The sequence below is a fragment of the Burkholderia sp. D-99 genome, assembly GCF_011605345.1.
Taxonomy (GTDB): Bacteria; Pseudomonadota; Gammaproteobacteria; order Burkholderiales; family Burkholderiaceae; genus Burkholderia.
Genome location: NZ_JAAOXM010000006.1, coordinates 1 through 56,827, shown reverse-complemented (window position 1 = coordinate 56,827; position 56,827 = coordinate 1). Strand labels below are relative to the sequence as shown.

Genomic DNA, 56,827 nt, shown 5'->3' with positions numbered 1-56,827 from the left:
TGTTCGTGTCCGGGCAGGTCGGCAGCCGCGAGGACGGCTCGCCCGAGCCGGAACTGGGCGCGCAGGTCCGCCGCGCGTTCGACAACCTGAATGCGGTGCTGCGCGCGGCCGGCTGCACGTTCGACGACGTCGTCGACGTGACGGTGTTCCTCGTCGATCCCGAAGCGACGTTCGAGCGGATCTGGGAGATCGTCCCTGAATACTGGGGCGACGCACCGCATCCGACGTTGACCGCCGTCGGCGTGACCTGGCTGTACGGCTTCCAGTTCGAGATCAAGGCGATCGCGCGGCTGCCGGAGGCGGTCGACGGGTGAGCCGTGCCCGACACGGGGCCCGCGCGTCACGGCGCGACGGGCACCTCCTGTTCATGCGCGCGATGCAGCAGGGCCACGAATGACGACGAGTCCGGCAGCGAGGCCGTGCCGAACCGGCGCACGGCGATTCCCGGCGTCCACGAATTCATCACGACGGCGCCGGCCATCGACGGCAGGTCGGCCGGCGTCAGTTCGCGATCGTGCTGCGCGACGCCCAGGCGCGCCAGTTGCCGGCGCGCGATGCGCATCGTGACGCCGCCGAGCATGCCCGCCACCGGCCACACGACCGCGTCGCCGATCCAGAACGCCAGATTCCAGATCGAGCCTTCGCTGATGCGCCCGTGGCGATCGACGAATGCCGCATCGTCGAAACCCTGCGCGATCGCGCGGCGCAAGAAGTGCGTCTTTGCGACTTCGCCGACGTGCTTGATGTCGGGCAGCACGCGCTCGTGTTCGAACAGCGCGAGATCGAGCGGGCCGACCGGCCCCGATGACGGCGCCGCGGTGCGGACCAGCACGTCGAGCGCTTCGTCGTCGCGCGGCGCGACGAATTCACCCGTGGTCGCATGCACGGTCGCCGTCAGCGACAGCGCCGACGGCGCGCGATCGAGCGCGGTGCGCAGGAGCGCGCGAATCCGGTCGTCGGGCAGCGCCTGGCCGAACAGCGCGTTCGACGCATCGCGTAGCCGCGTGAGATGCAGGTCGAGGCCGCGCACGCGGCCGTCGCGCACCTGCATCGCGGTGAAATGCGCATGGCCCGCGAACGCGAGCGCGGCGAGTGCGTCCGCGGTGGCGGCTACGCCGTTGAGCTGGACGACGGAAGGGAACGGGGTAACGGTCATCGGCGGATCTCCGGGTTCGGTCGCGAGCGCGGGGCGGCTCGCAGTACCTTCAAGAAAACCTATTGTTTGCGGATTGATGACGTCTTGAAAAACGAGTAGTTTTGGAACGGTCATCAAATCCGGTTTGAAGATCGATGGAACGCATGTGGCCCGGTACGCGCGCGCTGAGGACGTTCGATGCGGCGGCGCGGCACCTGAATTTCTCGCGGGCGGCCGACGAGGTCGGGCTGACGCCGGCGGCCGTCAGTCACCAGATCAAGGAGATCGAGGCGCAACTCGCCATGGACCTGTTCGTGCGCACGAGCCGCAGCATCCGGCTGACGCCGGCCGGTGTCGTGCTGGCTGCCGCGGCCGCCGATGCGCTGGCGGGCCTGCAGCGCGCGACGGCTCGGGCCCGGCGCATCGCGCGGGAGCAGACGGAGTTGCGCGTGTCGCTCGGCGCGCGTTTTGCGACGCACTGGCTGCTGCCGCGCCTGCCGCGTTTCAGGGCCGCGCATCCGGCGTTAGAGCTGACATTCGACATCACCGACCGGTTGCGCGATTTCGACGACGACGACGTCGATGTCGCGATCCGCTTCGGCACCGGGCGCTATCGCGACACGTGCGCTCGGCGCCTGTTCGATACGTCGGTCGTCGCGGTCTGCAGCCCGGCCTTGCTGTCGGCCGGGCCGCCGTTGCGCAAGCCGCGCGATCTGCTGCGCCACACGCTCTGCCACGTTGACTGCGAAGTCGATGGCGTCACGTGGCCGCGGTGGTCGGCGTGGATGACCGCGGCCGGCGTCGACGGTTTCGACGACAGCCGGTGTGTGTCGTTTCCGGATTCGAGCCACGTCGTGCAGGCCGTGACGGACGGCACGGCGGTCGGTCTTGCGGAGCCGCACATGATCGCGCGCGATCTCGCGGAAGGGCGCGTCGTGCAGCTGTTCGACGTGAACGTCGAGGTGGCACCGGGCCTTGCGTATCACGTCGTGTATCCGGAGCGCACGCAGGACGATCCGCGCATCGTCGCATTGCGCGACTGGCTCGCGGACGAAGTCGCGACGATGCGTGCGTAGCGGCGGCGCCGGCGCATGCTATCGTGCCCGCATCTCCACCGCACGATGCCCGGTTCCGGGCGTGTTCTTCCGATGAGCCAACCTGAAAACGACCTCGCGATCCTGCTGAGCACGATGCAGCCCGAACTGCACCCGGGCGCGTTCGCCTTCGTCTCGCTGCCGATCGATGCAGACGTATCGTTATCCGAAGCAATCGCGACGTTCCGCGAAGCGGAGGGATTGACGGTCGTCGTCGACGAGCAGACGGCAGCACGTCGCGGCTGGCCCGTGTTGTTCCGTGCCGCCTGGATCACGCTGACCGTGCATTCCGACCTGGCGGCCGTCGGCCTCACGGCGGCGTTCGCGCGGGCACTCGGCGCGGCCGGCATCAGCTGCAATGTGATGGCGGCCGCGTACCACGATCACATCTTCGTGCCGTTCGACGACGGCCCGCGCGCACTCGATGCGCTCGTCGCGCTCCAGCGCGACGCGATGCGCGGCTGACGCGCGAAGGGCATTCGGGGCACGCAAAAAAAACGGGCCCGTCACCGGGCCCGCGAACGGAGAGGATTGCGCCAGGCATTCGCACCCGGCGCACGGCGGCTTACTTGTTCGCGCCACCCTCGAACCAGGCGGCGAGCTTCATCCGCTCGTCGTCGGTCATGTGCGTGACGTTGCCGATCGGCATCGCCTTCAGGCGCACGGCCTGTTCGTAGATACGCTGCGCGTTCTTCGACACTTCGTCCGGCGTGTCGAACATCACGCCCGCGGGGGCGCTGCCCATCAGCGTCGGCTTCGACGAGTGGCACTCGACGCAGCGTTGCTGCAGGACCGGCATGATGTCGTTGATCACGATCTTCGGTGCGTTGGCCGCTTGCGCTTCCGGCGCGACCGGCTTCGGCATCGTCCACACCAGCGCGCCCGACAGCAGTGCGACGCCACCGATCGGCAGGTACCACAGCTGCTTGCCGCGGTGACGCATCACGAAGAACTGGCGGATCAGCGCGCCGGCCAGCATGATCATCACGAGCACGACCCAGTTGAACTTGTTCGTGTAGGTCATCGCATAGTGGTTCGACAGCATCGCGAACACGACCGGCAGCGTGAAGTACGTGTTGTGCACCGAGCGCTGCTTGCCGCGCTTGCCGTAGATCGGGTTCGGTTCTTCGCCCTTGAGCATCTTGTCGACCATCTTGCGCTGGCCGGGGATGATCACGAAGAACACGTTCGCGGACATGATCGTCGCGAGCATCGCGCCGACGATCAGGTAGGCGGCACGGCCCGAGAAAATATGGCAGGCGAGGTACGCCGCGACGACGACGTAGATGCCGACGCAGATGCCGAGCACGCGATCGTTGGTGCCGAGGACGCGGCACAGCGAGTCGTAGACGATCCAGCCGGCCGCGAGGAAGCCGAGTGCCGAAGCGACGGCGACCACCGGGCCCATGTCGAGCACGCTCTTGTCGATCAGGTAGGTGTTCGGCGCGAGCAGGTAGAGCACGAAGAACAGCGAGAAGCCCGACAGCCAGGTCGTGTACGACGGCCACTTCGACCAGTGCAGGTCATCCGGCATTTCCGGCGGGGCGACCGTGTACTTCTGCATGTTGTAGAAACCGCCGCCGTGGACGTGCCACAGCTCGCCGAACACACCGCGCTTGCGCTGGTTCGGATCGGTCGGCGGTTTCAGGCTGTTGTCGAGCGCGACGAAATAGAACGACTCGCCGATCCACGCAATGGCGACGATGACGTGCAGCCATCGCAGCGCGAGGTTCAGCCAGTCGGTGATGAAGCCTTCCATGAAACTCCTCCAGACTCAAATCGTTTGTTTGATGTGGGCGCTGATTCGAATGTCAGCTGCCGCGATAGGTGCTGTACGACCACGGCGACACCAGCAGCGGCACGTGGTAGTGCGAGGCGGTGTCGGCGATGCCGAAGCGGAGTACGACGCGGTCGACGAAACGGGGTTCGGGCACCTTCACGCCGATCGACGCGAAGTAGTCGCCGGCATGGAACACGAGTTCGTATTCGCCGGCGGCGAGCGCGGCGCCTTCGAGCAGGGGTTCGTCGCAGCGGCCGTCGCTATTGGTCAGCACGGTCTTGATCGCGCGGCGCGATTCGCCGTCCAGCGCGTAGAGGTCGACCTTGATTGCGGCGCCGGGACGACCGTGCGCCGTATCGAGTACGTGGGTAGTGAGCTTTCCCATTCGCAATTGTCCTTGTGTGAATGCGAGGTTCGGCGGCGACTCGATCCATTGACTGTGCGGCGGATCGAGGCTCCACGTCACGTGGCTACATACCCGTCGGCGAGATTGAAGCGAGCGCCGTGCAGGCATTGTAAAAAGGTTCCCCGCGCAAATACGGGCGCGATATCAAAGATAATGCGCCGCGCATGAGCGGCTGTCGACGGCCCGCCGGATACGGCTTTGAGCGTACGTTTCGGGTGCCTCGCGGGCCTGCGCGCGGCGTACCATATCGAAACCGTGAAACGCGGTATTCCGGATCGCGCATTGTGTGCGGCGCGCGCTTGGGCGATCCTCCCGCCGTGCGCGTCGGCCTGTGGCCCGCGCGTACCCCGAAGACGGCGAGCACGCCGGGTAACCGGGCCAGGGCGTTCGAACGGACGCAGGCACCGGAGCGTGCCGCGATTCAGCGTTCGAACGGCTGTGTGACCGCCTCCAGGATTCAGACCCTGGGGGCAGACCGACGCGGAGAACGCATGAACCCCGAGCAGCACGCTGGCGCACGCGCGCCGAACCCTTCCTCATCCCGCCCGAAAACCCTGCTGGTCAAGCACGCCGACGTGCTCGTGACCATGGACGACACGCGCCGCGAATTGCGCGACGCGGGGCTCTACATCGAAGACAACCGGATCGTCGCGGTCGGCCCGACCGCCGAGCTGCCCGACACGGCCGACGAAGTGCTCGACCTGCGCGGCCATCTCGTGATCCCGGGGCTCGTGAACACGCACCATCACATGTACCAGAGCCTCACGCGCGCGGTGCCCGCGGCGCAGAACGCCGAACTGTTCGGCTGGCTCACGAACCTGTACCGGATCTGGGCGCACCTGACGCCCGAGATGATCGAGGTGTCGACGCTCACAGCGATGGCCGAACTGCTGCAGTCGGGCTGCACGACGTCGAGCGACCACCTGTACATCTACCCGAACGGCAGCCGCCTCGACGACAGCATCGGCGCCGCGCAGCGGATCGGCATGCGCTTTCACGCGAGCCGCGGCTCGATGAGCGTCGGCCAGCGCGATGGCGGGCTGCCGCCCGACTCGGTCGTCGAGCGCGAGCCCGAGATCCTGCGCGACACGCAGCGCCTGATCGAGACCTATCACGACGAAGGCCGTTACGCGATGCTGCGCGTGGTCGTCGCGCCATGCTCGCCGTTCTCGGTGAGCCGCGAGCTGATGCGCGACGCGGCCGTGCTCGCGCGCGAATACGGCGTGTCGCTGCACACGCACCTCGCGGAGAACGTCAACGACATCGCGTACAGCCGCGAGAAGTTCGGGATGACGCCCGCCGAATATGCGGAAGATCTCGGCTGGGTCGGCCACGACGTGTGGCATGCGCACTGCGTGCAGCTCGACGATGCGGGCATCGGCCTGTTCGCGCGCACCGGCACGGGCGTTGCGCACTGTCCGTGCTCGAACATGCGGCTCGCGTCGGGCATCGCGCCGGTGAAGAAGATGCGTCTCGCGGGCGTGCCGGTCGGCCTGGGCGTCGACGGCTCGGCATCGAACGACGGCGCGCAGATGGTCGCGGAAGTGCGGCAGGCGCTGCTGCTGCAACGGGTCGGTTTCGGGCCCGATGCGATGACCGCGCGCGAAGCGCTCGAGATCGCGACGCTCGGCGGCGCGAAGGTGCTGAACCGCGACGATATCGGCGCGCTGAAGCCCGGCATGGCCGCCGACTTCGCCGCGTTCGACCTGCGCCAGCCGCTGTTCGCGGGTGCGCTGCACGATCCGGTCGCGGCGCTCGTGTTCTGCGCGCCGTCGCAGACGGCGTACACGGTGGTGAACGGGAAGGTGGTGGTGCGGGAAGGGCGGCTGGCCACGCTCGATCTGCCGCCTGTCATCGCGCGTCATAACGCGCTCGCGCAGTCACTCGTGGAGGCGTCGCGCTGACGCGTCGGGGTGGAGAATGCGCCGCGCGCCGCACCGCGGGTGCGCGGCGGCCGAGGCTGCGGCCGGGATACGTCACACCGGGCCACACGAGGCCACGCCAGCCACCCCGCAACGGCGTGGCCGGCGCGCGCGTCGTGCGCGCTTACGGCTCGATCAGCGTGCGGGTGGCTTCGGCGACGAGGCTGCGCAGCCAGCGCACTTCGTCGGAGTAGTGGCAGCGCTCGTGCCACAGCTGGTAGTACTGCATCGGCGGGAAGTCGAGCGGCGCCGGCACGACCGACAGCGGCAGGAACTTCGCGTAGTGATCGGCGAACAGGCGCGTCGTCGTGAAGATCAGGTCGGACTTCACGAGCACGTACGGCGCAAGGTTGAAATACGGCAGCGTGACGACCACGTGACGCTTGAGCCGTTCGCGCGCGAGATGCACGTCGATCGCGCCGCGCTGGCCGACCGAGTACGGCGTCGGCGCGAGATGCGGCGCGTTCAGGTACTGGTCGAGCGTGAGCCCGCCGCGTTTTGCGAACGGGTGCGTGTTGCTCATCAGGCAGACGATTTCGTCGACGAACAGGTTTGACAGGTGCAGCTGCTCGGGCGGTTCGGGCCAGTTGCCGACGACGATGTCGAGCTTGCCGTCTTCCAGCGCGAGCTCGTAGTCGAACGCGGGGCCGAGCGAATGAAACTCGAGCGTCGCATTCGGCGCGGCCTGGCGGAAGCGCTCGACGACGGTCGGCACGAACAGCACGTTCAGGTAGTCGGGGCAGCCGATCCGGTAGCAGCGGATCGACGTGGCCGGGTCGAAGTTGTGCTGCTGGAACTTGATCCGCTCGATTTCACGCAGTGCGTTCTGCACGGGCTCGAGCAGGCGCAGCCCGTATTCGGTCGGCACCATGCCGGATTTGCCGCGCACCAGCAGCGGATCGCCGGTGATGTCGCGCAGGCGTCGCAGCGCGGCACTGATCGCCGGTTGCGACTGGTTCAGTTTGACGGCCGCGCGCGTGACGCTGCGCTCCATCAACAAGGTGTGCAAGACGCGCAAGAGGTACGTGTCGATCGCCTCGCGTTGCTGACTCATGATATCTCCGGTTTATATGGCTGGGCTGATCGAGGGGTAGGTGGGGTATATCGTTTTTAATATGAAGCGCGGCCAGCGTCAAGAGATGGATACCCGCAGGCGTCCGCCGGCCGGGCCGTGACAAGGGGCTCGAACGGGGGCGATGAGAAGCGCGTGGCGCCGCGCGGACACGCATTGAGCGGATCCGGATCGCGGCGCGGCGTGGGATGCGACGGGCGCGTCAGTCGTCGATGCGCATGCCGACCTTCAGCGTCACCTGCCAGTGAACGACCTGGTCGCCTTCGATGTGGCCGCGCGTTTCGGTCACCTGGAACCAGTGCAGGTTGTGCAGCGTCTTGCCGGCTTTCGAGATCGCGTTGCGGATGGCGTCGTCGCTCGACTGCCGCGACGAACCGGTCAGCTCGATCATCTTGTACACGTGGTCGCTCATGATGCGCTCCCTGGGATATCGGTTTGGATTGCCGGTGCAAGCCGTGGTCCCGAAGCGGCGCCGCGCGTGCCCGGCTTCTTGAGTGATAGGTATGATGGGCGGCAAGTTCAACCCATATCGGAGACGAGGAACATCGTGGAAGTCGGATTTTGCGGACCGGGATTGATGGGCGCGCCGATGATTCGGCATTTGCTGGCGGCCGGGCATCGGGTCAGCGTGTGGAATCGCTCGCGCGACAAGGCCGAGGCGCTCGTGAAGGACGGCGCGCAAGTGGCCGGCACGCCGCGCGAACTGGCGGAGCGCGTCGATACGGTATTCGTGTGCGTGCTCGACGGCCGCGCGGTGGGCGACGTGGTGTTCGGCGAGCACGGGCTGTTGTCCGGCGACGCCGCTGGGCGTCGCCTGCAACGCATCGTCGATCATTCGAGCATCCCGCCTGCCGCGACGCGTGATTACGCGGCGCGCGCGGCCGCACTCGGCGTCGGCTGGATCGATGCGCCGGTATCGGGCGGCGTGCCCGGCGCGCAGGCCGGCACGCTCGCGGTGATGGCCGGCGGCCACGCGGCCGATCTCGACACGGTGCGGCCGCTGATCGACACGTACGCGTCGCGCATCACGCACATGGGCGACGCGGGCGCGGGGCAGACGGCGAAGCTGTGCAACCAGGCGATCGTCACCGCGACGGTGACCGCGATTGCCGAGGCCGTCGGTCTCGCGCAGGCGAGCGGCATCGATGCCGCCCGCCTGGCCGAAGCACTGGCCGGCGGCTGGGCCGATTCGGTGCTGCTGCAGACGTTCGTGCCGCGCATGACGTCGGGTGGTCACGCACCGATCGGTGCGCTCAGCACGTTTCAGAAGGACGTCGATGCGATCGCCGACGCGGCGCGCGACACGGGCGCGGTGATGCCTGTATCGGCTACCGTGCAGCAGGTGCTGCGCTTGGGCGCCGCGCAAGGGCTCGCCGGCGCCGATTTCGCCGCGTTCATCGACATCGTGCGGCCCGGCAACGGGCGTCAGCAGGCGTCGTGACGGGCACGCGGGGCGCGTGAATGGCAGATGGGCCGCCCGGAGGCGGCCCATCGAATGGCAGGCGGATCAGCCGAGAGAGCGGGGTGTCGTGTCGCCGGCGTTCTGGCGGCCGAGCCCGCCGCGCAGGCTCGCTTTCGTGCCTGCACCAAACTCGGGCAGGATGCGCGCACGTGCACGGCTGGCGAACACGAGGAAGCCGAAGCCGTTCGCTTCGTACCAGTACCCGCCGTTCTCGAGGCCATCGAGCGGCTGCTCGAGCGCGTTGGCGATCGATTCGATGCAGCGCTTGCGCAGCTCGGCGATGGCCGGATAGGGCGGCTGGGCGCCGCGCACGCTGCACAGGAGCACGTCGAGACCGGGCAGCACATGCGCGTACAGGACGGGTTCGTCCTGCGCACGGGCGCGGGCAATCTTGGTGTCGAGCTGGGCAAACGGTTTCGAGTGGCGCAATACCGCGAGGAATGACTCCTGGCCATCCTGCTGGGCACGCCGACGTTTTTTCGGGAAGGACATAAACACTCGCCTCAAAAACAATTGCAAGAAATGCGGCACTTTCATGCGACCCACTCCCGGCTATGTACGCCGCATGTCGATCCTTTATAGCACACGAAAATGCTGCCTTCGTGCAGTACGACGATCAATGTCTCCCGTCGACCTGCTCGCCATGATCGACACAGCCAGCGTCTTGGCGCCCGTACTGTCGTTTAGTCTCCATCATAGACCTGCTTTTCCCGCGCGTGCATTCGCCCGTCACAAAAAAGTGAGATGGACCGCATCCGGCGGCGCATCGCGCGCGCAATAAAAAGGCCCGCACGGGGCGGGCCTGGAAGGCGGGGCGCTCGGCGATCAGCGCTGCTTCAGCGAATCGCGGATCTCGCGCAGCAGCACCGTGTCTTCCGGCGTCGCGGCCGGCGCGGCGTCTTCCGGCTTGCGCAGCTTGTTGATGAATTTCACCATCAGGAAAATGATGAACGCCAGGATGACGAAATTGATCGCCACGGTGATGAACGAGCCATAGCCGAACGCGGCGACACCCGCGGCCTGCAGGTCCTTGAACGAATCGGGATTACCCTTGAACGTCGGGGGGATGGTGCCGAGCAGAACGAACTTGTTCGAGAAATCCAGACCGCCCGTCAGCACGCCGATGACCGGCATGATGAGGTCTTTCACGACCGAGTCGACGATCTTCGAGAACGCGCCGCCGATGATCACGCCGACGGCGAGATCCATGACGTTGCCCTTGACGGCGAACTCCTTGAATTCCTTGATGATGCTCATGAGCGGCTTTCTCCTGGTGGGGGCGAGGGGAGGCGTGCCGCGACGCGCAGGGATGCAGAGCGTCGAATGAGGGTCGGTGGCACGCCGATGGCCGCATGATAGCGAACGCTCCCCATTGCCGGTAGCCCATCTTGAAATGATTGACAAATCCGCGCGTCGGCGCGGCCGGCCATCCAGGGGAGCGTGGCGTGCGTCGCAGCGCGTCGCGGGTGTGCCGCAGGTGTGTTGACGCGCTGCGTGGCGTCAGGAGTTGTCGTCGGTCCAGCCGTCGTCGTTGCTGCCGAGATCCATGCCGCCACCGCCGCCGTTGCCGTCGCTCCAGTTCGACGCATCGCCGCGGCCGAGGTCGAAACCCGGGTCGTTCTCCTGCCGGCGGCGCTCGCCGTCGACGATCACGTCGCGTTCGACCACGCGCTCGCGGCCGCCCGACATCGCCTCGCCGAGCAATACGCCGGTCAGCAGCCCGCCCATGCCGCCGCCGAAACCGCCGCCGCCTTGCTGGATCACGACGGGCGGTTGCTGTTGCGGGTAGGGTTGCGGCGGATACGGCTGGCCCGGTGCGCCCGTCATGCGATCGGCTTCCTGCGCATACACGGAGCCGCTGCCGTTCGCCGGTGCCGCGGGTTGCGCGGCCGGGTCGGGACGGCCTTCGACGCGTGCCTTCACGCTCGCATGGCGCTGTTCGAGTTCATCGACGCGATACGGCGGTACCGGATTCTTGCCGTTCGACAACGCTTCGACGAGCGTGCGCGCGTCGGTCTCGATCGCTTCGATTTCACCGATGAGCGCCGCGGCGCCGGGCGCCGTCGACAGCTTCGCGTCGAGTTTCAGCGGACGGATGTCGTTCAGCACGTCGGTCGCGCGCTTGAGCTGCGTGCGGCGTTCGTCGTCGGCGCGGCCGTCGTCGGCCGTGCGCGCACGCCGCAGCGTCCAGCGCAGCACCAGCGCGATCACCGCGACGATCAGCCCGAGGACGATCCACATGCCGGTCGACGGGCCGTGTTTTTCGGCCGGCGCGACGGCGGGTGCGAGCGACGATTGCAGCGTGCCGGCCTGCGTGGCCGACGGCGCGTTGCCGCTCACGCGCGCGGCGTCGGCGCGGATGCGCGACTCCGTCTGCGCGAAGTGCGACGCGTCGGTGAACTTCAGTTGCGGATCGAGCGACTTCGCGCGCTGCAGTTGCGCGAGTGCGTCGGATGCGCGGCCCTCGCGGTCCAGCACCTGCGCATACAGGTAGCGCGCGTGCGCGTTGTTCGGATGGGCATCGATGACTTGCGACAGTTGCGTGTCGGCTTGCTGCCAGTTGCGTTGCGCGATCGATTGCTCGACCTGCTGCAGCGACGGGACCGCAAACGCGGCGGACGACAGCAACATCAGCGAGAGGCCGAGTGCGGCGAGAGATTTCTTCATGGTCGAACCGGGCGCAGGCGCCCGTCTCCTGACGATCGGTTCGCGCCGCGCGCCCGGGACGGGCGGCGGCGCGGTTGCCCGCAGTTGCCGTTACTGCGCGGGCGTGTCGAGCTGCTTCTTCAGCGCGGCGAGGCGATCCTCGACCGACGGGCCCTTGTTCAGCGCGGCGAGCTTGTCCTCGAGCGCCTTGCCGCTCGACGTGTCGGCGGAATTGAGGCGTGCGTCCGAGCGTGCGTTCTGCAGCGCGACCTTGTCCTCGAGCTTCTGGAAGTCCTCGGACAGGTTCTTGCCGCCGATGCCGCCCAACGCGCTTGCCGCGACGTCCTTCGCCTGCGCGATTTCCTGCTTGGCCTGCAGGATGTTCGAGCGTGCATTCAGGTCGTTGCGGCGCTGACGCATGTCGGCGATCTGCCCCTTCAGCTTGTCGACGGACGGCTCGAGCGTCGACAACTCGGCCGCGAGCGCGTCACGCTCGGCTTCCGCGTTCGACTGTGCGCCGAGCGCCTCGCGTGCGAGTGCCTCGTCGCCGGCCTGCAGCGCGCGCTTCGCGCCGTCCTCGTACTTCTTCACCTTGTCGTCGGCCGCATCGCGCTTGCTGCGCTGGGTCGCGACCTGTGCCTCGATCTCGATCAGCGAATTCTCGGCACGGCCGATGCTGTCGTCGAGCTCCCGCACGATCTGCCGTGCGTCGCGCGACGGATCCTGTACCGAATCGGCCGCATCGTTCAGCAGGCCTTTGATCGTGCGCGAAACAGAGTCGAAAAGCGACATGAAATCCTCCGTGGTTGAAAGGTGCCACGTGACCGCGGCAGTGCCCGTAGCGAGCCGGTTCCGACCCGCATGAGCCGGCGGATATTACACCACCGGTTCACTTAAATACGGCTTAAACGCGCGAGTTCAAGCGGCTTGCGCATCAGGATGTCGAACCTTTCGCGATTGAAAGAAAATCGGCTGTGCGCGCCATGTTGCGTGTCCATGATAGGCAGAGGATGCCGACAATACGTTCCTCAAATCACGGCATTGAGGGAATTTTTACAAAAAATCGCGAAGGCACCCGGTCGATTTCATTAAAATGCGCTGTCACGTCGCGGGAACGGATCGCCGCGCGGCGGGGTCTGTCGACGTGACAGCCGCATCACGCCTTACCCGCTCTGATTCATTCGCTTGCATTTCCGCATGCGTCCGAGGGTGCCACGTACGCCCGCCATTCCGACATGCCAATTATCAAACGACCGCCTTCTTCTTCCGACAGGAACGAACCCCACTACACGCTGCGCCGTTCACCGTCCGGAGCCTATTACCCCGATGACGACGATCGCGACGACGACCGCCGCACCCAGCGCAGCGGCGGCGGCGGGCGCCGTCGCTCGTTCGGCTCGCGTGTCGTGCTGTGGTTCGCCGGCCTGTTCGTGACGCTGGCGATCGTCGGCGCGCTGATCGTCGGCTACGCGCTCGTCGTGATGGCACCGCAACTGCCGTCGCTCGATGCGCTGACCAACTACCAGCCGAAGGTGCCGCTGCGCGTGTTCACGGCCGATCACGTTTTGATCGGCGAGTTCGGCGAAGAGCGCCGCAGCCTCGTGCGCTTCCAGGACATTCCCGACGTGATGAAGAAGGCCGTGCTCGCGATCGAGGACTACCGCTTCTACGAGCACGGCGGCGTCGACTTCCTCGGCATCCTGCGAGCGGGCGTCGCCGACCTGATGCACGGCGGCGCGCGCCAGGGCGCGAGCACGATCACGATGCAGGTCGCGCGCAACTTCTTCCTGTCGAGCGAAAAGACCTACACGCGCAAGATTTACGAAATGCTGCTCGCGTACAAGATCGAGAGGGCCCTGACGAAGGACCAGATTCTCGAGCTGTACATGAACCAGATCTATCTCGGCCAGCGCTCGTACGGCTTCGCGGCCGCCGCGCGCGTGTACTTCGGCAAGGACCTGAAGGACATCACGCTCGCGGAAGCGGCGATGCTCGCGGGGCTGCCGAAGGCGCCGTCCGCCTATAACCCGGTCGTCAATCCGAAGCGCGCGAAGGTGCGCCAGGAATACATCCTGAAGCGCATGCTCGAGGTCGGCTACATCACGCAGCCGCAGTACGACGAGGCCGTGAAGGAAGAGATCCACGTGCGCACGCCGGGCAACCAGTACGCGGTGCACGGCGAGTACGTCGCCGAGATGGTGCGGCAGATGATGTACCAGCAGTACAAGGACGAAACCTATACGCGCGGGCTGACCGTCACGACGACGATCAACTCGGCCGACCAGGAAGCCGCGTACCAGGCCGTGCGTCGCGGTATTCTCGACTACGAGCGCCGCCACGGCTATCGCGGGCCGGAAGCGTCGATCCAGCTGCCCGCGGCTGGCGACGACCGTGACGAGGCGATCGACGACGCGCTCGCCGATCACCCGGACAACGGCGACCTGCAGTCGGCGGTCGTGCTGTCGGCGTCGCCGAACGCGGTCGAGGTGCAGTTCGTCGGCGGCGCGACCACGACGATCGGCCCGGCCGGGCTGCGCTTCGTGGCGGGCGCGCTCGGGCCCCGCGCGAACGATACGCTGCGCATCAAGCCAGGCTCGGTCGTGCGCGTGCTGAAGGACGGCAAGACGGGCTGGCAGGTCGTGCAGCTGCCGCAGGTCGAAGGCGCGCTTGTCGCGATTGCGCCGCAGGATGGCGCGATCCGCTCGCTCGTCGGCGGCTTCGACTTCAACAAGAGCAAGTTCAACCACGTGACGCAGGCATGGCGGCAGCCGGGCTCGTCGTTCAAGCCGTTCATCTACTCGGCGTCGCTCGACAAGGGCATGGGGCCGGCGACGATGATCAACGACGCGCCGCTGTATTTCCCGCCGAGCGTGCCGGGCGGCACCGCATGGGAGCCGAAGGACGACGACCAGCCGGACGGCCCGATGACGATGCGCACCGGCCTGCAGCGTTCGAAGAACCTCGTGTCGATCCGGATCCTCGCGTCGATCGGCACGCAGTATGCGCAGCAGTACGTGACGCAGCGCTTCGGCTTCGATCCCGCGAAGACGCCGCCTTACCTGCCGATGGCGCTCGGCGCGGGCCTCGTGACGCCGCTGCAGCTCGCGACCGGCTATGCGGTGTTCGCGAACGGCGGCTACAAGGTCGATCCGTACCTGATCGCCGAGGTCGACGACGCACGCGGCCAGCCGCTGCAGAAGTCGCAGCCGGCGCTCGCGGGCAGCACGGCGCCGCGCACGATCGAAGGCCGCAACGCGTACGTGATGAACAGCCTGCTGCATTCGGTCGCGACGGCCGGCACGGGCGCGGGCACCAACGCACTGGGCCGCGGCGACCTGCAGGGCAAGACCGGTACGACGAACGACGCGAAGGACGGCTGGTTCGCCGGCTACCAGCAATCGCTCGTCGCGGTTGCGTGGATGGGCTTCGACCAGCCGAAGAGCCTCGGCAGCCGCGAATTCGGCGCACAGCTCGCGTTGCCGATCTGGGTGAACTACATGCGCACCGCGCTGAACGGCGTGCCCGAGCAGCAGATGCCGATGCCGGACGGCCTGACCTCGCTCGACGGCGAGCTGTACTACGCCGATCGCACGCCGGGCAACGGCTTCGTCGCGAACGTCGACATCAACCCGGCCGAGAACGCGATCAGCGCGAACGACGCACTCGGCTCGGCCGGTGCGGCAGGGCTTGCGCCGCCGCCCGTCACGCCGCAGGAGAAGCAGCAGATCATGGACATGTTCGAGAACAAGTAAGCGGGATACTGCTGTTCATGCATGCGACGGGCGCCTTCAGGCGCCCGTTTTATTTACGGGACCGATAGCGGAAGAGGCGGAATCAGAACGATGCGCAGGCCGGCACGACCGTCATGCCGACCGATTCCTGATGAAACCGCTTCATGTAGGCCTTGCGGATCGCGGCGAGCCGCACGCGCGTGTCGGGCGTATCGTCGGCGACGATACGGATCACGAAGCTGTCTTCGCGCGTGATCCCGCCGCTTGCCCGTTCGCGCCACTGGCCGTGGGTGTCCCAGTAGGTGAGGCCGTCAGGGAAGCGCGGCGTGACTGTGTCGGCGAGGAACGCCGCACGTTCCGCATCGGTGACGGGGCCGCGCCCGGCGATGTCGCGCCCGAATAGCAGGTCGGCCTGCAGCATGCGGTTCTCGCCCGGCTGCGTGCAGGCCGACGCCGCGCCGACGACCGGCGAGGGCTGTGCCGCGCAACCGGCGAGCAGCGCGATCGCGACGCCGCCGATCATGGGCGCCGCGCGGCGCCACCAGGTCGCGGTGCGTGCGGCTGGCGGCCGCAGTTGCCCATTTCGCGTCGATCGACCTTCACGCGCGCAAAACGCTGCGCGCTCAACTACTTGCGTGCTTGTCCTGCGGGTTATCAACAGGGCTGTCAACATAATCTGGGGATAACCCTAGGTTGGTTCGCTGAGGCCCGTCGCGCGGTCAGTGCTGCAGTTTCGCGTGCGCGAGATGCATGCCGAGCGTGCCGGGGTCGGTATTCGTGCCCGACAGCAGCACGCCGACGCGCTTGCCCTGCAGCGTTTCGCGCAGCGGGCCGAGCAGTGCGGCGAGGGCGGCCGCGCACGCCGGTTCGACCGACAGTTTCAGTTGCGAGAACAGGAACAGCATCGCGGCACGCAGCGCGTCGTCGGACACGGTGACGATGCGGTCGACGTGGCGCCGGCACAGCTGGTAGCTGTATTCCTCTGTATGCGGCGCCATCAGCGAATCGGCGATCGTCTGCATCGCGCTCATCTTGATCGTGTGATTCGCCGCGAAGCTGCGGCTCATCGCGTCGGCGCCTTCCGGCTCGACGCCGTATACATGCACGCGCGGATTCGCGAGCCGCAGCGCGGTCGCCATGCCGGCCGCGAGCCCGCCGCCGCCGATCGGCACGATCACCGCGTCGAGGTCGGGGGTCTGCGTCGCCCATTCGTAGCCGAGCGTCGCGGTGCCGAGGATCGTGTGATAGCCGTTGAACGGATGGATGAAGAAGCGGCCTTCCTCGGCCTCGATCCGCCGGACGAGATCGAACGCCTGCGATGCGCTGCCCGCGAGCACGACTTCCGCGCCGTACTGCTTGCACTGCGCGATGCGTGTCGGGCTCGCGGTATGGAACATCACGACCTTCGCGCTGCTGCCGAGCCGCATCGCCGCATACGCGACGGCCGCCGCGTGATTGCCGGCCGACACGCAGGTGACGCCGGCGTTCTTGCGCGCCTCGTCGAGCGCGAGCAGGTGCGTGAATGCGCCGCGCACCTTGAAGCTGCCGCTCACCTGCAGCAACTCGAACTTGAAGTTGACGTGCGTGCCCTCGAGGGACGGCAGGTCGGCGCGCTCGAACACGGGCGTGCGCGCGACCCAGGGCGACAGCGCGAAATGCTGCGCGGCGATGTCGTCGAGCGTCGGGATCGGCTCGCCGTCGATCGTCGTATGGGCGGTGCCGTGTTGTTCAGTCGACATGACGTGGCGGGTGGCGGAGTGGGCCGGCCCGCACACGCGGGCCGGCGTGGCGGGAGGCAGTCAGTGCGCGTCGACCGACATGCTGCGGATGAACTTGCGCAGGAACTGTTCGCAGCCGGCGAGCTGCGCGAGCTCGACATATTCGTTCGGCTTGTGCGCCTGCTCGATGTTGCCGGGCCCGCATACGACGCTCGGGATGCCCGCGCGTGCGAACAGGCCGGCTTCGGTGCCGTATGCGACCTTGCGTTTGTCCTGGTCCGCCGTCAGCGCGCGCACGAGTTGCGTGATTGCGGCCTGTTCGGTTGCGTCGAGGCCAGGCGCCGCGGCGATCTTCGAGAACTCGATCGCGGCATTCGGATGCTCGCGCAACATCTGCGGCAGCAGCGTTTCCTGTGCATACGCTTCGATGCGCGTGAAGATCTGCTCGGGATCGAGCGTCGGCAGGTTGCGGAACTCGAAGTCGAAGCGGCACTCGGCCGGCACCGTGTTGATCGCGTTGCCGCCCTGGATCGTACTCGTCTGCGCGGTCGTGAACGGCACGTCGTACAGTTCATCGAACGGGCCTTCGGCGCGGAAGCGGTCCGCGATGTCGCGGATATGGCAGATGAGGCGCGCCGCATATTCGATCGCGTTGAGCCCCTTCGGCGTCAGCGACGAATGCGCCGCGTGGCCGCGCACGCAGCAGCGGTACGCGTTGATGCCCTTGTGCGCGATGATCGGCCGCATGCTCGTCGGCTCGCCGACGATGCAGCCTGACGGTTGCACGCCGCGCTTGACGAGGTCGGCGATCATCAGCGGCGCGCCGGCGCAGCCGATTTCCTCGTCGTAGGACAGCGCGAAATGGATCGGCTTCGCCAGCTTCGTCGCCTGCATCTCGGGCAGCAGCGCGAGCGCGGTGCCGATGAAGCCCTTCATGTCGCAGGTGCCGCGGCCGTACAGGCGGCCGTCGCGGATTTCCGGCGCGAACGGGTTGCTGTCCCATTGCTGGCCGTCGACCGGTACCACGTCGGTATGCCCCGACAGCACGATGCCGCCGTTCGTCGAGCCGTCGTGCGCGGGCACGGTCGCGAACAGGTTCGCCCAGCCTTCGCGCGGATCGTGCGTGATCGTCGACGCGATGCCTTTCGCGGCGAGCGCGTCGCGCACCGTTTCGATCAGGCCGAGGTTCGGCACGCGGCTCGTCGTGTCCATCGACACCAGTTGCTTGATCCAGGGCAGGCTGACGAGCGGCGCGTCGCCTTGGGTTGCGGCGGACGGCGCCGTCGCGTCGAGTGTGGACATGGCAAAACTCCGTCTGATGAATGCGAAAATCATACTCAAAAACGCGCCGGCCCGCCTTCGTCGGGCGCGATGCGGTGCAGCAACGTCGCGCCCGTCAGTATCGCGTCAGCGCGCCGCGGTGGCCGCACCCTGTTTCGGGGCCAGCGCGCGCAGCGTTTCCTTGATCGTCGACACGCGGATCGCGAGATCGGGCGAGCGGGTCTCGATGCGCAGCTTGTCCTGGCCCGCGAGCTTGATGTGCCGGTGCTTCTGCACCATGTCGATGATCCGCATCGGATCGATCGGCGGGTTCGGCTCGAACTGCAGCCCGATCGCGACCTCGCTGGCATCGATCTTCACGATGCCGAGCGGCTTGGCGGCGATCCGCAGCCGGTGCGTCTCGACGAGCGCGTGCGCCTGCGGCGGCAGCTTGCCGAAGCGATCGATCAGCTCTTCCTGGATGCCGTCGATCGCGTCGCCATGCTCGCAGTTCGCGAGACGCTTGTACAGCGACAGCCGCTCCTGCACGTCCGCGCAGTAGTCGGCCGGCAGGATCGCCGGCGCATGCAGGTTGATTTCCGTCGTCGCGGCGAGCGGGGCGGTGAGGTCGGGCTCCTTGCCGTTTTTCAGCGCCTTCACCGCGTCGTTCAGCATGTCCGTATAAAGCTGGAAGCCGATCTCGTGGATTTCGCCCGATTGCTTGTCGCCGAGCACTTCGCCGGTGCCGCGGATCTCGAGGTCGTGCATCGCGAGATAGAAGCCCGAACCGAGCTCCTCCATCTGCTGGATCGCTTCCAGCCGGCGCTGGGCCTGCTTGGTCAGCGCCTGCGGATCGTGGACCAGCAGGTACGCATACGCCTGGTGGTGCGAGCGGCCGACGCGGCCGCGCAGCTGGTGGAGCTGCGCGAGGCCGAACTTGTCCGAGCGGTGCATGATGATCGTGTTCGCGCTCGGCACGTCGATGCCGGTCTCGATGATGGTCGTGCACAGCAGCACGTTCGCGCGCTGCGCGACGAAATCGCGCATCACCCGTTCGAGCTCGCGTTCGTGCATCTGGCCGTGCGCGATCACGATGCGCGCCTCGGGCACGAGCGCCTCGAGCTTTGCCTTGCGGTTCTCGATCGTCTCGACCTCGTTGTGCAGGAAGTACACCTGGCCGCCGCGCTTCAGCTCGCGCAGCATCGCCTCGCGGATCACGCTTTCTTCCTCGCGGCGCACGAAGGTCTTGATCGCGAGCCGCTTCTGCGGCGCGGTTGCAATGACCGAGAAATCGCGCAGCCCTTCGAGTGCCATCCCGAGCGTGCGCGGAATCGGCGTCGCGGTGAGCGTCAGCACGTCGACTTCCGCGCGCAGCGCCTTCAGCGCTTCCTTCTGGCGCACGCCGAAGCGGTGTTCCTCGTCGATGATCACGAGGCCGAGGCGCTTGAACTGCACGTCCGACGACAGCAGCTTGTGCGTGCCGATCACGATGTCGACGGTACCTTCGTTGATCTGCGCGATCGCCGCGTTCACTTCCTTCGTGGTCTTGAAGCGCGACAGCTCGACGATCCGCACCGGCCAGTCCGCGAAGCGGTCGGCGAAGGTCTGCGTGTGCTGCTCGGCGAGCAGCGTGGTCGGCGACAGCAGCGCGACCTGCTTGCCGCCCAGCACCGCGATGAACGCCGCGCGCAGCGCGACCTCGGTCTTGCCGAAGCCGACGTCGCCGCACACGAGGCGGTCCATCGGCTTGCCGCTCGTCATGTCGCCGATCACGGCCGCGATGGCTGCCGCCTGGTCGGGCGTTTCCTCGAAGCCGAAGCTTTCGGCGAACTTCACGTAGTCGCGCGGATCGAGCGAGAACGCGTGGCCTTCGCGGGCCGCGCGGCGCGCGTACAGGTTCAGCAGCTCGGCGGCCGTGTCGCGGATCTGCTGCGCGGCCTTGCGCTTCGCGCGCTCCCACTGGCCGGAACCGAGTGCGTGCAGCGGCGCGCTGTCGGGATCGGCGCCGCTGTAGCGCGAGATCACGTGCAATTGCGCGACGGGCACGTAGAGCTTGCTGTCGCCCGAGTATTCGAGATGCAGGAATTCGGTCTCGCCTTCGCCGAGATCCATCGACACGAGGCCCATGTAGCGGCCGATGCCGTGCTGCGCGTGGACGACCGGGTCGCCGACCTTCAGCTCCGACAGGTCGCGCACCATCGCGTCGACGTTGCTGGCCTGTTCCTGCCGGCGGCGGCCCGCGCGGCGGCCGAGCGCGCCGTAGAGCTCGGTTTCGGTGACGACCGCATAGCCTTCGCCCGGCACCGCGAAGCCGTTCGCGAGCGGCGAGACGCCGAGCGCGAATCGTTCGTCGCTCTCGAGCCAGCCCGCGAAGTGGTCGTTCGACGCGGGGCGCAGATGGTGTTCGGCGAGCAGCTGCAGGATCGTCTCGCGACGGCCGGCCGATTCGACGGTCAGCAGGACGCGCTTGCCGGACGATTCGACGAACGTGCGCAGCGACGCGAGCGGATCGTCGGCATGGCGATCGACGGACAGCTCGGGCAGCGCCGTTGCCCAGCCGCCGGCCGGCTGCGCGGGCAGCGCGACGCGTGCGAACGGTTTCGCGAACGCGAAGAAATCCTCGTCGGACAGGAACAGGCGCTGCGGCTCGAGGATCGGCCGCTCGCGATCGTGCGCGAGGAACGCATGGCGCTGCTTCGTATCGGCCGTGAAGCGGCGGATCGCCGCCTCGAGATCGCCGGCGAACACGAGGTGCGCATCCTGCGGCAGGTAGTGGAACAGCGTGGCGGTTTCGTCGAAGAACAGCGGCAGGTAATACTCGATGCCGGCCGACGGCACGCCGTTGCCGATGTCCTTGTAGATCGGCGCGCGGCTCGGATCGCCTTCGAAGGTCTCGCGCCAGCGGCTGCGGAAGGCCGTGCGCGCGGCTTCGTCGAACGGGAACTCGCGGCCGGGCAGCAGGCGCACGTCGCGCACCGGGTAGAGGCTGCGCTGCGTGTCGGGGTCGAACGCGCGGATCGAGTCGACCTGATCGTCGAACAGGTCGATCCGGTACGGCAGCGGCGAGCCCATCGGGTACAGGTCGATCAGCGAGCCGCGCACGCAGTATTCGCCGGGTCGCACGACCTGGCTCACGTGCTCGTAGCCGGCCAGCGTGAGCTGCGCTTTCAGCTTCGCCTCGTCGAGCCGCTCGCCCTGCGCGAACGCGAACGTGTACGCGGCCATGAACGACGCGGGCGGCATCCGGTACAGCGCGGTGGTCGCGGGCACGAGCAGGATGTCGCAGCGGCCCTCGCCGAGATCGTGCAGCGTCGCGAGACGCTCCGACACGAGATCCTGGTGCGGCGAGAACGTGTCGTACGGCAGCGTTTCCCAGTCCGGCAGCAGGCGCACGCGGGCGTCGGGCGAGAAGTAGCGGATTTCCTGCGAGAGCCGCTGCGCGTCGACCGCGTTCGCGCAGATCACCGCGAGGAGCGGCACGTCCTGGCGGTTGTCGGCGAGATAACGGGCGATGGCGAGCGCGTCGGCGGAACCATGCGCGCCGTCGAAGGCGAAACGCTGGCCGGGCTTGACGCGGGCAACGGGCGAGGCGAACGGGGTGGAAGCGTTATCTGGCATAGGGACGACAGGGGTGGCGTGCACGGGCGCATCGCGGTGCGCGGGTCGAGACGAAAGACCTATTATAAAATCCGCTTCTCGATTTCATCTTTCCGGCGTTTCCTTTCGTGACTCCCCGACTTTTCGCCCTGATTCCCTGTGCCGGCACGGGCAGCCGTTCCGGCTCGGCCGTGCCGAAGCAATACCGCACGCTGGCCGGCCGCGCGCTGCTGCACTACACGCTCGCTGCGTTCGACGCGTGCAGCGAATTCGCGCAGACGCTCGTCGTCGTCGCGCCCGACGATTCCCATTTCGACGCGCGCCGCTTCGCGGGCCTGCGCTTCGCCGTGCGCCGCTGCGGCGGCGGCTCGCGCCAGGCGTCGGTGCTGAACGGGCTGCTCGAGCTGGCCGAATTCGGCGCGACCGACCACGACTGGGTGCTGGTGCACGACGCCGCGCGCCCGGGCATCACGCCGGAGCTGATTCGCACGCTCGTCGCGACGCTGAAGGACGATCCGGTCGGCGGCATCGTCGCGCTGCCGGTCGCCGATACGTTGAAGCGCGTGCCGGCCGGCGGCGACGCGATCGCTCGCACCGAGTCGCGCGACGCGCTGTGGCAGGCGCAGACGCCGCAGATGTTCCGCATCGGCATGCTGCGCGAGGCGATCCTGCGCGCGCAGCGCGAAGGGCACGACCTGACCGACGAAGCGAGCGCGATCGAATGGGCCGGCCATACGCCGCGCGTCGTGCAGGGCAGCCTGCGCAATTTCAAGGTCACGTACCCGGAAGATTTCGCGCTCGCGGAAGCGATCCTCGCGCGTCCCGCGAACGCTTCCTGACTTTCACCCCCTCTCAATCGGAACACGCATGGATTTCAGAATCGGACAAGGCTACGACGTGCACCAGCTCGTCGAGGGGCGCCCCCTCATCATCGGCGGCGTGACGATTCCGTACGAACGCGGCCTGCTCGGCCACTCGGACGCGGACGTGCTCCTGCACGCGATTACCGACGCGCTGTTCGGCGCGGCGGCGCTCGGCGACATCGGCCGCCATTTCTCCGACACGGACGCGGCATTCAAGGGCGCCGACAGCCGCGTGCTGCTGCGCGAGTGCGTTGCACGTATCAAGGCGGCCGGCTTCACGATCCAGAACGTCGACAGCACCGTGATCGCCCAGGCGCCGAAGCTGGCACCGCATATCGACGGGATGCGCGCGAACATCGCGGCCGATCTCGGGCTGCCGCTCGATCGCGTGAACGTGAAGGCGAAGACCAACGAGAAGCTCGGCTATCTCGGCCGCGGCGAAGGCATCGAGGCGCAGGCCGCCGCGTTGCTGGTGAAGCAGGGCGGCTGATGGTTGCTCGTGGCGGCGCGAGGTTCGAGCCGCACGCCGTCCCGCGGAAATGAAAAATGCCACGCATCAGCGTGGCATTTTCGTTTGAAGCGGGCGTCGCTGCCGGCATCGCTGCCGGCGCGCGTGGCGCAACCGCTTATTCGCCTTCTGCGGCGATGACTTGCGCGGCGGCGTTGATCACCGATGCGATGCGGCCGACGTCGCGCAGCTGCGTGACGGTCATCCCTTGTTCGTTCTTCAGCAGCGCATAGTGCGACTTCACGCAGAAGTGGCACTTGCCGACGATCGACGCGGCGAGCGCGTACATCTCGAACTTGCGCTTGTCGACGCCACCGTGCGTGGCATACGCACCCATCCGCAGCTCGGCGCGCTGCGTCTTCAGGTCGGCGTCGTCGGCCATCTCGACATACGGATACCAGGTGTTGTTCATCCCCATCAGCGCGGCCGCCGTCAGCACGGCGTTCGTCTCTTCGGGCGACAGCACGCCGGCTTCGCGGATCGTCTTGATGAGCACCGTGCTCTTTGCCGCGATCGCCGCCGCCAGCGCGACGCCGACCGCGTCGGTGCCTTCGAGCGACGAGCGCGAGATCGTGCCGTCGAGGTTCAGGCGAATGTCCTTCGCGTAGTCGGGGATACGCGCCTTAATCGAGTCGATGAATTCCATTGATATCTCCTATGGGTTGGCCGTTAAAAAAGCCCGCAGGCCGGACGTGCGCCGCGGGCTTCGTGCATCGATGCGCTTACAGCGTTGCGCCGCCGACTGCACGGTTGCACGGGCACAGTTCGTCCGTTTGCAGGCCGTCCAGAATCCGCAGGACTTCTGCCGGGCTACGGCCGACGTTCAGGTTGTTCACCGAAACGTGCTGGATCGTGTTGTCCGGATCGACGATGAACGTTGCACGCAGGGCCACGCCGGCTTCCTTGTCGCGCACGCCGAGCTGGTCGATCAGCTCGCCCTTGACGTCGCCGAACGCGTAGTGGTTCAGCTTGTCGAGGTCCTTGTGCTCACGGCGCCATGCGAGCTTGACGAATTCGTTGTCCGAGCTGCCGCCCAGCAGGATGGCATCGCGCTCTTCGAACTGCTTCGTGAGCTTTGCGAATTCGACGATTTCCGTCGGGCACACGAACGTGAAATCCTTCGGGTAGAAGTAGATGATCTTCCACTTGCCCGGGAACGACGCTTCGGTGACGGTCTCGAATGCCGACTGGCCGTTTTCTTCGTGATGGTTGAAGCCCGGCTTCGCGGCCACGACGGTGAAAGCTTCGAGTTTATCGCCCACGGTTTTCATGCGGATACTCCTGTATGAGTTGGGAAGAAGACTGAGTCAAGCTACCTCGGTGCTGCAACGATGGTGTGACAGCATGGGCAGGACTGTAGCACTATTAATAAAACACTTCAATAGATTTTGACTAACGATCTTCATAGTTTTTTTCAACCGGATCGATAGTGTGTAGGGCGGCAAGCGTGCGCGAGCGCGTCACGCGGTCGCACGTGCCTTGCCGGCGCCGGGGAATTCGAGCGTGACTTCGAGGCCCGCTTCCGGGCTGCGGTTGCGCAGGCGCAGTGCACCGCGATAGCGGCCGACGAGGCGCAGCACGATCGCCATCCCGAGGCCGGTGCCGTCCGCCTTGGTGCGGGCGGTGTCGACGCGGTAGAACGGCCGCATCACGAGCGGCAGTTGATCCTCGGGGATGCCGGGGCCTTCGTCGCTGACCGACAGCTCGACGCGCGCGTGCGTCACGCGCGTCTCGAGCGTGATGCGCGACACGCCGTCCTGCTTGCTCTGGCCATACTTGCGCGCGTTCTCGACGAGGTTGCCGATCACGCGGCGCATGTCGGTTTCGTCGGCTTCGATCACCGCGCTCGGCGCGAGCCGCGTGCGAATCTCGACGCCATCTTCGCCCGACACGCGCGCGGCGACTTCGTGCGCGATCGACGACAGGTCGACGGGTTCCGGTTTGCGTTGCGACGGGCGCGCGTAGTCGATGAAGGCCGCGATGATGCGGTCCATCTGCTCGATGTCGTCGACCATCGCGTCCTTGGTCGCCTGGTCGGACGGACTCATCTCGGTTTCGAGGCGCAGCCGCGCGAGCGGCGTGCGCAGGTCGTGCGAGATGCCCGCGAGCATCAGCGCGCGATCGGCCTCGAGCTGCTCGAGGTCGCGCACCATCTGGTTGAAGCTGCGGTTGGTGTCGGCCGCGACGCCCATCCCGCGCTCGGGCAGCGGGTCGGGCGCCTGGCCCGAACCGACCTGGCGTGCGACCAGCGCGAGCCGCGAGAACGGCCGGTTCACGAGGCTGGTGATGAACGCGGAGCCGAACAGCGACAACGCGAGCGCGAATAGCCCCCAGCCGGCCCACTGCAGGCCCGTGACGTTGTCGAGCTGGTCGCGGTCGAGCGCGACCCAGTAATCGTCGTCGTCGATCTTGAAGCTGATCCACACGCCGGGAATGTCGTTGACCGACTGTGCGATCACGGTATCGTCGCCAAGGCGGCTGCGGATGTCGTGTTCGATCAGGCGGTTCAGCGATTCGTCGGGCTGCAGCTTGAACTTGTCGGTCTTCTCGCGCGGGTAAACGCGCACGCCCTCGTTGCTCTCGAGATCCTGCAGCAGCGCACGCCGCAGATCGGGATCGGAATAGAGCAGGGCGGTGCGCGTGAGCTTCACGATCGCGACGAGCTGCAGCGCGACGCGCTGCGCACGCGGCTCGCGCTCGATCACGCGAAAGCTCTGGAACCACGCGGCGAGACTGACCGAGATCAGCAGCGCGATCAGCAGGAAGGTGCGCCAGAACAGCCCGCCGAACGCGAGCTGCAGGAGGCGCCGGTCAATACGCATGGGACGGGCCGTGGGCGGGCGAAACCGGAAAGGAAAAAGATCAGGCGGCGCCGTCCGGGATGAACACGTAGCCGAGGCCCCAGACGGTCTGGATGAAACGCGGGCTGCCCGGATCCGGTTCGATCAGCTTGCGCAGGCGCGAAATCTGCACGTCGAGGCTACGGTCGAATACTTCGTATTCGCGGCCGCGCGCGAGTTCCATCAGCTTCTCGCGCGACAGCGGCTGGCGCGGGTGACGCGCGAACACCTTCAGCACCGAGAATTCGCCGGTCGTCAGCGGAATTTCCTGGCCGGACTTCGTCAGCGTGCGCGTCGCGAGGTTCAGCGAGAACTCGCCGAACTCGAACACCTCGGTGGTTTCCGACGGCGCGCCCGGCAGTTCGGCCGGCGCCTGGCGGCGCAGCACCGCATGAATGCGCGCAACGAGTTCGCGCGGGTTGAACGGCTTCGGCAGGTAATCGTCGGCGCCCATCTCGAGGCCGACGATGCGATCCACATCCTCGCCCTTCGCGGTGAGCATGATGATCGGTGTGCGGTCGTTGCTGCCGCGCAGGCGGCGGCAGATCGACAGGCCGTCTTCGCCCGGGAGCATCAGGTCGAGCACGAGCAGGTCGAAACGCTCGCGAACCCAGAGCTTGTTCATTGCGGTCGCGTTTTCCGCGACGTAGACATTGAAACCCTGCTCGCCGAGATAGCGGCGCAGCAGATCGCGCAAGCGCGGGTCGTCGTCGACGACGAGAATCTTGGAGGGGTTTTTCGTTTCCATGATCGGCATCTTATCGCGAATGGGAATTGACGCACGGCCGCGTATTTTCGTGCGTTACAGTCGGTTACAAAATTTACCCGTAGTGTCGCGCGGAGTAAAGGCAGGCTATAGAGATTCCTTTACTCGAAGCCGAAATTCGGTAGATACTCCCCTGCACTCCATCTTTCATCTTTGCACACCCGAATTCCGCAGGGTTTTTCAAGTACCAGAGGTAACCGGTTGCCGCGTGACGAAGGGAACAAATCGACCAAAGAAGCGAGGACGGTCATGCGATCTGCCCGGATTGCACTGATGCTGACGATCGCGCTCGCCGGTCCGTATGCGTCGAACTTCGCGTATGCGCAGCGCCCCGAGCAGGGCGCATCGTCGCGCAAGCTGCCGCGCGCCAAAGCGCCGCAGCCCGATCGTGCCTCCGAGATGGCGGTCCGTTCTGCCGTGCCTCCCGATTTCGAGCAGCGCCGCCGCGACGGGCACATGACGCCCGAGGAACGCCACCTTTTGCGCCAGCACATCGAAGACGCCGTTCGCGAGCTGTACAAGCGCTGACGCGCCGTCTTTCGCCCCGCGGGCTATCGCCGCGATACACCGCGCGGAAAAGATTCGTAGCAATTTTTCCGTCAACTTTCCCCTGCCGATTGCCGTTGTACCGGCATCCGCACCGCTGGTGCGTTCCGGGAGTCCATGACGATGAAAGCGAACGTTGCCGTACCGGCGCCGTCGCCCGCTATGCAGTCGCCGCTCGACGCCGACGATGCGCTGTTTTTCCTGAGCCGTACCGGGTTTTCTCCCGCGCCCGCCGATGTTGCGCGCATCGTCGGCATGACACGCGCGCAGGTCGTGGCCGACACGCTCGGCAGCGTTCGCCGCGACCCCGTCACGACGTGGCCCGACTGGATCGCCGAGCTGCCGCCGACGCGCGCGCAACGCCAGGCGCTGACCCCCGACATGCGACGCGACGAGCAGCGCGAACGCAATGTCCGCTACGATGCGCTGCGCGCGGCCTGGGTCAACGAGATGATCGTCACGCCGTCGCCGCTGACCGAGCGCATGACGCTGTTCTGGCACGGACACTTCACATCGGGGCAGGACAAGGTGCCTTATCCGCAGACGATGGCTGAGCAGAACGCGCTGTTTCGCCGCGAGGCGCTCGGCAACTTCGGCGTGCTGCTGCACGCGGTCGCGAAGGATCCGGCGATGCTTCAGTATCTCGACGGCGCGAGCAATCGCAAGGGCCGCCCGAACGAGAACTTCGCGCGCGAGGTGATGGAGCTGTTCACGCTCGGCGAAGGGCATTACACCCAATACGACGTGACCGAAGCCGCGCGCGCGATGACGGGCTGGACGGTCGATCCCGATACGCTGCGCTTCGAGGTGCGGCCGGAATTGCACGATGCGGGCGACAAGACGATCCTCGGCGAAACGGGGCCGTTCGACGGCGACGGCTTTCTCGACATCCTGCTGAAGCGGCCCGGCACCGCGCGCTTCATCGCCGGCAAGCTGTGGCGTGAGTTCGTGTCGGATACGCCCGATCCGGGCGCGCTCGATGCGGTGGCCGAGCGGTTTCGCTCGACCGGCTACGACATTCGCGCGGCGCTCGCCGCGCTGTGGTCGACCGACGCATTCTGGGATCCGCGCAATCGTGGCGTGCTCGTCAAGTCGCCGGCGGAATTCGTCGTCGGCTCGGTGCGGCTGTTCGACGTGTCGTACGGCGATCCGCAGATGCTCGCGAACACCGTGCGCACGCTCGGGCAGAACCTGTTCTACCCGCCGAACGTGAAGGGCTGGCCGGGCGGTGCGCTGTGGATCAACAGCACCACGCTGCTTGCGCGCAAGCAGTTCGTCGAGCAACTGTTCCGCGCGACGGAGACGGCCGGCATGCACCCGCCGGCGCATGCGATGGTGCCGCCGCAGAGTGTTCGCGCGCACGCGATGCCGGTGGTCGATACGGCGTCCGCTGCCGGCATGCGTACGGCGCCTGCCAAGCCCGCGCGCGGCGGCCTGCGATTCGACCTCGAACGCTGGCTTGCGCAATATCGCGCGCGGCCGCAGGCGATCGCGGGTTTGTCGACCGAGCTTCAGTTGCAGCACGCGGTGCTGCAGCTTTCGCCGGTCGCGGCGATCGACACGGATTCGACCGGCAGCGCGTATCTCGAGGCGCTGCTGATGGATCCGGCCTATCAACTGAAATGATTCGAACGACGATGAAGCGGGGAGCCGGTGCGGCAAAGGTGCCGGGCGGCGAACCAAAGGATGCGCGATGAACCGACGTGATTTTCTGACCCTGACGGGTGCTGCGGCCGCGGCCGGCGTGTCGATGTGGCAGGCGCCTGCGATGGCCGCGACCGGGCGGCAGCCGGCGGCCGGGTATGCGAACGTGCTGATCCTCGTCGAGCTGAAGGGCGGCAATGACGGCCTCAACACGGTGGTGCCGTATGCGGACCCGCTGTACTACCAGTTCCGGCGCAGCATCGGCATCAAGCGCGAGCAGGTGCTGCAACTCGACGCGCACACGGGGTTGCATCCGTCGCTCGCGCCGCTGATGCCGCTGTGGCGCGACGGGCAGGTCGCGGTCGTGCAGGGCGTCGGCTATCCGCAGCCGAACCTGTCGCATTTCCGCTCGATCGAGATCTGGGATACCGCGTCGCGCTCGGACCAGTATCTGCACGAAGGCTGGCTCACGCGCACGTTCGCGCAGGCGCCGGTGCCGCCCGGGTTCGCGGCGGACGGCGTCGTGCTCGGCAGCGCCGAGATGGGGCCACTCGCGAACGGCGCGCGCGCGATCGCGCTCGTCAATCCCGCGCAGTTCATCCGTGCGGCCCGGCTCGCCGAGCCGTCGTCGCTACGCGAACAGAACCCCGCGCTCGCACACATCATCGACGTCGAGAACGATATCGTGAAGGCGGCCGACCGGCTGCGCCCGCGCGGCGGGATGCGTGAATTCCGGACGGCCTTTCCGGCCGGTGCGTTCGGCACGTCGGTCAAGACTGCGATGCAGGTGCTGGCCGCGTGCGAGGCGTCCGGGCCCGGCGCGCAGGATGGTGTCGCGGTGCTGCGCCTGACGCTCAACGGGTTCGACACACACCAGAACCAGCCAGGGCAGCAGGCCGCGCTGCTCAAGCAGTTCGCGGAAGGGATGAGCGCGATGCGCGGCGCGTTGATCGAACTCGGGCGCTGGAACCAGACGCTCGTGATGACGTATGCGGAATTCGGGCGGCGCGTGCGGGAGAACCAGAGCAACGGCACCGACCACGGCACGGCGGCGCCGCATTTCGTGATGGGCGGGCGCGTGGCCGGCGGGCTGTACGGCGCGCCGCCGGCGCTCGGGCGGCTCGACGGCAACGGCAACCTGCCGGTCGCGGTCGATTTCCGCCAACTCTATGCGACCGTGCTCGGGCCGTGGTGGGGGCTCGATGCGACACGCGTGCTGCAGCAGCGCTTCGACACGCTGCCGTTGCTGAGGGCGTGATGGGCGTGCGTCGTGCGGGTCAGCGTCGGCGCGCGGCGCGCCACGCGATCCACAGTTTGCGGATCGGCGTCAGCGCGATGCGCTGGTGCAGCACCTGGTAGCCGTCACGCTCGATTTCGTCGAGCAGCGAGCTGGCCAGTGCGATCTGCGCGCGCAGCGTGCGCTGGGTGCGGCGTTCGGATGCAGGGATCGCCGCTTCGGCGGCCGCGAGCGCTTCGCGCGCCCGTGCCGTCTGGAATTGCAGCAGCTCGGTGAACGCCGGGCTGTAGCGACGGTTCAGCAGGTCGGCCGCCGTCACGTTGTAGCGCTGCAGCTCGTCGATCGGCAGGTAGATGCGGCCGTGGCGCGCGTCTTTGCCGAGTTCCTGCACGAACTGCGCGAGCATCAGCGCGCGGCCGGCGTCTGCGGCCCACGGCTGCGGGTCGGCCGGGTTGGCGGCGCCGGCGCGCGCGACCAGCGACGCGAACGTGCTGCCGGTCTGCGCGACGTAACGCTGCAGGTTCGCGAAATCGAGGTAGCGCGCCTGTTCGAGATCCATCCCGTAACCGTTGACGAGCATGCGCAACGCATCGGCCTCGGCGGCGATCGCCGGATGATGCTGCGCGAGTGCCTTCGTGACCGGGTGCGACGGCTGCCCGTCGGCCAGCGCCGCGAGTTCCTTGTGCCACCACGCGAGCTTCGTGTGTCCGACGGTCGGGTCGCTGGTTTCCTTGACGGTTTCCTCGAGTTCGCGGCGCAGCGCGAACAGCGCGGTCAGGCGTGGCTGCGTGGCGAGCGGCGCCTGACGCAGCGCGTAGTAGACGCTGGAGCCCGCGGGGGCGGCCTTTTGCTGACAGTATTCGTCGAAGTTCACGGGCGGAATCGTGTGGGGGCGGGTTCGGGGGACGCGCGGCGGCGCGGTGCCGAAACGTCGAGCGCGGCATTCTAGCACCGCTGCACGACGGGTGCCGGCGGGGCGAGACAACGCCGCACGGATCGGGTAGAATCTCGCGCTCGCCTGATCGGGCGTGCCGGTTCCAGGCCGGCGCGATGTCCCGGGCGCGCGGAAACGCGTCTTGCGTGCCGTGTAGTCAGGCGACAGGAAATGCGCGTGAGTGGCGAAATTGGTAGACGCACCAGGTTTAGGTCCTGACGCCCGCAAGGGTGTGCCGGTTCGAGTCCGGCCTCACGCACCAGAAGTCGAATGCGCCTCCGTCACGGGCCATTCATTAAAAAGCGCTGTCGGCCGATTGGCCGCAGCGCTTTTTTGTTGGTCCCCGTTTTGTTTGCCGACGTGCTGCCCGTACGAGCGCACACTGGAATTCGGCCGCGTGTAGTATCGTGATCGCGATCAAATACAAGAAGTACAACAACACCGAGGGGCCACCGATGAAAAACACCGTACGCATCCCGATTTCCGTTCTTGCGCTGCTGCTGGCTGCGCCGGCATTTGCCAATACGCCTGCCGACAACGTCGCATGGAGTGCCAAGCCCGTGCAGACGGCTGCATCGTCGTCGGCGTGCTCTGCGTACTCGGGGCGGGTGATGTCGAGCGGCCAGTCGCTGGCGACCGGAAGCGGGCTGGAAGCGCTCGGCGCGTCGCTGGCTAACGCCGCGCTGGGCGCCGCCCTGGGCGCCGTCGTCGGCAGATATCAAGGCGCAGCCCCCAATCCGTGCCCGCGTCCCGGCCTGTGACCGGCGTGCAAGTGAATCGAGGGGCTCGCCGCTTCATCTGAAACAAGCCCAATACCAAGCGCCACGCGTCACCCGACCCGCGGCGCTTCGTCGTTTCTGGCGCGTCTATTCCCAGAAGCTCCGGATCGCGACCGCCACGATTACCGGCACCGAGAACACCAGCGGAATCGCAAAATACTGCGCTTCGCGATCGACGACCCAGCTATAGATCACCCACGCCGCGCCGATCGCGAACGTGATGAGGCCGACCGTCACGGCGGCGATGTTCAGGACCAGCTTCGAAGGCTGGCGGCGCGCCTTGGTATTGTCATCGTTATCGCGCGGGGACGATTTCATCGGAAGAGTGCGGCTTCGGGCCGGAACGGGGATAAAAGCACAGGAAACCCCATCCGCTCCGATCGCGCAAGAGGGCCGGCCCCCACCGGCCCCCGCCGCGTCTGTCAGCGCGCCTTACAACCCGAACGACGCCGCCAGCTCGTCCAGCAGTTCGCGCTGGAACGTGACGAACCGCTCGCCCGGCTGTTGCGCGATCGCGAGGTCGAGCATCGGATCGGCGACGTCGGTGCGAATGCCGGCCAGTTCCTCGACGATCGCGAGCCCGCAGAACGGCACGTACGCCTCCGAATAGCCGCCTTCGTGAACGATCACGAGCCGCCCGCCGCAATGGCGTTGCGCAGCCTCCTTCACCACACGCGTCATGAACCGGTAGCTGTCGGTATGCAACTGCATGCGCGCGAGCGGATCGACCGCGCTCGCATCGAGGCCGCTGGCGACGACGATCAGCTCGGGCCGGAAATGCTCCAGCGCCGGCAGCACGATCCGCTCGAACGCGTAGCGATACGCATCGTCGCCGCTGCCCGCGAGCAGCGGCACGTTCAGGTTCGCGCCGACGCCCGCGCCTTCGCCGCGATCGTCCGCGCCGCTATAGCCGGGCGGGAAACAGCGGTCCTGGTGCAGCGAGATCGTCAGTGTGTCCGGATCGTCGTAATAGATCGACTGCGTGCCGTTGCCGTGATGCACGTCCCAGTCGATTACGGCGACGCGCTCGATGCCGTGGTTCGCGCGTGCGGCCTCGATCGCGATCGGGATGTTCGCCAGCATGCAGAAACCCATCGGGCGATCGCGCAGGCAGTGGTGGCCGGGCGGCCGCGACAGCGAGAATGCATTGGCCGCGCGCTCGCCGACCACCGTATCGACGGCAGTGATCGCAAGGCCGGCAGACAGCGCGGCGATCTCGTAGCTGCCCTTGCCGAACGGCGCGAGATCGCCGAGGTCGCCGCCGTTCGCGTCGCTGAGCGTGCGGAACGCGTCGAGATAGTGCGCGGGGTGAATGCGCAGCAGGTCGGCGGTCGATGCCGGTTCGGCACCGCGCAGGTCGAGCTGCGCGGCCAGGCCCGAGGCCTGCACGAGCGACAGGAAGCGGCGTTTCGAATCGGGCGATTCCGCGTAGCCCGCGCTCGACGGCGGCTGGACCCAGCCGCCGACCGGGAAGAACAGCGCATGCGTGCCGCCGGTGTGCCAGAAAGTGCGTTCGTCGGTGAAGAAGGCAGTGCGATTCATGGATGTGCGTGACCTGTCACGGTTGGGAGGAAACGGAAGGGCGTGTGCGGCGGTCGATGTGGCGCAGTGCGGCGAACGACACGATCGCGACGGCCGTCGCGATCGTGAACAACGCATGCATCGTGCCGCCGGCGTCGAGCATCAGCCCGGCGAGCAGCGGGCCGGCAGCGAGGCCGGCGCCGATCACGAAATTGAGCGTGGCCACGAGGCGGCCCGACGTGTCGATCTGCGCGACGGTCGCGAGGATGAACGGCAGGACGAAGGTCCACGCGAACTTGAATGCGAAGATCGCCGCGCTGTAGCCGCCGGTTTCCCGCATCACGGCGAGCGCGACGAGCGACGCCGCAAGCAGCGCGTAACCGGCCGCGAGCATCGCGCGCCGCGCGAGCCGGCCGCCCGCGCACGACGCGAGCGCCGCGCCGGCGATGCCCATCACGCTCGCGATCGCGAGCACGTTGCCGGTCGACTGCGGATCGAGCCCGGCTTCGGACGCGGCACGGCTTGCGAACGTCCACACGCTGCCGATCGCGAGATAGAACGTCAGCACCGCGCCGATCGCGAGCACGATGAAGCTTTGCGGCGTTTGCGCCGCGGCGCCGCGCGCGTTTTGCGCGGGTGCGGTTCGCGCGCCCAGCGATGACGGAAAGCCGCGCGACAGCGGCGCCGCGAGCAGCGCGAGCGCGGCGAGCGCGACATACAGCGCGCGCAGCCCGAATGCCGCGAACACATGCGGCAGCGCGAACAGGCCGATCGCGCCCGCGATCAACTGGCCGACGACCCACAGGCCGTACACGCGGTCGCTGTTCTCGCTCGTCGCGGCGCTTGTCATGCAGAGCACCATCAGCGAACCGCCGCCGAGTGCGGTGACGGCGCGCAGCGCGAGCAGGGCGGCGAAGCCCGGCATCCACAGCGCGGTCAGCAGGTTGCCCGCGCCGAACAGCGCGATCGCGAACGCGGCGACGCGGCGCGCGTCGACCCGGCCGAGCCATAAGTACGACGGCACGGTCGCGAGGCTGAACGCGCCGAGTTCGACGAAGAAGTAGGCGCCGATCTGCGACGCGGACAGCCCGAGTTGCGTCGCGAGCTGGCCGGCGACCGCGGGCGCCACGAGCAGCAACAGCGGCGTGATGGCCGCGAACACGACGAGCGCGACGAGCGTCGAGCGCGCGAAGGTCGATGCGCGGCCGTCGGGCGGGAGTACGGCATCCGGGGACAGGGTTTTCATGGCGGGATCTCGTTTGGGGAGTCAGAACAGGTGGTACATGCCGACCATCGCGCCGAACTGCGATGCGCCCGCGAGCGGCGTCGGGTCGTATTCGTAGACGGTCTGTGAGCTCTGGCCGCTGTTGCGCGCATAGCCGAGGTTCACGTAGGCGACGGTGCGTTTCGACAGCGCGTACGTGGTGCTCGCGATGAACAGCGTCGGGTGGCCGATCGCCGGCGTGCGCGAGTCGGTGTGGTAGACGCCCGCGTTCAGGCCGATCCCGTTCGGTGTCAGGTAGCGCGCACCGCCCCAGACGATCGTGCGCGCGGCGTCGAGGTCGCCGGTCAGGCGTTCGACACCTGCATAGACGGTGAGCGGCAGCGCGGCGAACGCATAGCGCGCGGCGAGCGTGCCGAGTTCGCGGCGGCGTGCCGACGTGTCGTCGGCCGCGGATACATCGCCGTGCGCCTGATGCAGCACCGCGCTGACCGACAGGCCGTTGCTCGTGTACTGGCCGCCGAGTTCGAGCACGCGTCCGGCGCGCGTATTGCCGGCGACGCCGGACGTCGCGGCAAGCGCCTCGACGTCGAAGCCGGCGAACGTCGGCGACTGGTACTTGACCGAGTGGTCGATGAAGTTCGCGTTCATCGGCACGATGACGCCCTGGCCGCTGTACGACGCGTACCAGAGCGGGTCGTAGAACAGCGTCTTGTCGAACAGCACGCTGAACTGCCGGCCGAGCGTGATGGTGCCGACAGGCCCCCCGATGCCGACGTACGCGCCTCGGAAGAACGCGTAGCCGGGAGCGGTCGCGGTGCCGTCGTTGAGGTTGAGGCCCTGTTCGAGCTTGAACAGCGCACGCCAGCCGCTGCCGAGATCCTCGTTGCCCTTCAGCCCGATCTGCGAAGGCAGGATGCCGTAGTTCTGCAACTGCACGGCCGAGTGGCGCCCGTCGGCATGCGTCAGGTATTGCACGCCGGCGTCGAGCGCGCCGTACAGCGTGAGGGTCGACTGCGCGTGTGCGGCGGCGCTGCACGCAGCAAGCGTCGCGGCGGCCGCGGCCGTGCGGATGAAGCGGGGTTTCGTCACGTGGGGTTCTCCATACCGTCCTGCATCGGTTTGTCGTTGGTGTTGTCGCGACGCAGTGTCCGCAGCGGGAAAACCTTCGAACAGTCGTACAGATGAACGGTGTGGAAAACCCGCGGTGCGCGGCATGTACGTGACGCGCTGGCGTCGCGCGGCGTGCTGCGGAGCAGCAACGTGCGGTGCACCGTTCAAATGGATGGGGCTGGCGCCCGTTCCGGCACCGTGGCCCGTCAAAAAAGCCGATCGCTATAATCGGCGGGTGTCGTTGCGCACGTCAGCAGCCCGATCGGGCAGGGGAGCGGAAGGTGAGGATCACGACGGATATCGGGCAGGATCTCGAAGCGCTGCGGGACGTGCCGGCCGCCATCGTGCTCGACGAGTTCGCCTGGCCGCCGCTGCCGTCCCGGCGTGCCGATTTCGACGGTGTCACGCGCGGCGACGCATCGCAGCGCGAACTCGGGCTGATGCTGCTCGACCTGTACGCGGTTGCCGCGCGGTCCGGTATCGGCGAGTTCGAATACCGCTTCTTTTCGCTGCTGCAGGCGCTCATTCCGTTCGACGCTGCATGGACCGGCGTCGCGACCCATGTGCCGACCGGCCCGGTGATGCACAACAGCTTCCTGTACCGTCTGCCGCACGCGTTCTTCAGCGACTGGAAGCGTGTGCGCGATTGCGACCCGCTCGCGCATCGCACGCTGCGCGGCGCGCACGGCCACGCGGTGCGGTTGACGGTCGTCGAGCCGGGGCTCGATGCCCGGTTTCGCGACTGGTGCGTGAAGTACGGGCTCGCGCAACTGATGTGCGTGTGCACGCTCGATCGCCGTTTCGGCCTGACGACGTTCATGTCGATCTACCGCCAGGGCCTGAATCGTCCGTTCAGCGACGACGACGCACGCCGTTTCGAGGAAGTGATTCCGCATCTCGCGGCGGCGCTGACGATCAATCGCGCCGCGCAGCTCACGCGCGAGCGCGGCGATACGGTTGCACCGGCGGCGCGCGCACTGTGCGACAACTTCGGCGTGCTCCATCACGCCGATCACGGCTTCGACGACGTGCTGCGCACCGAATGGCCGGCATGGGCCGGTGCGCGCGTGCCGGAGCCGCTCGTTGCGCACCTGCGGCGCCAGGCGGGCCAGCCGTTCGTCGGCGATGCGTTGCGGATCCAGTGTGTGCCGGTTGCGGGGCTGTTCCAGATCGAGGCGCGGCCGCGTTCGTTGCTCGACCGCCTGAGCCCGCGCGAGCTCGCGGCGATCCGCTATTACGGCGCCGGGCGCTCGCACAAGGAAGTCGCGCAACAGATGGCGATTTCGCCGACGACCGTGCGGCACTACCTGCGCTGCGCGTACCGCAAGCTCGGCATGCACGACAAGAGCCAGATCGCCGGCGTGCTCGGCGCGACGGGCGGCGCGGCTGATGACGAACCGGTGGAGGCCGGTGGCGAGCCGCGCTGAAGCGGACGAACACCGCGCGTGGCACGCGGGCGCGTGAATGGTTGTGTCCGCAACCATTGAGCGTTATGCTCGTCGGCTTCCAGGAGACGGAATTCCATCATGAACGACACGAATTCAGGGTCGGTGCGCGCGGCGGTAGTCGGGGTCGGCGCGATCGGCGGATTGCTCGCGGCCGCGCTGTCGCGCGCCGGCATGACCGTGAGCGCGTACGCGCGAGGCGCGACGCTCGATGCGCTGAATGCGCACGGCGTGCGCGTGATCGACGAGGCGGGCGCGACGTCGTCGGTTCCGGTGCGAGCGAGCGACGATGCGGCCGCGCTCGGCGTGCAGGACTACGTGGTGATCGCGTTGAAGGCACAGGCACTGCCGGCGCTGGCCGCGCGCATTGCACCGCTGGTCGGGCCGGACACCGTGATCGTCGCGGCGATGAACGGGCTGCCGTGGTGGTTCACGCACGGGCTCGAAGGGGCGCTCGACGGCGTGCCGCTCGACGCGGTCGACCCGGCCGGCACGGTGTCGGCGGCGTTGCCGCCCGCCCAGGCGATCGGCTGCGTCGTTCACCTGTCGTCGAGTACCGACGCGCCGGGCATCGTGCGCCGCGGGCGTGGCAACCGGCTGATCGTCGGTGCGCCCGATGCGCGGCTCGACATGGTCACCGCCCGGTTCGCCGCGGCGCTCGCGGCGGGTGGCTTCGACGTCGAGTCGACGCCGGCGATCCGGACCGAGATCTGGACGAAGCTGTGGGGCAACATGAACATGAATCCGCTGAGCGCGCTGACGGGCTCGACGGCCGAGCAGTTGCTCGACGATCCGTTCACGCAGGATCTCGCGCTGCGGATGATGGAGGAGGCGGCCGCGATCGGCGCGAAGCTTGGCCTGTCGACGGGGATGAGCGGGCCCGAGCGGATCGCGGTCACGCGCAAGCTCGGTGCGTTCAAGACGTCGATGCTGCAGGATTTCGAAGCGGGGCGCGCGCTCGAGATCGGGCCGATCCTCGGCGTGTTTCCCGAACTCGGGCGCAAGCTCGGCGTGCCGACCCCGTATTGCGACGCAGTGCTCGGGCTGCTGCGCCAGCGCGCGACGAACAGCGGGCTGTAGCGCCGGCGAGGCCGTTGCATGCGCGATGTCGGTGAGGGGGAGCGCTGCAATCCGGTTGCAGCGCGCAGCGCATGACGCAAGGCGGGCCGCCCGCGTCGCCGGCCAGGCGACCGGGGCGGCCCGCCGAATTCATCTGATCAATACGACGGGCGCCGTGCCTGTGTTGTCGCTCAGTCGTCCCGCTCGGTCGCGTGCGCGACGACCTTGTCGAGCAGCCGTTCGAATGTCTGGCGTTCGCTGTCGGACAGGCATGCGAGCAAGCCGTCGTTCCACTTGCGCACGATCGGCATGATCTTGCGATGCAGCGCGCGGCCGTCGGCGGTCAGCGCGATCAACACGATCCGGCCATCTTCCTCGCTTGCGCTGCGTTCGAGCAGCCCCTGGCGCAGCAGCGCCTCGGCCGCCCGGCTCGCCTGGCTCTTGTCGAGATTGGTGTGGCGCGCGAGATCCATGATCGAGAACGGGCCGAAGGCGCCGACGGCGGCGATCACGCGCGCCTCGGGTAGCGAGATGTCGAGCTTGTGCCGGTACACCTCGCCGATCCCGCGGTCGGATCGCTTCGTGAGCGCGTGGAGGCGATAGGTCAGAAACTGATCGAGCCCGGCTTGACGGCCTTTCATGTCGAATCCTGAAGAAAAAGGGCGGGCCCGATTGTTCCTGTATCGCGCGTTCGGGTCAACGGTCAGTGTGCGCCGTACTTCAGGCGTGTCAATTGCTCCGCTTCGTTCGCGAGCAGATTGGCCGCGTCGCGGATCGCGACGTCGAGCGTGATCGGCCCGGGAGCCGGCGAGAAGCAGCCGGAAAAATGTTCGGACAGGCGCGGCAGCGCGGCCGGGTCGACCGCGCCGGACAGCAGCGACGCGGGTACGCCCGCGGCTTGCGCGTGGCGGCACGCGATGAACGGCGCCTTGCCGTGCAGCGTCTGTACGTCGGAGCGGCCTTCGCCGGTAATCAGCCAGTCGGCGCCGGCGAGCGCCCCGTCGAGCCCGACCTGCCGCGCGACCACTTCGGCACCCGCTTCGAACTGCGCGCCGAGCATGTGCAGCGCGAAACCGAGGCCGCCCGCGGCACCGGCGCCCGGCAGGTCGCGGCTGCGACGGTCGAGCGCGGCTTCGAGCAGGTCGGCGAAGTGGGCGAGCGCGGCGTCGAGGGTCGCAACGTGCTCGGGCGTCACGCCCTTTTGCGGGCCGAACACGGCGGTTGCGCCGTGCGTGCCCGTCAGCGGATTGTCGACGTCGGACATACCGATGAATTCGGTTTCCTTCAGGCGCGCGTCGAGCCCCGACGCGTCGATGCGCGCGATGTCGGCGAGCCGCGACGGTACGGGCTCGACGGGCTGGCCGCCCGCATCGAAGCATTGCAGGCCGAGGCCCGCGAGCAGCCCGGCGCCTGCGTCGTTGGTGCTGCTGCCACCCAGCGCGACGAAGAAGCGGCGCACGCCTTCGTCGAGCAGCGTGCGGATCGCCTCGCCCATTCCGCGCGTGCTGCGCGCGTCGACCGGCACGCTCATGCCGACCGGATCCGTAATGCCGACGATCTCGGCCGTTTCGACGATCGCGGTGCGCGCGTCGATCACGCCGACCGCCGCGTCGCGTGCCGCGAGCGACGCACCGGCCACCCGCAGCGCGCGCCGCGAGCCGCCGCCTGCCAGCATCGCGTCGAGCGTGCCTTCGCCGCCGTCGGCCATCGGGCAGCAGCGCACGACGGCGTCGGGCCTGGCGCGGCGGATGCCGGTGGCGATCGCGTCCGCGACCTGCTCGGCGGAAAGCGAGCCTTTGAACGAATCGGGCGCGATGACGACGACAGGCGCGGACGGGTGTTGCGGCATGGTGTCTCCGGAAGGCGTGATTTGTGTGAGGAATATTGGGGGCGACGGCGGCGCACCCTCATTCGGAGCTTACAGGATGGCGGGCACGTGGTGGATACGGCGTGCGGCATAGCGGCGATCCGCGCGCATGGCCGTGCAAAGGGCTGCCGACGCGGCGCAGACGCACGCGCGTCGTGCCGATCTGGCGTGTGTGAGGAAAATTGTTTGCTAGAATAGTCGATTCTTCCGGCCAAAGCCGTGCTCCGAGCCGCTTGCGCTAGCCATCCGGCGCGTGCAGGGATGGCGTGGCGCTCCGGCGCGGCGAGTGTATGTAACGCACATCACGCCGCAGGCAGGCACGGCAAGGAAAACCCGATTCGCTCGAATAATTTTAGGACGATTGAAGCCATGGCTAACGTTGTTGAGAACCTCGGCAAGCTTGAACGCCGCGTGACGATTTCCCTGCCGAAAGACACCGTGCAGAAGGAAATCGACGCCCGTATCCATAAACTCGCGAAGACCGTGCGCATGCCGGGTTTCCGCCCGGGCAAGGTGCCGGTGAAGATGGTCGCGCAACAATACGCGGGCCAGGTCGAGGCGGAAGTGCTGAGCGACAAGATCGGCCAGGAATTCTTCACGATCAGCCGCGCGGAAAACCTGCGCGTCGCCGGCCAGCCGAGCTTCGAGCCGAAGCAGGAGCAGGCTGAAGATGCATACGCGTTCGACGCGACGTTCGAGGTCTACCCGGAAGTCAAGATCGGCGATCTGGCGACGGCTGAAGTCGAGCGCTCGACCACGTCGATCGGCGACGCCGAAATCGATCGCACGCTGGACATCCTGCGCAAGCAGCGCGTGCACTTCCACGCACGTGGCGAAGCAGGCGAGCACGGCGACGGCGGCGCGGATACCGCAGCCAAGGACGGCGACCGCGTGACGGTCGACTTCGTCGGCAAGATCGACGACGTCGCGTTCCAGGGCGGCACGGCCGAAGATTTCCCGTTCGTGCTCGGCGAAGGCCGCATGCTGCCGGAATTCGAAACCGCGGCGCTGGGCCTGAAGGTCGGCGAAGCACGCACGTTCGACCTGAAGTTCCCGGACGACTACCACGGCAAGGACGTGGCCGGCAAGACGGCCCAGTTCACGGTCACGATGAAGAAGATCGAGTGGCCGCACCTGCCGGAAATCGACGGTGAATTCGCGAAGTCGCTCGGCATCGAAGACGGCGATCTCACGAAGATGCGCGGCGAGATCAAGGAAAACCTCGAGCGTGAAGCGAAGCGCCGCACGCAATCGATCGTCAAGAACCAGGTGATGGACGCGCTGCTGAAGATCTCCGAACTCGACGTGCCGAAGGCGCTGATCGAGCAGGACCAGCAACGCCTCGTCGAAATGGCTCGCCAGGATCTGGCGCAGCGTGGCGTGCCGAACGCGAAGGATGCACCGATCCCGGCCGAGATGTTCACCGAGCAGGCAGAACGCCGCGTGAAGCTGGGCCTCGTGCTGGCCGAGCTCGTGAAGTCGAACAGCCTCGAAGCGAAGCCGGAACAGATCCGCGCGGAAGTCGACGAGTTCGCGAAGAGCTACGAAGACCCGAAGGAAGTGGTCCGCTGGTATTATTCGAACCAGCAGCGCCTCGCCGAGATGGAAGCGTTCGTCGTTGAAAGCAACGTCGTCGATTTCGTGCTGGGCAAGGCGAAGGTGACGGACAAGGAAGTGAGCTTCGAAGCACTCGCGAGCGCATCGGCGCAAGCGTAAGTGTTGCTCTAGCGGCGTGCCGGCTGTCGGAGCGACGGCCCGCACGCCGTTTTTACGTCAAGCGCACGGTTGCCATTAATATGGCGATTGAGCGGGCGGCTTCCTTCCGTTCAATTTTCCATTCGAACAAGGTTCATTGAATGATCACTCGCGCTGAATTGCTGGACATGCTTGCTTCGAACGCGCCGCAAGGTTTCGAGGCGCAAGCGCTGGGGCTGGTGCCGATCGTCGTCGAAACGAGCGGCCGCGGCGAGCGTTCGTACGATATCTATTCGCGTCTCCTGAAGGAGCGCCTGGTGTTCATGGTCGGCGAAGTGAACGACCAGACCGCCAACCTCGTGGTCGCGCAGCTGCTGTTCCTCGAGAGCGAGAATCCCGACAAGGACATCAGCCTGTACATCAACAGCCCGGGCGGGTCGGTATCGGCCGGGATGGCGATCTACGACACGATGCAGTTCATCAAGCCGGACGTGTCGACGCTGTGCATGGGCCTCGCGGCCAGCATGGGTGCGTTCCTGCTCGCGTCGGGCGCGAAGGGCAAGCGTTTCGCGCTGCCGAACTCGCGCGTGATGATTCACCAGCCGCTCGGCGGCGCACGCGGCCAGGCATCCGACATCGAGATCCAGGCACGCGAAATCCTCTACCTGAAGGAGCGGCTGAACCAGTTGCTCGCGCAGCACACGGGCCAGGACGTCGAGCGCATCGCGCGCGACACCGACCGTGATAACTTCATGTCGAGCGAAGATGCGAAGGCGTACGGGCTGATCGATCAGGTGCTGTTGAAGCGCCCGTGAACTTAAGTGGGGTGCCGCCCCGATTCGCGCGGCACCCTTGCGATGTTCCGCACGCCCAGAGCATCTGCGGCAAGCGCATCCGGCCGGCTCCGGTCGCGCCCTAGGCGCGGCGTCCGGAGCATTCGGCGTATCATGTCATTTACCTGTCCGGAGGCTCTACATTCATGGCGGACAAAAAAGGTTCGAACAGCGAGAAGCTGTTGTATTGCTCGTTTTGCGGAAAGAGCCAGCATGAGGTGAAAAAACTCATCGCGGGCCCGTCGGTGTTCATCTGCGATGAATGTATCGACCTCTGCAACGAAATCATTCGCGACGAGGCGGCTGCCGCCGGCGTCGAGGCCAGCCTGTCCCGGTCGGATCTGCCGAGCCCGCAGGAAATTCGCGACATCCTCGATCAGTACGTGATCGGCCAGGAGCGCGCGAAGAAGATCCTCGCGGTGGCCGTGTACAACCACTACAAGCGCCTGAAGCATCTCGACAAGAAGGACGACGTCGAGCTGTCGAAGAGCAACATCCTGCTGATCGGCCCGACGGGCTCCGGCAAGACGCTGCTCGCGCAGACGCTCGCGCGGTTGCTCAACGTGCCGTTCGTGATCGCCGACGCGACGACGCTGACCGAAGCCGGCTACGTCGGCGAGGACGTCGAGAACATCATCCAGAAGCTGTTGCAGAACTGCAACTACGAGGTCGACAAGGCCCAGCGCGGGATCGTCTACATCGACGAAATCGACAAGATCAGCCGCAAGTCGGACAACCCGTCGATCACGCGCGACGTGTCGGGCGAGGGCGTCCAGCAGGCACTGCTGAAGCTCGTCGAGGGCACGATGGCGTCGGTGCCGCCGCAGGGTGGCCGCAAGCACCCGAACCAGGATTTCATCCAGGTCGACACGACCAACATCCTGTTCATCTGCGGCGGTGCGTTCGACGGCCTCGAAAAGGTGATCACCGATCGTACCGAGAAAACCGGTATCGGCTTCGGCGCGACGGTCAAGAGCAAGCAGGAGCGTGACGCGGGCGAAGTGCTGCGTGAAACGGAACCGGAAGACCTGATCAAATTCGGTCTGATCCCCGAATTGATCGGCCGCCTGCCGGTGGTCGCGACGCTCGGCAAGCTCGATGAAGCGGCGTTGATGAAGATCCTGGTCGAGCCGAAGAATGCGCTCGTCAAGCAGTATCACAAGCTGTTCGCGATGGAGCGCGTCGAGCTGGAGATCCGGCCGGGCGCGCTGCAGGCAGTCGCCCGCAAGGCGATCCGCCGCAAGACCGGCGCGCGCGGTTTGCGTTCGATCATCGAACAGGCGCTGCTCGACGTGATGTACGAGCTGCCGACGATGAAAGGGGTCAGCAAAGTCATCATCGACGAGAACGTCATCGATGGCGACGGCAAGCCATTGCTGATCTACGAGGACACGCCGAAGGTGGCGGGTTCGAACTGACCGGCTTGCCGACGATGTTCTGCGAAAAAGGCCGTTCATGAGACCGTGGGCGGCTTTTTTTCGTTTATCTTGTGGGTAACTCTGACTCGAAACGCGGTGGTTACTTTCTTACCGAATATTTCCCGCACTTGAAGGCTTGCAATTCGTTGTGGCGGCCTCAATTACCGAACAATTGATTCCACTCATGGGGAAATGAAATGTCAGGCACCCAACTTCTCCCGCCGGAACGCATCACGCTCCCGCTGCTGCCGCTGCGGGATGTCGTCGTTTTCCCGCACATGGTGATTCCGCTCTTCGTGGGCCGGCCGAAATCGATCAAGGCCCTCGAAGCAGCGATGGAAGGCGGCAAGCACATCATGCTCGTCGCCCAGAAAACCGCGGCCAAGGACGAACCGACCGAAAAGGACATGTACGAGGTCGGTTGTATCGCCAACATCCTGCAGATGCTGAAGCTGCCGGACGGCACCGTGAAGGTGCTCGTCGAGGGCTTGCAGCGCGCGAAGGCGTTGTCGATCGAAGAGCAGGAAACGCAATTCTCCTGCGACGTGATGCCGCTCGAGCCCGATCATGCCGACAGTGCTGAAACGGAAGCGCTGCGCCGCGCGATCGTGTCGCAGTTCGACCAGTACGTGAAGCTGAACAAGAAGATCCCGCCGGAGATCCTCACGTCGCTGTCGGGTATCGACGAAGCAGGCCGCCTCGCCGACATGATCGCCGAGCGCCTGCCGCTGAAGCTCGACCAGAAGCAGCACATCCTCGAGATGTTCCCGGTCATCGAGCGCCTCGAGCACCTGCTCGCGCAGCTCGAAGCCGAGATCGACATCCTGCAGGTCGAAAAGCGCATCCGCGGGCGCGTGAAGCGCCAGATGGAAAAGAGCCAGCGCGAGTACTACCTGAACGAACAGGTCAAGGCGATCCAGAAGGAACTGGGCGAAGGCGAAGAGGGTGCCGATCTCGAGGAACTCGAGAAGCGCATCAACGCCGCGCGCATGCCGAAGGAAGCGAAGAAGAAGGCCGACGCCGAGCTGAAGAAGCTGAAGCTGATGTCGCCGATGTCGGCGGAAGCCACCGTCGTGCGCAACTACATCGACACGCTGATCGGCCTGCCGTGGCGCAAGAAGAGCAAGGTCAACAACGACCTGTCGAACGCCGAGCAGGTGCTCGACGAGGATCACTTCGGCCTCGAGAAGGTGAAGGAACGGATCCTCGAGTATCTCGCGGTGCAACAGCGCGTGGACAAGGTCAAGGCGCCGATCCTGTGCCTCGTCGGGCCCCCGGGCGTCGGCAAGACCTCGCTCGGCCAGTCGATCGCCCGTGCGACGAACCGCAAGTTCGTCCGGATGGCGCTCGGCGGCGTGCGTGACGAAGCCGAGATCCGCGGCCACCGTCGCACGTACATCGGTTCGATGCCGGGCAAGATCCTGCAGAGCCTCACGAAGGTCGGCGTGCGCAATCCGCTCTTCCTGCTCGACGAAGTCGACAAGATGGGCATGGATTTCCGCGGCGATCCGTCGTCGGCGCTGCTCGAAGTGCTCGATCCGGAACAGAACCACACGTTCGCCGACCACTACATCGAAGTCGACTTCGACCTGTCGGACGTGATGTTCGTCGCGACGTCGAACTCGCTGAACATCCCGCCGCCGCTGCTCGACCGGATGGAAGTGATCCGTCTGTCGGGCTACACGGAAGACGAGAAGGTCAGCATTGCCCAGCGTTACCTGCTGCCGAAGCAGAAGAAGAACAACGGGCTGAAGGAAGGCGAGATCGAAGTCACCGAGCAGGCGATCCGCGACATCATCCGCTACTACACGCGCGAAGCCGGTGTGCGTTCGCTCGAGCGGGAAGTGTCGAAGATCTGCCGCAAGGTCGTGAAGATGCTGCTGCTGAAGAAGGCATCGGGCGCGATCAAGGTCGACGGCGAGAACCTCGATACCTTCCTCGGCGTGCGTAAGTACGACTTCGGCCTCGCGGCGAAGGAAAACCAGGTCGGTCAGGTGACGGGCCTCGCGTGGACGGAAGTCGGTGGCGATCTGCTGACGATCGAAGCCGCGGTGATGCCGGGCAAGGGCAACGTGATCCGTACGGGTTCGCTTGGCGACGTGATGAAGGAGTCGGTCGAGGCCGCACGTTCGGTCGTGCGCTCGCGTTCGCGGCGTCTGGGCATCAAGGACGAGGCGTTCGAGAAGCAGGACATCCACATCCACGTGCCGGAAGGTGCGACGCCGAAGGACGGTCCGTCCGCCGGCGGTGCGATGACGACCGCGCTGGTATCGGTGCTGACGGGTATCCCGGTGCGTGCCGATGTCGCGATGACGGGCGAAATCACGCTGCGTGGTGAAGTCCTGCCGATCGGCGGCCTGAAGGAGAAGTTGCTCGCAGCGCATCGCGGTGGCATCAAGCTCGTGCTGATCCCGGAAGAGAACGTGAAGGATCTCGCCGAGATTCCGGACAACGTGAAGAACGCGATCGAGATCGTGCCGGTCCGCTGGATCGACAAGGTGCTTGAACTCGCGCTCGAGCGTTCGCCGACCCCGCTGCCGCCGGAAGAAGAGGCGAAGGCGGCGGCACCGGTCGCCGATGCGGCGAAGGATGCCGGCTCGACGGAATTCGTCAAGCACTAAGCATTAGGACGCCGTCTGTTCTGACGGTTGTTCACGAAACCCGCGGCGTGGCCGCGGGTTTTTTTATGCGTATCGGAATCGTGCGCGCGCGCGTTAAAAAAATTAACGCCCGGGCTTTGCAAAATGATCGGGGATGAATTAAACTTGCGGGCTCGCTGGTTGTTGATGCCGAAACGCAGATCGCAGCCAGAACGAATCGGAAACGGGTGCTTAGCTCAGCTGGTAGAGCGGCGCCCTTACAAGGCGTAGGTCGGGGGTTCGAACCCCTCAGCACCCACCAGTTTCCTGATTCAGCCAGACCAAGGAGCGGTAGTTCAGTCGGTTAGAATACCGGCCTGTCACGCCGGGGGTCGCGGGTTCGAGTCCCGTCCGCTCCGCCAAACAAACAACAATGCCCGCCTTGTGCGGGCATTGTTGTTTGTGCGCCCGGTTGTTGCATTGTGCTCGACCGCAGCACGTCTGCTTTTCTCCCGTCCCACCCCGTATGTTGTAATATCGGTCGTTTTGTCCAATTTTCCCGTCACGCATGCTCGATTTCTTCCGTAATCACCAGCGCCTGATGATGGCGCTCCTGCTCCTGATCGTGTTGCCGGGGCTGGGTTTCGTCGGGATTCAAGGCTTCCGCGGCTTCTTCGACGATAGTGCGAACGTCGCGGCAGTCAACGGGCACAAGATCACGCGGGTCGAATTCGACGGCGCGTTCCGCCAGCAGATCGACCAGGCGCGTCAGGCGCTCGGCGGGCAGTTCGACGTCAAGATGTTCGATACGCCCGAGCACCGCAAGCAGGTGCTCGACGGCCTGATCCAGCAACGCGTGCTGGCAGACGAGACCCAACGCCTGCACCTGACCGCATCCGACAACGCCGTGCGCGACGCGCTGATGAGCGACCCGATGATCGCGTCGCTGAAGAAGCCGGACGGTTCGATCGACGTCGAGCGCTACGCGCAACTGCTGTCGTTCCAGGGGATGACGCCCGAGCAATATCAGGAGCGCGTGCGCTACAGCCTCTCGCTGCAGCAGATTCCGGCCAGCATCGTGTCGAGCGCGTTCACACCGAAGAGCCTCGCGCAACGCCTGTCCGAACTCGCCGCGCAGCAGCGCGAAGTGCAGGCGCTCGTACTGAAGACGAGCGACTTCGCAGCGAAGGTCCAGCCGACCGACGCGCAGCTCACTGCGTACTATGACGCGCACAAGCAGAGCTTCGCGACGCCGGAGACCGCGACGATCCAGTACCTCGTGTATTCGCCGGCCGCAGCGGCCGCGAGCGCGCAGCCGACGGATGCGGACATCAAGAAGTTCTACGACGACAACCCGACGCATTTCCGCACCGAAGCACAGGTTCGCGTGAGCCATATCTTCATCGCCGCGGCGGGCAGCGCAAGCGCGGCCGACAAGGCTGCGGCGAAGACGAAGGCCGAGCAACTGCTTGCCGACGTGAAGGCGCACCCGGACCAGTTCGCGCAGATCGCGCAGAAGGACTCGCAGGACGCACCGTCGGCCGCGAAGGGCGGCGACCTCGGCTTCATCACGCGCGGCTCGACGGCGGGCGGCAAGGCGTTCGACGATGCCGCGTTCGCGCTCAAGCAAGGCGACGTGAGCGGTGTCGTGCAGTCGGATCTGGGCTTCCACATCCTGAGGGCGACGGAAGTGAAGCCGGCGGCCGTCAAGCCGTTCGCTGACGTGAAGGACCAGATCGCAGTCGACCTGAAGCAGCAGTACGCATCGAAGGCGTTCACGGACAACGCGGAAGGCTTCACGTCCACCGTCTACGAAAAGGCGAAGACGCTGCAGCCGGCCGCGGACAAGTACAAGCTGACGATCCAGACGACCACCGTCACGCCGACGCCGAATCCGCAGTTGCCGCCGACGAGCCCGCTGAACAATCCGAAATTCCTGGCCGCCGTGTTCGCAAACGACTCGGTGAAGAGCCAGAACAACACGCAGGCGATCGACGTCGGCAACAACACGCTGATCTCGGCGCGCGTGACCGACTACAAGCCGGCTGCCGTGCCCGCGCTCGACGCGATCAAGGACGTCGTGCGCCAGAAGGTGGTCGCCGAGCAGGCCGCGGAACTCGCGAAGAAGGATGGCGCGGCGAAGCTCGCCGAGTTGCAGAAGTCGAAGTCGGCCGACGGGTTCGCGGCCGCGCAGAAGGTATCGCGTACACAGTCGCAGGGCCTGACGCCGGCTGCGCTGAGCGCCGTCTACAAGGTCGACGCAAAGACGCTGCCGGCCTATGTCGGTGTCGATCTCGGCGCGGACGGCTATGCGATCTACCGCGTGAACGCGGTGATCGCGGGTTCGGCGGTCGATCCGCAGCAACTGGCGGCCGCGCAGCAGCAGATGGCGCAGGTCGACGCGCAGAGCGAAGGCGAAGCGTATCTTGCCGCGCTGCGCGATCGCTCGAAGGTGAAGCTGTACGGCTCGACGGCCGGCCAGTCGCAGGACGGCGACAACTGAGCGTCGTTTCGCACACAACAAAAAGCCCCGCTTCGTGCGGGGCTTTTTGTTGGTTCATCGCAGGAAACCGTGGAGCCTTGGAGAGCGATTGCGTAACCTGATGCCTGACTTTATGGAGGTCAGGAGGCAGAATTGCTCGATCGCAAGGCACTTCAGGCACTGGGTTGCTGGACAGGCTATCGGCTGGAGCGGGTGGAGTGGCCGGCGGGTGAAAGGCGCACGCTGTCGCTGTACTTGAAGCCGGTCAGCAAGGTCATGTACTGCGAGCAATGCGGAGCGCGTTGCCAGCAGATTCATGAAACGACGGTGCGGCGCGTGCGCGATCTGCCGCTGTTCGAGTACCGGGTGGTGTTGCATGTGCCTCGTCGGCGGGTCTGGTGCGAACGCTGCGGCGGGCCGAGGCTGGAGAAGCTGGACTGGCTGGGCCGCTACCAGCGGGTGACCGAGCGATTCGCCAAGGCCTGCGAGAAGCTGCTGCAAGCGGCCAGCGTGCAGGCGGTAGCGGCCTTCTACGACCTGGGCTGGCATACGGTCAAATCGATCGACAAGATGCGCTTGCGCGCACGCGTGGCCGAGCCGGACTGGTCGACGATCCGCTATCTGGCGATGGACGAGTTCGCGCTGCATAAAGGCCATCGCTACGCCACGGTGGTGGTCGATCCGATCGGCCGGCAAGTGCTCTGGATCGGACAGGGGCGCTCTCGCGAGACGGCCAGGGCCTTCTTCGAACAACTTCCCGCGGGCGCCGCCGAGCGCATCGAAGCGGTCGCGATCGACATGACCACGGCCTACGAGTTGGAGATCAAGGCGCAGTGTCCGCAAGCCGAAGTGGTCTACGACCTGTTCCACGTCGTCGCCAAGTACGGGCGCGAGGTGATCGATCGGGTACGGGTGGATCAGGCCAATCAGCTACGCCATGATCGGCCGGCCCGGAAGGTTCTGAAGTCCAGTCGATGGCTGCTGCTGCGCAACCGCCGTAACCTGAAGCAGGAACAGGCCGTGCATCTGAAGGAACTGTTGGCCGCCAATCAGCCGTTGCTGTGCGTCTACGTGCTACGCGACGAACTCAAGCGGCTCTGGTTCTACCAGAAGCCAGCTTGGGCGCAAAAAGCCTGGGAGCAATGGATCGAGCAAGCCCGGCAAAGCGGGATTGCCGCGCTGCAACTGTTTGCGCAGCGTCTGCAGGGTTACTGGCACGGAATCCTGGCACGTTGCCGACACCCACTCAATACCAGCGTCGTCGAAGGTATCAACAACACCATCAAGGTCATCAAGCGTCGAGCTTACGGGTACCGCGACGAGGAATACTTCTTCCTCAAGATCCGCGCCGCGTTCCCCGGTAATCCTCGATGAACCTTTTTGTTTTCTGGCGGGGCGTCGGCGTCAGCCGCGCGGCTTGCCGAGCAGCGGTTTCAGCGCCGGCCAGACGTTGTCGAGCAGAATGCCCTGCGCCTGCTGCGTGGGATGCATCTGGTCGGACTGGAACATCTCGGGCTTGTTCTCGATGCCGGCCAGCAGGAACGGTACGAGCGGCACGCCGAGATCCTTCGACAATCGCGTATAGACGGTGTGGAACTTCTGCGTGTAGTCGGGGCCGTAGTTGGGCGGCACGTACATGCCGACCAGCACGACCTTGGCCTGCGCCTGCCGTGCACCGGCGATGATGTCGCGCAGGTTCTGTTCGGTCGTTGCGAGCGGCACGCCGCGCAGCGCGTCGTTCGAACCGAGTTCGACGACGACGATCGACGGCTTGAGTCGCTGCAGCACCGCGGGCAGCCGCGCGCGGCCGCCGCTCGTGGTGTCGCCGCTGACGCTGGCGTTCGCGACGCTATAATCGATTCGCTCGGTCGTGAGCCGTTGCCGCAGCAACGCCACCCAGCCGGTGTCGCGCGGCAGCCCGTATTCGGCCGACAGGCTGTCGCCGAGCACGACGATCACGGGCTGGCCCGGTGTCGCGGCCGGCGTCGTCGCGGCGCGTGCCGGCACGGTGGCGGCCAGCAGGGTACCCAGCAGCGCGGCGGCCGCCGCGCGTCTTTTCCAGTGAAATGTCGTGTCCATGTTCAAGATTACCGATCCGATCATCGAAGTCCATGACGTGTGCAAGCGGGTCGCCGACGCAACCGGCGAGCTGACGATCCTCGACGGCATCACGTTCGCCGTGCGGCCGGGCAGCAGCCTCGCGATCGTCGGCGCGTCGGGGTCGGGTAAATCGACGCTGCTCGGCCTGCTTGCGGGGTTGGACAGCGCAACGAGCGGCACGGTTCGCCTGCTCGGTCGCGCGCTCGACCAGCTCGACGAGGATGCGCGCGCGGCGCTGCGCAACGGCGCGGTCGGGTTCGTGTTCCAGTCGTTCCAGTTGATGCCGCACCTGACCGCGCTCGAGAACGTGATGCTGCCGCTCGAGCTGCAGGGTGGCATCAGTGCGCGCGACGCAGCCGATCGCTCCCGGGCGCTGCTCGTGCAGGTCGGCCTCGGCGAGCGCACCGCGCATTATCCAAAGCTGTTGTCTGGGGGCGAGCAGCAGCGCGTCGCGCTTGCGCGCGCATTCGTCACCCGCCCGGCTATCCTCTTCGCCGACGAGCCGACCGGCAGTCTCGATGCGGCCACGGGCCATGCGGTCATCGACCTGATGTTCGAACTGAACCGCACGCACGGTGCAACGCTCGTGCTCGTCACGCACGACGTCGAACTCGCACGCCGCTGCGCGACGACGGTGACGCTCGATGCCGGGCGCATCGTCGAGCCGCACGCGGTGCAGCGCAACGCCTGAATTTCGTGCCGGCCGCGCAGCGTGAGCCGAGCGGCCGGCATGGGCATGACGCCGTTGTGTCAGTGCTTCAACGCTTCAGCGCCGCCCGGGCGCGTTCGATCAGCGCGGTGGTCGACGAGTCGTGCTTCGCCGGATCGACCGATTCGGCCGACAGGTCGGCTTCCACCACCTTGCCGAGAATCTTGCCGAGCTCGACGCCCCACTGGTCGAACGGATTGATGTCCCACACCGTTGCCTGCACGAGCACCTTGTGTTCATACAGCGCGATCAGCGCGCCGAGCGTACGCGGCGTCAGCGCATCGACGAGCAGCGTCGTCGTCGGGCGGTTGCCCGGGAACGTCAGGTGCGGCGCGAGCGCCTCCTTGCCGGGCCCGGCGACCTTGCGGGCTTCTTCGAGCGTGCGGCCGAGCATCAGTGCCTCGCTTTGCGCGAAGCAGTTCGCGAGGAGCTTCGGATGATGGCTCGCGAGCGGATGCTCGGGCGTCAGCACCGCGATGAAGTCGATCGGCACGATCGTCGGCCCCTGGTGCAGCATCTGGAAGAACGCATGCTGGCCGTTGGTGCCCGGCTCGCCCCACGTGACGGCCGACGTCGGGTAGTCGACGAAGGTGCCGTCCAGGCGCGCGGATTTGCCGTTGCTCTCCATTTCGAGTTGCTGCAGGTACGACGGCAGGTAGTGCAGCGCTTCCGAATACGGCGCGACGAGATAGCTCTGCGAGCCGAAGAAATTCCGGTACCAGATGCCGATCAGGCCGAGCAGCACGGGCAGGTTGCGCTCGAGCGGCGCCTCGCGGAAATGACGGTCCATGTCGTTCGCGCCGGCCAGCAGCTCGTCGAACTGCTCGGGGCCGATCGCGATCATGATCGACAGCCCGACCGCCGACCACAGCGAATAGCGGCCGCCGACCCAGTCCCACATTTCGAACACGTTGTCCGCCGCGATGCCGAACTTCACGACTTCGGCCGGGTTCGCCGACACGCCGACGAAGTGCTTTGCAAGCGCGTCCTCGGGGCAGCCGCGCGCGATGAACCAGTCGCGCAGCGAGCGTGCGTTCGTCATCGTCTCGAGCGTCGTGAAAGTCTTCGACACGATGATCGCGAGCGTTTCCTCGGGATCGACCTGTTCGAGCACGCGCGCGAGATCGGCGCCGTCGACGTTCGACACGAAGTGCGTGGAGATTTCAGGCGTCGCGACGTGATGCAGCGCGTGCACGACCATCTTCGGCCCGAGATCGGAGCCGCCGATGCCGATGTTGATCACGTGGCGGATGCGCTTGCCGGTGTAGCCCGTCCAGGTGCCGCTGCGCACGGCGCGCGCAAAGGTCGCCATTTTCGCGCGCTCGGCGCTCACCTGCGCGTGGAACGGCGCTTGCGGGTCAGTCGCGCGCAGCGCGGTGTGCAGTGCGGCACGGCCTTCGGTCGGGTTGACGATCTCACCGGCGAACATCGCATCGCGGCGTGCTTCGACACCCGCGTCGCGTGCGAGCTGGACGAGCAGGCGCAACGTTTCGTCGTTGACGCGGTTCTTCGAGAAATCGGCCGCGAGACCGCCGCCCGGAATCGTGAAGCGTTCGGCGCGGGTCGGCGCGCGGTCGTTTTCCGGCGCGAACCAGTCGCGCAGCCGGGCGTGGCGGATCTGTTCGAAGTGGGATTGAAGGGCAGTCCAGGCGGGGAGCGAATTCAGCGTCATGGCGGTTCGAGTGAAGCGTGAATCGGGAGGAATGCCGCGCCGGCTCATCGGGATCGGAAGGCCGGCGGACGAGAGGGCCCGCCGTGCGGCGGGGCAGTCAGTATAGCGGCGTTACGTGTCGGCGCGCGGCGACGGATAAAAAAGGCGATTGATCAGCGTGCGCACCATCGGTGCGAGTTCGCCGGCCGTGAGTCCGGCCGGGCCGATGCCGTTCGCGGTCAGCGTGTCGGCCGCGAGACCGTGCAGGTAGACGCCCGCGAGCGCCGCTTCGTATGGCGCGACGCGCTGCGCGAGCAACGCGCCGATCAGGCCGCCGAGCACGTCGCCGGTGCCGCCCGTGGCGAGCGCCGCGTTGCCGGTGGGATTGATCGTCACTCGGCCGTCGGGCGCCGCAATCACCGTGCCCGAGCCTTTCAGCACGACGATGGCCGCATAACGCGAAGCGAGCGCCTGCGCGGCTGCGATGCGGTCGCGCTGAATCGTTGCCGTGTCGCAGCCGAGCAGCCGTGCGGCTTCGAGCGGATGCGGCGTCAGCACGCACGGATTGCCGTGTGCGGCGACGGCGGCCGCGAGATCCGCATGCGTCGCGACGAGGTTCAGCGCGTCGGCATCGAGCAGCGTCGCGGCGTCGTGCGCGAGCACGTCGCGCACGAGCGTTGCCGCGGCCTCGCGCGTACCGAGCCCGCAGCCGGCGGCGATCGCGGTCATTGCGCCGAGGTCGAGGGTGTCGGCTGCGTGCAGCATCAGTTCGGGGAAGGGTGGGTCGTACGGCGGTGCGCCGGTGCCGAGAAAGCCGACGTGCACCTTGCCGGCACCTGCGAACAGCGCGGCGCGCGCGGCCAGGATCGGCGCGCCGCACATGCCGGTGTCGCCACCGAGTACAGCAAGGCTGCCGTATGTGCCCTTGTGCGACGAGAATGCCCGCGCGGGGAGCGCCGCGGCGAACCGCGCGGGCGCATTCAGCACGATGGCCGGTGCGGCGGGCGGCGCGACGTCGAGCGGCGCGATGTCGATCTCGCCGGCGAGGTCGCGGCCGTCGCCCGTGTAGAGGCCCGGCTTCGCGCCGATGAAGGTGAGCGTGTGGGTGGCCGCGACGGCGACGCCCGCGCCGACGATCCGGCCGGTATCGCTGTCGAGCCCGCTCGGCACGTCGAGTGCGAGCACGCGACCGCCGTTGCGTGCATGCGCGGCGATGCGCGTGGCCTGCTCGGCGAACGCGCCGTCGAGCGCGCGGCCGAGACCGATGCCGAACAATCCGTCGACGACCCACGCGTATTCGTCCAGCGATGCGGGCGGCGTGGCCGACAGCGGGACGCCGGCCGCGCGTGCGAGGCCGAGCGCCCATTGCGCGTCGTCCGGTTTGACCGCTACCGGCATCCACGCCTGCGTCGCGACACCGAGCTGCTGGAGATGCGCGGCGGCTACCAGTGCGTCGCCGCCGTTGTTGCCGGGGCCGACCGCGAACCAGACGGGGCGGTCATCTCCGGCGACGCGCTCGGACAGCCAGTGCGCGGCGGCGGCGCCCGCGCGACCCATCAGCGTGTGCGGCGGCAGTGCCGCGGTGGCGTCGGCTTCGGCTGCGCGCAGGTCGGCGACGCGCAGCAGTGCGATCGGATCGGAATCGGGAAGCGGGCGGGTAACGGTCATCGCGGGATCGTGGCAGCTGGCAAGGATGCCGCCACGGGACGGGCCCGCGGCGGTCAGGTCGTGAAGCGGCCGGCGCTGAGCGCGGCGAGCGTGTCGGCGGGCCACTGCCGGGCGTCGCCGCCCAGGTAGTCGGTCACCACTTTAGCAGACCCGCATGCGAGCCCCCAGCCGGTCGGGCCGTGCCCGAAATTGACGAACACGCGCGGATGCGGGGTCGGACCCACGACGGGCAAGCCGTCCGGCGACAGCAGCTGCATGCCTTGCCACGACAGCGCGGCCGAGATTTTGGCGGCGCCCGGTACCCAGTCGTGGACGGCCTGGCCGAGCAGTGCGAGCGCGGTCTCGGACAGCGGCTCGGCGAGCGGTTTCGCGGTGTCGGCGAGGCTCTGCAGCACGGCGCCGCCGCCGATGCGCAGCCGCTGATGGGTGCGCGTGATCGAGATCCGCTTGATCGAATCGACGACGCTCAGGTGCGGCGCGTGTTCTTCGTACGCGACCGGCGCGGTGAGCGTGTGGACGCGCACCGGGTGCAGCGGCAGGCGCCAGCCGAGCCGGTCGAGCAGCGGCAGGCTGCCGGCGCCGGCGGCGACCACGATTGCATCGGCGGAAATCACGTCGACCTCGCGTGCGTTCGACGCGTGGCGGTCGCCGGGCGGGACGAGCTCGACCGCGGCGCGGCCGGTGTCGACGCGGATCGCGGCGACTTCCGCGCCGAAGCGGAACTGCACGCCGTGCTCGTCGAGCGTCTGCTTGACCAGTTTCGCGAACAGCGGGCAGTTCCCGGTGCGCTCGGTTTCGAGTAGCACGCCGCCGGCGAAGCCGGGCTCGGCCGGCACCGAAGGCTCGAGCACCGCGCATTCTTCGGCGGAGAGCAGGCGGTACGGCTGGTCGAGCGTGCGCAGCAGGTCGAGCGCGGGCTGCATCGCTTCCCAGTCGCGCGGATCGCGCACGACGTGCAGGATGCCGGGCTTCTGCTCGAATTCAAGTTCGAGGCGCGTCTCGATATCGGCGAGCGTATCGCGCGATGCGTCGATCAGCGGGCGCAGCCGCGCGTACTGCGCGGCGAACGCGTCGGGCTCGCGCAGCGTGCCGAGCTGCTTGACGAAGCGTCGCACGCCGCCGTTGAAGCCGGGTTTGTAGACGATGCCGCTGTCGCGCGGCTGGCGCTGGCGCATGAAGGTCGGGCCGAACCAGACGTCGAGCGGGCTCGGCAGCAGCGCGCCGCCGTCGCCGTAGGTCGCACCCTGCGCGACGGTCGCGTGACGTTCGACCACGCACACGCGATGGCCGGCCGCGCGCAACTGGTAGGCGGTGGCGACGCCGCTGATTCCGCCGCCGATGACGATGACATCCATGGATTGCTTCGATGACGGGCGGCGCGCAGGCGCCGCCCGGTGAGAATTCGCTGAGGGCCCGGGCCCGGTGAACCCGGAATGATAGCGCCAAAATCGCGGGAACCGGCGCCGGGCGAGCACGGACCGAACCGCCGAACCGCCGAACCGCCGAACCGCCGAACCGCCGAACC

General features: G+C 66.9%; 49 protein-coding genes and 3 tRNA genes (1 of these 52 cut by a window edge). 24 read left to right on the top strand and 28 right to left on the bottom strand.

Features of this window, described 5'->3' with window-relative positions:
- A protein-coding gene (locus HAV18_RS22215; protein ID WP_166959904.1) for a RidA family protein crosses the window boundary here: on the top strand, positions 1–314 show its 3' portion. 91 nt of this gene lie to the left of the window's left edge; the window shows 314 of its 405 coding nt (coding positions 92–405); the start codon falls outside the window, past its left edge; its stop codon occupies positions 312–314.
- A gap of 26 nt (positions 315–340) precedes the next feature.
- Here HAV18_RS22215 and HAV18_RS22210 read toward each other — a convergent pair whose 3' ends face one another.
- Positions 341–1,156, bottom strand: coding sequence for an aminotransferase class IV family protein (locus HAV18_RS22210; protein ID WP_166959901.1), 816 nt, complete (start codon positions 1,154–1,156; stop codon positions 341–343).
- 134 nt (positions 1,157–1,290) lie between these two features.
- Between HAV18_RS22210 and HAV18_RS22205 the strand changes: the two genes are divergently transcribed.
- Entirely contained in the window at positions 1,291–2,211 is a 921-nt protein-coding gene (locus HAV18_RS22205) for a LysR substrate-binding domain-containing protein (protein WP_166959898.1), read from the top strand.
- A gap of 72 nt (positions 2,212–2,283) precedes the next feature.
- On the top strand, positions 2,284–2,694 hold the full coding sequence (locus HAV18_RS22200; RefSeq protein ID WP_166959896.1) for an ACT domain-containing protein: 411 nt from the start codon (positions 2,284–2,286) through the stop codon (positions 2,692–2,694).
- A 100-nt stretch (positions 2,695–2,794) separates the two neighbouring features.
- On the opposite strand, the gene HAV18_RS22195 is transcribed toward HAV18_RS22200, so the two are convergent.
- Positions 2,795–3,988, bottom strand: a complete 1,194-nt coding sequence (locus tag HAV18_RS22195; RefSeq protein WP_166959893.1) for a urate hydroxylase PuuD — start codon at positions 3,986–3,988, stop codon at positions 2,795–2,797.
- A 52-nt stretch (positions 3,989–4,040) separates the two neighbouring features.
- On the bottom strand, positions 4,041–4,394 hold the full coding sequence (uraH, locus tag HAV18_RS22190; RefSeq protein WP_166959890.1) for a hydroxyisourate hydrolase: 354 nt from the start codon (positions 4,392–4,394) through the stop codon (positions 4,041–4,043).
- A gap of 512 nt (positions 4,395–4,906) precedes the next feature.
- Between uraH and HAV18_RS22185 the strand changes: the two genes are divergently transcribed.
- Complete coding sequence (locus HAV18_RS22185; RefSeq protein ID WP_166959887.1) at positions 4,907–6,319, top strand: 8-oxoguanine deaminase; 1,413 nt, start codon at positions 4,907–4,909, stop codon at positions 6,317–6,319.
- Between the two features lie 142 nt (positions 6,320–6,461).
- Here HAV18_RS22185 and HAV18_RS22180 read toward each other — a convergent pair whose 3' ends face one another.
- Positions 6,462–7,391 carry a LysR substrate-binding domain-containing protein gene (locus HAV18_RS22180; protein ID WP_006490213.1) on the bottom strand — a complete coding sequence of 310 codons (930 nt, stop codon included), beginning with the start codon at positions 7,389–7,391 and terminating at the stop codon, positions 6,462–6,464.
- 220 nt (positions 7,392–7,611) lie between these two features.
- A complete protein-coding gene (locus HAV18_RS22175; protein ID WP_006493215.1) occupies positions 7,612–7,821 on the bottom strand; it encodes a dodecin in 210 nt (69 codons plus the stop codon).
- Between the two features lie 135 nt (positions 7,822–7,956).
- On the opposite strand from HAV18_RS22175, the gene HAV18_RS22170 reads away from it, so the two are divergent.
- Complete coding sequence (locus tag HAV18_RS22170; RefSeq protein ID WP_166959884.1) at positions 7,957–8,850, top strand: NAD(P)-dependent oxidoreductase; 894 nt, start codon at positions 7,957–7,959, stop codon at positions 8,848–8,850.
- A gap of 66 nt (positions 8,851–8,916) precedes the next feature.
- Here HAV18_RS22170 and HAV18_RS22165 read toward each other — a convergent pair whose 3' ends face one another.
- The 4 genes from HAV18_RS22165 to HAV18_RS22150 form a co-directional block, all read right to left on the bottom strand.
- Positions 8,917–9,363, bottom strand: coding sequence for a hypothetical protein (locus tag HAV18_RS22165; protein ID WP_027784713.1), 447 nt, complete (start codon positions 9,361–9,363; stop codon positions 8,917–8,919).
- Between the two features lie 333 nt (positions 9,364–9,696).
- Positions 9,697–10,128, bottom strand: a complete 432-nt coding sequence (gene mscL / locus HAV18_RS22160) for a large conductance mechanosensitive channel protein MscL (RefSeq protein ID WP_039342842.1) — start codon at positions 10,126–10,128, stop codon at positions 9,697–9,699.
- Between the two features lie 243 nt (positions 10,129–10,371).
- Complete coding sequence (locus tag HAV18_RS22155; protein ID WP_166959881.1) at positions 10,372–11,538, bottom strand: tetratricopeptide repeat protein; 1,167 nt, start codon at positions 11,536–11,538, stop codon at positions 10,372–10,374.
- A gap of 90 nt (positions 11,539–11,628) precedes the next feature.
- On the bottom strand, positions 11,629–12,309 hold the full coding sequence (locus tag HAV18_RS22150; RefSeq protein ID WP_059687356.1) for a PspA/IM30 family protein: 681 nt from the start codon (positions 12,307–12,309) through the stop codon (positions 11,629–11,631).
- 443 nt (positions 12,310–12,752) lie between these two features.
- Between HAV18_RS22150 and HAV18_RS22145 the strand changes: the two genes are divergently transcribed.
- Positions 12,753–15,269: a penicillin-binding protein 1A gene (locus HAV18_RS22145; protein ID WP_166959878.1), complete on the top strand. Its 2,517-nt coding sequence runs from the start codon at positions 12,753–12,755 to the stop codon at positions 15,267–15,269.
- An 82-nt stretch (positions 15,270–15,351) separates the two neighbouring features.
- Here HAV18_RS22145 and HAV18_RS22140 read toward each other — a convergent pair whose 3' ends face one another.
- The 4 genes from HAV18_RS22140 to mfd all read right to left on the bottom strand — a co-directional run bounded on the left by HAV18_RS22140 (position 15,352) and on the right by mfd (position 21,844).
- A complete protein-coding gene (locus tag HAV18_RS22140; RefSeq protein WP_243771757.1) occupies positions 15,352–15,771 on the bottom strand; it encodes a DUF3574 domain-containing protein in 420 nt (139 codons plus the stop codon).
- 196 nt (positions 15,772–15,967) lie between these two features.
- Positions 15,968–16,987, bottom strand: coding sequence for a threonine/serine dehydratase (locus HAV18_RS22135; RefSeq protein ID WP_166959872.1), 1,020 nt, complete (start codon positions 16,985–16,987; stop codon positions 15,968–15,970).
- Positions 16,988–17,047: 60 nt separating this feature from the next.
- The gene (gene argE, locus HAV18_RS22130) at positions 17,048–18,268 is read right to left on the bottom strand and encodes an acetylornithine deacetylase (RefSeq protein WP_166959869.1); all 1,221 of its coding nucleotides are present in this window, start codon (positions 18,266–18,268) and stop codon (positions 17,048–17,050) included.
- Positions 18,269–18,373: 105 nt separating this feature from the next.
- Positions 18,374–21,844: a transcription-repair coupling factor gene (gene mfd, locus HAV18_RS22125; RefSeq protein WP_166959866.1), complete on the bottom strand. Its 3,471-nt coding sequence runs from the start codon at positions 21,842–21,844 to the stop codon at positions 18,374–18,376.
- Positions 21,845–21,951: 107 nt separating this feature from the next.
- Here mfd and ispD point away from each other — a divergent pair, with 107 nt between their 5' ends.
- Positions 21,952–22,662, top strand: a complete 711-nt coding sequence (gene ispD, locus HAV18_RS22120) for a 2-C-methyl-D-erythritol 4-phosphate cytidylyltransferase (protein WP_166959863.1) — start codon at positions 21,952–21,954, stop codon at positions 22,660–22,662.
- A 28-nt stretch (positions 22,663–22,690) separates the two neighbouring features.
- Entirely contained in the window at positions 22,691–23,176 is a 486-nt protein-coding gene (ispF, locus tag HAV18_RS22115; protein WP_043188034.1) for a 2-C-methyl-D-erythritol 2,4-cyclodiphosphate synthase, read from the top strand.
- A gap of 136 nt (positions 23,177–23,312) precedes the next feature.
- On the opposite strand, the gene HAV18_RS22110 is transcribed toward ispF, so the two are convergent.
- From HAV18_RS22110 to ompR, 4 genes are all read right to left on the bottom strand, one after another.
- The gene (locus tag HAV18_RS22110; RefSeq protein ID WP_011352388.1) at positions 23,313–23,840 is read right to left on the bottom strand and encodes a carboxymuconolactone decarboxylase family protein; all 528 of its coding nucleotides are present in this window, start codon (positions 23,838–23,840) and stop codon (positions 23,313–23,315) included.
- 76 nt (positions 23,841–23,916) lie between these two features.
- Positions 23,917–24,465 (bottom strand): peroxiredoxin, encoded by a 549-nt coding sequence (locus HAV18_RS22105; RefSeq protein WP_047900946.1) that lies wholly within the window; start codon positions 24,463–24,465, stop codon positions 23,917–23,919.
- Positions 24,466–24,654: 189 nt separating this feature from the next.
- Positions 24,655–26,016 (bottom strand): ATP-binding protein, encoded by a 1,362-nt coding sequence (locus HAV18_RS22100; RefSeq protein WP_166959860.1) that lies wholly within the window; start codon positions 26,014–26,016, stop codon positions 24,655–24,657.
- A 40-nt stretch (positions 26,017–26,056) separates the two neighbouring features.
- The gene (gene ompR, locus HAV18_RS22095) at positions 26,057–26,791 is read right to left on the bottom strand and encodes a two-component system response regulator OmpR (protein ID WP_006478565.1); all 735 of its coding nucleotides are present in this window, start codon (positions 26,789–26,791) and stop codon (positions 26,057–26,059) included.
- Between the two features lie 258 nt (positions 26,792–27,049).
- Between ompR and HAV18_RS22090 the strand changes: the two genes are divergently transcribed.
- The 3 genes from HAV18_RS22090 to HAV18_RS22080 all read left to right on the top strand — a co-directional run bounded on the left by HAV18_RS22090 (position 27,050) and on the right by HAV18_RS22080 (position 30,248).
- Positions 27,050–27,328, top strand: coding sequence for a hypothetical protein (locus HAV18_RS22090; protein WP_166960550.1), 279 nt, complete (start codon positions 27,050–27,052; stop codon positions 27,326–27,328).
- Between the two features lie 141 nt (positions 27,329–27,469).
- The gene (locus tag HAV18_RS22085; protein WP_166959858.1) at positions 27,470–28,972 is read left to right on the top strand and encodes a DUF1800 family protein; all 1,503 of its coding nucleotides are present in this window, start codon (positions 27,470–27,472) and stop codon (positions 28,970–28,972) included.
- 67 nt (positions 28,973–29,039) lie between these two features.
- Entirely contained in the window at positions 29,040–30,248 is a 1,209-nt protein-coding gene (locus HAV18_RS22080) for a DUF1501 domain-containing protein (protein ID WP_166959855.1), read from the top strand.
- A gap of 19 nt (positions 30,249–30,267) precedes the next feature.
- Here HAV18_RS22080 and hpnD read toward each other — a convergent pair whose 3' ends face one another.
- A complete protein-coding gene (gene hpnD / locus HAV18_RS22075; protein ID WP_166959853.1) occupies positions 30,268–31,101 on the bottom strand; it encodes a presqualene diphosphate synthase HpnD in 834 nt (277 codons plus the stop codon).
- Between the two features lie 235 nt (positions 31,102–31,336).
- Between hpnD and HAV18_RS22070 the strand changes: the two genes are divergently transcribed.
- A tRNA-Leu gene (locus HAV18_RS22070) sits at positions 31,337–31,423 on the top strand.
- Positions 31,424–31,616: 193 nt separating this feature from the next.
- Entirely contained in the window at positions 31,617–31,922 is a 306-nt protein-coding gene (locus tag HAV18_RS22065) for a hypothetical protein (protein ID WP_166960547.1), read from the top strand.
- A 105-nt stretch (positions 31,923–32,027) separates the two neighbouring features.
- Here HAV18_RS22065 and HAV18_RS22060 read toward each other — a convergent pair whose 3' ends face one another.
- From HAV18_RS22060 to HAV18_RS22045, 4 genes are all read right to left on the bottom strand, one after another.
- On the bottom strand, positions 32,028–32,258 hold the full coding sequence (locus HAV18_RS22060; protein WP_166959851.1) for a hypothetical protein: 231 nt from the start codon (positions 32,256–32,258) through the stop codon (positions 32,028–32,030).
- Between the two features lie 114 nt (positions 32,259–32,372).
- Positions 32,373–33,482 carry a class II histone deacetylase gene (locus HAV18_RS22055; protein WP_166959848.1) on the bottom strand — a complete coding sequence of 370 codons (1,110 nt, stop codon included), beginning with the start codon at positions 33,480–33,482 and terminating at the stop codon, positions 32,373–32,375.
- A gap of 16 nt (positions 33,483–33,498) precedes the next feature.
- Positions 33,499–34,707 carry an MFS transporter gene (locus HAV18_RS22050; RefSeq protein WP_166959846.1) on the bottom strand — a complete coding sequence of 403 codons (1,209 nt, stop codon included), beginning with the start codon at positions 34,705–34,707 and terminating at the stop codon, positions 33,499–33,501.
- Between the two features lie 21 nt (positions 34,708–34,728).
- Positions 34,729–35,775, bottom strand: a complete 1,047-nt coding sequence (locus tag HAV18_RS22045; RefSeq protein ID WP_166959843.1) for a porin — start codon at positions 35,773–35,775, stop codon at positions 34,729–34,731.
- 302 nt (positions 35,776–36,077) lie between these two features.
- Here HAV18_RS22045 and HAV18_RS22040 point away from each other — a divergent pair, with 302 nt between their 5' ends.
- Both HAV18_RS22040 and HAV18_RS22035 read left to right on the top strand, forming a co-directional pair.
- Complete coding sequence (locus HAV18_RS22040) at positions 36,078–37,223, top strand: LuxR family transcriptional regulator (protein ID WP_166959841.1); 1,146 nt, start codon at positions 36,078–36,080, stop codon at positions 37,221–37,223.
- Positions 37,224–37,322: 99 nt separating this feature from the next.
- Entirely contained in the window at positions 37,323–38,321 is a 999-nt protein-coding gene (locus HAV18_RS22035; RefSeq protein WP_166959838.1) for a 2-dehydropantoate 2-reductase, read from the top strand.
- A gap of 170 nt (positions 38,322–38,491) precedes the next feature.
- On the opposite strand, the gene HAV18_RS22030 is transcribed toward HAV18_RS22035, so the two are convergent.
- Together HAV18_RS22030 and HAV18_RS22025 are read right to left on the bottom strand one after the other, a co-directional pair.
- Positions 38,492–38,941, bottom strand: coding sequence for a MarR family winged helix-turn-helix transcriptional regulator (locus tag HAV18_RS22030; RefSeq protein WP_039367176.1), 450 nt, complete (start codon positions 38,939–38,941; stop codon positions 38,492–38,494).
- Between the two features lie 62 nt (positions 38,942–39,003).
- Positions 39,004–40,149, bottom strand: coding sequence for a glycerate kinase (locus HAV18_RS22025; RefSeq protein WP_166959836.1), 1,146 nt, complete (start codon positions 40,147–40,149; stop codon positions 39,004–39,006).
- 387 nt (positions 40,150–40,536) lie between these two features.
- Between HAV18_RS22025 and tig the strand changes: the two genes are divergently transcribed.
- The 8 genes from tig to HAV18_RS21985 all read left to right on the top strand — a co-directional run bounded on the left by tig (position 40,537) and on the right by HAV18_RS21985 (position 50,548).
- Positions 40,537–41,883, top strand: coding sequence for a trigger factor (tig, locus tag HAV18_RS22020; RefSeq protein WP_166959834.1), 1,347 nt, complete (start codon positions 40,537–40,539; stop codon positions 41,881–41,883).
- A gap of 140 nt (positions 41,884–42,023) precedes the next feature.
- Complete coding sequence (gene clpP, locus HAV18_RS22015; protein ID WP_010092137.1) at positions 42,024–42,677, top strand: ATP-dependent Clp endopeptidase proteolytic subunit ClpP; 654 nt, start codon at positions 42,024–42,026, stop codon at positions 42,675–42,677.
- Positions 42,678–42,841: 164 nt separating this feature from the next.
- Complete coding sequence (gene clpX, locus HAV18_RS22010; protein ID WP_006489345.1) at positions 42,842–44,113, top strand: ATP-dependent Clp protease ATP-binding subunit ClpX; 1,272 nt, start codon at positions 42,842–42,844, stop codon at positions 44,111–44,113.
- 197 nt (positions 44,114–44,310) lie between these two features.
- Positions 44,311–46,734 (top strand): endopeptidase La, encoded by a 2,424-nt coding sequence (lon, locus tag HAV18_RS22005; RefSeq protein ID WP_039367161.1) that lies wholly within the window; start codon positions 44,311–44,313, stop codon positions 46,732–46,734.
- A 204-nt stretch (positions 46,735–46,938) separates the two neighbouring features.
- Positions 46,939–47,014, top strand: a tRNA-Val gene (locus HAV18_RS22000).
- A gap of 23 nt (positions 47,015–47,037) precedes the next feature.
- Positions 47,038–47,114: transfer RNA gene (locus tag HAV18_RS21995), tRNA-Asp, on the top strand.
- A 146-nt stretch (positions 47,115–47,260) separates the two neighbouring features.
- On the top strand, positions 47,261–49,195 hold the full coding sequence (locus HAV18_RS21990) for a SurA N-terminal domain-containing protein (RefSeq protein WP_166959830.1): 1,935 nt from the start codon (positions 47,261–47,263) through the stop codon (positions 49,193–49,195).
- Positions 49,196–49,327: 132 nt separating this feature from the next.
- Positions 49,328–50,548, top strand: a complete 1,221-nt coding sequence (locus HAV18_RS21985) for an ISL3 family transposase (protein ID WP_166959828.1) — start codon at positions 49,328–49,330, stop codon at positions 50,546–50,548.
- Between the two features lie 30 nt (positions 50,549–50,578).
- Here the strand turns inward: HAV18_RS21985 and HAV18_RS21980 are convergent, their stop codons facing one another.
- Entirely contained in the window at positions 50,579–51,253 is a 675-nt protein-coding gene (locus HAV18_RS21980) for an arylesterase (RefSeq protein WP_166959825.1), read from the bottom strand.
- Here HAV18_RS21980 and HAV18_RS21975 point away from each other — a divergent pair.
- Entirely contained in the window at positions 51,252–51,965 is a 714-nt protein-coding gene (locus tag HAV18_RS21975) for an ABC transporter ATP-binding protein (RefSeq protein WP_166959823.1), read from the top strand. The two genes, HAV18_RS21980 and HAV18_RS21975, sit on opposite strands and share 2 nt — an antisense overlap.
- 67 nt (positions 51,966–52,032) lie before the next feature.
- Here the strand turns inward: HAV18_RS21975 and pgi are convergent, their stop codons facing one another.
- The 3 genes from pgi to HAV18_RS21960 form a co-directional block, all read right to left on the bottom strand.
- Positions 52,033–53,655, bottom strand: a complete 1,623-nt coding sequence (pgi, locus tag HAV18_RS21970) for a glucose-6-phosphate isomerase (RefSeq protein WP_166959821.1) — start codon at positions 53,653–53,655, stop codon at positions 52,033–52,035.
- A gap of 111 nt (positions 53,656–53,766) precedes the next feature.
- Entirely contained in the window at positions 53,767–55,302 is a 1,536-nt protein-coding gene (locus tag HAV18_RS21965; RefSeq protein ID WP_166959818.1) for an NAD(P)H-hydrate dehydratase, read from the bottom strand.
- Between the two features lie 53 nt (positions 55,303–55,355).
- A complete protein-coding gene (locus tag HAV18_RS21960; protein WP_166959816.1) occupies positions 55,356–56,657 on the bottom strand; it encodes an FAD-dependent oxidoreductase in 1,302 nt (433 codons plus the stop codon).
- Positions 56,658–56,827 lie beyond the last annotated feature (170 nt).

Excerpts from the sequence above, each read along its gene's own strand:
- HAV18_RS22175 (WP_006493215.1), bottom strand. The coding sequence starts at position 7,821 with ATGAGCGACCACGTGTACAAGATGATCGAGCTGACCGGTTCGTCGCGG.
- HAV18_RS22150 (WP_059687356.1), bottom strand. The coding sequence starts at position 12,309 with ATGTCGCTTTTCGACTCTGTTTCGCGCACGATCAAAGGCCTGCTGAAC.
- HAV18_RS22110 (WP_011352388.1), bottom strand. The coding sequence starts at position 23,840 with ATGGAATTCATCGACTCGATTAAGGCGCGTATCCCCGACTACGCGAAG.
- HAV18_RS21960 (WP_166959816.1), bottom strand. The coding sequence starts at position 56,657 with ATGGATGTCATCGTCATCGGCGGCGGAATCAGCGGCGTCGCCACCGCC.
- clpP (WP_010092137.1), top strand. The coding sequence starts at position 42,024 with ATGATCACTCGCGCTGAATTGCTGGACATGCTTGCTTCGAACGCGCCG.
- HAV18_RS22055 (WP_166959848.1), bottom strand. The coding sequence starts at position 33,482 with ATGAATCGCACTGCCTTCTTCACCGACGAACGCACTTTCTGGCACACC.
- tig (WP_166959834.1), top strand. The coding sequence starts at position 40,537 with ATGGCTAACGTTGTTGAGAACCTCGGCAAGCTTGAACGCCGCGTGACG.
- mfd (WP_166959866.1), bottom strand. The coding sequence starts at position 21,844 with ATGCCAGATAACGCTTCCACCCCGTTCGCCTCGCCCGTTGCCCGCGTC.
- HAV18_RS22205 (WP_166959898.1), top strand. The coding sequence starts at position 1,291 with ATGGAACGCATGTGGCCCGGTACGCGCGCGCTGAGGACGTTCGATGCG.
- HAV18_RS22105 (WP_047900946.1), bottom strand. The coding sequence starts at position 24,465 with ATGAAAACCGTGGGCGATAAACTCGAAGCTTTCACCGTCGTGGCCGCG.
- HAV18_RS22025 (WP_166959836.1), bottom strand. The coding sequence starts at position 40,149 with ATGCCGCAACACCCGTCCGCGCCTGTCGTCGTCATCGCGCCCGATTCG.
- HAV18_RS22155 (WP_166959881.1), bottom strand. The coding sequence starts at position 11,538 with ATGAAGAAATCTCTCGCCGCACTCGGCCTCTCGCTGATGTTGCTGTCG.
- HAV18_RS22065 (WP_166960547.1), top strand. The coding sequence starts at position 31,617 with ATGAAAAACACCGTACGCATCCCGATTTCCGTTCTTGCGCTGCTGCTG.
- HAV18_RS22050 (WP_166959846.1), bottom strand. The coding sequence starts at position 34,707 with ATGAAAACCCTGTCCCCGGATGCCGTACTCCCGCCCGACGGCCGCGCA.
- clpX (WP_006489345.1), top strand. The coding sequence starts at position 42,842 with ATGGCGGACAAAAAAGGTTCGAACAGCGAGAAGCTGTTGTATTGCTCG.
- lon (WP_039367161.1), top strand. The coding sequence starts at position 44,311 with ATGTCAGGCACCCAACTTCTCCCGCCGGAACGCATCACGCTCCCGCTG.
- HAV18_RS22035 (WP_166959838.1), top strand. The coding sequence starts at position 37,323 with ATGAACGACACGAATTCAGGGTCGGTGCGCGCGGCGGTAGTCGGGGTC.
- uraH (WP_166959890.1), bottom strand. The coding sequence starts at position 4,394 with ATGGGAAAGCTCACTACCCACGTACTCGATACGGCGCACGGTCGTCCC.
- HAV18_RS22140 (WP_243771757.1), bottom strand. The coding sequence starts at position 15,771 with ATGATCGGCGGCGTCGCGATCGCGCTGCTCGCCGGTTGCGCGGCACAG.
- HAV18_RS21980 (WP_166959825.1), bottom strand. The coding sequence starts at position 51,253 with ATGGACACGACATTTCACTGGAAAAGACGCGCGGCGGCCGCCGCGCTG.
- HAV18_RS22080 (WP_166959855.1), top strand. The coding sequence starts at position 29,040 with ATGAACCGACGTGATTTTCTGACCCTGACGGGTGCTGCGGCCGCGGCC.
- HAV18_RS22185 (WP_166959887.1), top strand. The coding sequence starts at position 4,907 with ATGAACCCCGAGCAGCACGCTGGCGCACGCGCGCCGAACCCTTCCTCA.
- HAV18_RS21990 (WP_166959830.1), top strand. The coding sequence starts at position 47,261 with ATGCTCGATTTCTTCCGTAATCACCAGCGCCTGATGATGGCGCTCCTG.
- HAV18_RS22090 (WP_166960550.1), top strand. The coding sequence starts at position 27,050 with ATGCGATCTGCCCGGATTGCACTGATGCTGACGATCGCGCTCGCCGGT.
- HAV18_RS22135 (WP_166959872.1), bottom strand. The coding sequence starts at position 16,987 with ATGTCGACTGAACAACACGGCACCGCCCATACGACGATCGACGGCGAG.
- HAV18_RS22145 (WP_166959878.1), top strand. The coding sequence starts at position 12,753 with ATGCCAATTATCAAACGACCGCCTTCTTCTTCCGACAGGAACGAACCC.
- HAV18_RS21975 (WP_166959823.1), top strand. The coding sequence starts at position 51,252 with ATGTTCAAGATTACCGATCCGATCATCGAAGTCCATGACGTGTGCAAG.
- mscL (WP_039342842.1), bottom strand. The coding sequence starts at position 10,128 with ATGAGCATCATCAAGGAATTCAAGGAGTTCGCCGTCAAGGGCAACGTC.
- HAV18_RS21965 (WP_166959818.1), bottom strand. The coding sequence starts at position 55,302 with ATGACCGTTACCCGCCCGCTTCCCGATTCCGATCCGATCGCACTGCTG.
- HAV18_RS22195 (WP_166959893.1), bottom strand. The coding sequence starts at position 3,988 with ATGGAAGGCTTCATCACCGACTGGCTGAACCTCGCGCTGCGATGGCTG.
- HAV18_RS22030 (WP_039367176.1), bottom strand. The coding sequence starts at position 38,941 with ATGAAAGGCCGTCAAGCCGGGCTCGATCAGTTTCTGACCTATCGCCTC.
- pgi (WP_166959821.1), bottom strand. The coding sequence starts at position 53,655 with ATGACGCTGAATTCGCTCCCCGCCTGGACTGCCCTTCAATCCCACTTC.
- HAV18_RS22100 (WP_166959860.1), bottom strand. The coding sequence starts at position 26,016 with ATGCGTATTGACCGGCGCCTCCTGCAGCTCGCGTTCGGCGGGCTGTTC.
- HAV18_RS22165 (WP_027784713.1), bottom strand. The coding sequence starts at position 9,363 with ATGTCCTTCCCGAAAAAACGTCGGCGTGCCCAGCAGGATGGCCAGGAG.
- HAV18_RS22060 (WP_166959851.1), bottom strand. The coding sequence starts at position 32,258 with ATGAAATCGTCCCCGCGCGATAACGATGACAATACCAAGGCGCGCCGC.
- HAV18_RS22180 (WP_006490213.1), bottom strand. The coding sequence starts at position 7,391 with ATGAGTCAGCAACGCGAGGCGATCGACACGTACCTCTTGCGCGTCTTG.
- ispF (WP_043188034.1), top strand. The coding sequence starts at position 22,691 with ATGGATTTCAGAATCGGACAAGGCTACGACGTGCACCAGCTCGTCGAG.
- argE (WP_166959869.1), bottom strand. The coding sequence starts at position 18,268 with ATGTCCACACTCGACGCGACGGCGCCGTCCGCCGCAACCCAAGGCGAC.
- HAV18_RS22210 (WP_166959901.1), bottom strand. The coding sequence starts at position 1,156 with ATGACCGTTACCCCGTTCCCTTCCGTCGTCCAGCTCAACGGCGTAGCC.
- ompR (WP_006478565.1), bottom strand. The coding sequence starts at position 26,791 with ATGCCGATCATGGAAACGAAAAACCCCTCCAAGATTCTCGTCGTCGAC.
- HAV18_RS22200 (WP_166959896.1), top strand. The coding sequence starts at position 2,284 with ATGAGCCAACCTGAAAACGACCTCGCGATCCTGCTGAGCACGATGCAG.
- HAV18_RS22085 (WP_166959858.1), top strand. The coding sequence starts at position 27,470 with ATGAAAGCGAACGTTGCCGTACCGGCGCCGTCGCCCGCTATGCAGTCG.